We start from the raw sequence: 57,671 nt of genomic DNA, 5'->3' as shown, positions 1-57,671 counted from the left end.
TGCACAGGCGACAAAGAAGTGCTGTATAAAGCTAACCTTCATTTGCGAACCGCTTTACGTGTATTAGTGCCAGTGCTGAAGTTCAAGGCAAAAACTGAGGACGAACTGTATCAGAACATCTATAAATATGACTGGTCGGCGCACATCACCGAGAAAAATACATTTGCCATCGATGCAGTAGCTTTCTCTGATTTTTTCAAACACACCAAGTATCTGGCCTTAAAAACCAAGGATGCCATAGCAGACCAGTTCAGAGATAAAAATGGCCAGCGCCCTTCGGTTAATATCGAAAAACCGGATCTTCAGATAAACGTGCATGTATCGCATGACCAGTTCACCGTATCGCTGGACAGTTCGGTTGAATCATTGCATCGCAGAGGCTACCGCAATCCACATCATAAAGCACCACTTAACGAGGTATTGGCGGCAGGGATGCTAAAAATTGCCAAATGGCACAAAGAAATTCCGTTGATTGACCCTATGTGCGGAACCGGCACCATCCTGATGGAAGCCGCCATGATAGCCTGCAACATGGCTCCCGGGTTTAAGCGCAAGCACTTTGGCTTTATGAGCTGGGCAGATTACGACAAGGCATTGTGGGAAAAGATTCATACTGAGGCAGAAAACAAGATCCGCTATCCAAAAGTAAATATTGTTGGTGGCGATAATAATCCGCAAGCGGTTGACATGGCCAAAACAGCTTCACTGGATTTCCGCCTGAACCGTCAGATTCGTATCGTACGTTCAAATATGGAAGACCACATGCCGCCTGCACCACGTGGTATGATGATTACCAATCCGCCTTATGGCGAGCGCCTGACAAAAGATAACATCAACGAATTCTATAAAAAGATTGGTACACACCTGAAAAAGAACTATACCGACTGGCAGGCATGGATCATTACCTCCAACACAGAAGCGCTTAAACATGTAGGACTTCGCCCAGACTCTAAGTACACCTTATATAACGGACCTCTGGAATGTAAATATGTAGCCTACGATATGTTCGAAGGTGAAATGAAAGAGTTTAAAAAGAAAATCAACCGAACCAAAAGACGAATTGATAGTTAATATTGGAAGTCAGATAACGATTTCAATGAAATAACTATGCAAAACAGAATTACAGAGCTTTTTAATATACAGTACCCAATTATTCAGGGTGGAATGGTTTGGTGCAGTGGCTGGCGACTTGCCTCAGCAGTTAGTAACAACGGCGGTCTGGGTTTACTAGGCGCCGGCTCCATGTACCCCGAGGTATTGCTTGAGCACATTCAAAAGATGAAGAAAGCTACCGACAAGCCATGGGGCGTGAATGTGCCACTGCTGTATCCCAGTATCGATGAACTGATGCAAATCATTGTTGAAGAAGGGGTTAAAATCGTGTTTACTTCAGCTGGTAATCCGGCTAAATGGACTGGTTTCCTCAAAGAAAAAGGCATTACTGTAGTGCATGTTATAGCCAATGGCCGCTTCGCCCAAAAGTGTGAAGAAGCCGGTGTAGATGCTATTGTAGCTGAAGGCTTTGAGGCTGGTGGCCACAACGGCCGTGAAGAAACCACCACATTAACCTTGATTCCTTCCATCCGTCAGCAAACCCAGCTGCCACTGATTGCAGCTGGTGGTATTGGCACCGGCAAAGGCATATTTGCTGCTATGGCACTGGGTGCCGATGGCGTACAGATTGGTTCGCGTTTTGCCATCACCGAAGAATCATCGGCTCACAAAGCATTTAAGGAACTGGTGGTTGAAACAGGAGAAGGCGGTACCTTGCTATCACTTAAAAAACTGGCACCTGTGCGATTGATTAAGAATGCATTTTTCGAACAGGTACATGAAGCAGAAAAATCCGGCGCTTCTACCTTAGACCTCCAAAAACTATTGGGAAAAGGGAGAGCTAAAAAAGGCATCTTTGAAGGTGATTTAGTTGAAGGAGAACTGGAAATCGGACAGATTGCCTCATTAATTGATGATATTAAGCCTGTTAGTGCAGTGTTTGAAGAACTATTATTGGAATACCGCCAGGTAAAAGAAGAAGCGGCCACAAACCCTCGATTCAATTTTTAATGATAAACATACAAAAGCATACGCTTAGCAACGGATTAAGAGTAGTTGTACATGTTGATAAAAGTACGCCTCTGGCTGCGGTTAACGTATTGTACAATGTGGGTTCAAAGAATGAGCAACCTGACAAAACCGGCTTTGCTCACTTATTTGAACACCTGATGTTTGGTGGTAGTAAAAACATACCTTCATACGATGCCCCTTTGCAGATGGTGGGTGGTGATAACAATGCCTGGACCAACTGTGACATCACCAACTACTACCTGACCTTGCCGGCAGCCAACCTGGAAACAGGGTTCTGGCTCGAATCAGATCGTATGCTGGAGCTGGATTTTTCGGAGCAGAGCCTTGAAGTACAGCGAAAGGTTGTTATTGAGGAGTTTAAACAACGCTACCTTAATCAGCCATATGGCGACATACCACTACTACTAAGTCCCCTGGCCTATAAAGTACACCCCTATCAGTGGCCTACCATTGGTAAGGAAATTGCGCACATCGAAAATGCAACGCTCGATGATGTGCGACAATTCTTCTTTAGTCATTACGCACCCAATAATGCAGTTTTGTGTGTTAGTGGGAATGTAGAGCCGGATAAAGTATTTGCCCTGGCTCAAAAATGGTTTGGCGATATTCCATACCGGCAACTAGCCCAAAACAACATAGCAGCAGAACCTAAGCAAACAGAAGCACGCCAACTGGCGGTGGAGCGCAATGTACCAGCTAACCTGATTCAGAAAGTGTACCATATTGGCAGCCGAACAGATGATGACTTCTATACGGTGGATTTGCTTTCCGATGTGCTGGCCAACGGCCCGTCGGCGCGTCTGATGCAATCACTGGTTAAAGAGCAGCAACTCTTTAGTGAGGTAAATGCCTACATATCAGGTGATCATGATCCCGGATTATTCACTGTGATGGGCCGCCTGCTGCCTGACACCTCCATGGAGCAGGCCGAAAAGGCTATCCAGGTTGAATTGGATAAGATAAGTACACAGGCCATTGGTGATTATGAGCTTCAAAAAGTAAAAAATAAAGTGGAGTCATCCCTGGTGTTTTCTGAAATCAGCTTCCTGAACAAGGCCATGAACCTGGCATCCTTCGAACTCTTGGGTAAAGCAGAAGACATTAACGACGAAGTTAATAAATATCAGGCTGTCACCAAAGAAGCCATTTTGAATACAGCACAAAGCACCTTTAAGCCCACCAACTGTTCAACTTTGTATTATCGCTCAAGCCAATAAAATGAGTATAGACAGACGCATTGCCCCGGAATTTAAAACAACGGATACATTTGAGCTCCTACCCATTGAAACCTTTCAACTGGATAATGGCATTCAGGTGCACCTGATGCAAGCCGGCTCGCAGGAAGTGGCCAAGCTCGACTTTTTATTTCCGGCAGGATCTATACAGGCCAACAAACCCTTGTTATCATCTATCACCTGCAAAGGACTTACTGAAGGAACCCAACATCTGACCGGAGCCGAAATTTCTGAGAAAATAGACTTTTATGGTGCCTACATTGGACAACAGGCGCAGTTTCATCATTCGATTGTTACGCTGGTAGCACTTTCACACTTTCTACCACAAACACTTGAACTATTAGAAGATATTGTCAAAAATCCCACTTTTGAGCAAAAAGAGATTGATACGCTGCTCAATAAGCGCAAGCAAGAGTACCTGATTGAAAGTGATAAGGTAAAAACCCTTGCTACCAGGGCATTCACTCAAAATCTATATGGTAAAGAGCATCCATATGGCAATTACCTGACACTGGATGATTTTGAACAGATTACACGTGAGGAAGTCATTGATTTTCATAAACAAGCATACATACCCAAAGGAACGCACATTATCGTGTCGGGACAGCCTGGTGCCCAGTTAAAGCATCTTTTAAACAAGCACTTTGGTCAGGAATGGCATAGCACATCGCCCCTGCCCGATTTACTGCCACCAGCGGATATCACCCCTAAAAAAGACCTGTTCGTACCTAAAGAAGGGGCTCTCCAATCTGCTATTAAAATGGGGGTTCCTCTTTTCAATAAGCAGCACCCCGACTTTCATGGCATGCAAATATTAAATACCGTGCTGGGAGGTTACTTTGGCTCGCGCCTGATGACGAATATTCGTGAAGAAAAAGGACTCACCTACGGTATCTCATCATTTATAATGACTTATAAGCATGCCGGCTTTCTGATTATCAGCTCCGACGTAAAGGCAGAAAACAGGGAACTGGCATTAATAGAAATCAATAACGAACTACAAAAACTGAGAGACGAGCCCATTAGTGAAGAGGAGCTTCAGTTGGTGAAGAACTTCCTCATTGGCGACATGATTCGCAACTTTGACGGGCCGTTTGCCACATCTGACAATTACAGGGGATTGATTGATTTGAACCTGACACCAGATTATTTTAATGAGTTCTTTAATGTACTCATTCACATCACATCGGGTGAATTGCAACAGCTGGCGCAGAAATATTTCAAAGAAGAAGCTTTAATAACGGTTGTTGCCGGCAAGTAAGTGCACTCCAATCAATGGTGTAGCAACATTTACAGAATATATTCATTCAACTCAATGAGGCTAAACAACTCGTTTAAAACCTTTGTTACAATCAAAGGAAATAAGTATTTTAGTTCGCTTTAACGAGTACGTGCATGACGAAAGCTGATTGGGAAGAAGAAGATAAAATGATTCGTGAGCAATTTAACGCGCTCATTGATGCCTGTCCACGTTGCCAGACACCGGAAAACAGGAAGCTGGTTACCAAAGCATTTGAGTTAGCCCATGAAGCTCATATGGGCATGCGTCGTAAATCGGGTGAACCATACATTTTACATCCGATTGAGGTGGCCCGTATTGCAGCTGAAGAAATTGGTTTAGGGACCAAAGGCGTTATTGCAGCTATTCTTCATGATGTGGTAGAAGATACAGACTACACAGTAGAAGACCTGCAGAATATCTTCGGTGAGAAGATTGCGTCTATCGTAGCCGGACTCACTAAGTTGGAAGGTGTCTTCGATCAGTCCTCGTCCATTCAGGCCGAAAACTTCCGCAAGCTTTTGCTAACAATGGTTGAAGACGTGCGTGTTATCCTGATCAAACTGGCCGACAGGCTGCACAATATGCGCACGCTTAACTCAATGCCCGAGCACAAGCGCTTAAAAATTGCCGGTGAAACACTTTACTTTTATGCACCTCTTGCCCACCGCCTTGGCCTCTATGCCATTAAAACAGAACTGGAAGACCTGAGTCTGAAATATGAATTGCCACAGGTATTCAATAACCTGAGTCAAAAGGTAAAAGACAGCGAAGAGCAACATGTAGAATTCATCAATAACTTCAAAGCTCCCATAGAAGAACGTCTGAAAGCGGAAGGCTATGAGTTTGATGTGGTTGGTCGACACAAATCAGTCTATTCCATCTGGAGCAAGATGCAGAAGAAAGATCTGCCGTTTGAAGAAATATATGATGTACTGGCCATCAGGGTAGTGTTTAAGCCCAAAAGCCACTTGCCAGAAAAAACGCAATGCTGGGCCATCTATTCGATGATAACCGACATTTACAAGCCCAAGCCCGATCGTTTGCGCGACTGGGTTTCAACTCCTAAAGCCAATGGTTACGAAGCGCTTCACAGTACCGTGATGGGACCAGATGGCAAATGGGTGGAAATTCAGATCCGAACTACGCGAATGGATGAGATTGCTGAAAGAGGATTTGCTGCCCATTGGAAATATAAAGGCCAAAAAGAAAAAGAATCGGAACTGGACAAATGGCTGGAGATGATTAAAGAGCTGCTGGATAATCCCGATGCCGATTCACTGGAGTTTCTGGATGACTTTAAACTCAACCTGTTTGCTTCCGAAATCATGATTTTCACACCCAAAGGCGATGTCAAAGTGATGCCCAAAGGAGCTACAGCACTCGATTTTGCCTTTGATATACACACCGACATTGGCTATAAATGCATCGGTGCCAAAGTAAACTTCAAGCTGGTGCCGCTCAGTCATCAGCTAAAAAGCGGTGATCAGGTTGAAATTATTACCTCTGAAAAGCAACAACCCAAATACGAATGGCTGAGTTTTGTAACAACAGCCAAGGCTAAAACCCGCATTAAGAATGCCTTTAAGGAAGAGCGAAAATCCATTATAGCTAAAGGTGAAAGAATACTGGAACAAGAGCTTCACAAGAAGAAGCTAACCATCAACTCACGAATACTGAAGAAGATTCTTGATTACCATAAAATTTCCAAGCGCGATGAGCTATATTTTAAAATTGGCAAAGGCAGCATCAAGCTGGATGACCTGCATAAGATACTAAGCACCAAATCGCGCAACAAATGGATTCGCTATTGGAAGCTAAACTTTGGAATGTCGACCAATAAGCCGGAGGAGGTAAAACCCGAACCAAGCAAAAAGAAAACACAGGTTGTTTTATCGGATAATGACGAGCAGGATCAGTTTACCATAGCCGACTGCTGCAATCCCATTCCTGGTGACGACATTCTGGCTTTTATGGATGAAAGCGACCAGATTATATTACACAGCCGCAAATGTCCGGTAGCCCTCAAGCTGATGTCAAGTCAGGGGAATCGTATTGTTTCGGCCCAATGGGAGTCACATAAAATACTATCATACCTGGCCCTTATTAACCTGTCGGGTATTGACCAGATGGGTATTGTCAGTAAAATAACCAAAGTGATTTCTGAAGACCAGAATGTGAACATGCGCTCCATTAACATCGAAAGTCACGATGGCATATTTGAAGGCAACATTTATTTATACATTCACAACACCGAGGACTTAAACAACCTCATTCTTAATATCATGAAGATTAAAGGTGTACATAATGTTAACCGACAAGACCGCATCAAAGCTGATTTATAATAATTCTAAACAAGTATTTTTTAATCTGACGATTTTACTTATTTTTAGGCTCTATTTTAATTGAGACTACATATGAATAAGGTAGATGCCAAAGATGTGGTAAAACAGCTATTCACTGAATACCTTCAGCGCAACGGACACAGGAAAACACCTGAACGTTATGCTATTTTAGATGAGATATATAGTCGCGAGGGACACTTCGATATTGAGTCGCTCTATATATTTATGAAAAACAAAAACTACCGCGTAAGTAGGGCTACTCTTTATAACACCATCGATCTGTTATTGGACTGTAAACTAGTCATCAAGCATCAGTTTGGCAAAAACATTGCCCAATTTGAAAAAGCATTTGAGTCGAAGCAACACGACCACCTTATCTGCACTAATTGTGGTTCGGTGATTGAATTCTGCGACCCGGGCATACAGACAGTATTGAATAATGCAGCTGCTTTTAACGAATTTCACGTGTCGCACCATTCACTTTATGTTTACGGAACATGCAAAGAGTGTGCTGCTGAAGAAACCAAAGAATAAGATTATTCGATAAAAAAATCAGAGCTACACAATAGCTTTTAAACGGATAATGTGTACTTTTACAAATCGGAATTCTGAGGCAGTCGGAAGTCCGATTTTTCGTGTTAAGACACTGTCTTTTCAGCGCTTAACAATTTATTAAACCAAGCTTACAGGCTGGGTTTAGTTAAGTAACCACAAGCTTTAGGGCATAATATTAAAACAAAAAAGAATGAAGGTTGATGTTTTACTAGGACTCCAATGGGGGGACGAAGGCAAAGGAAAAGTTGTTGACGTACTGACACCGCAATATGATGTCATTACCCGCTTTCAGGGAGGACCCAACGCAGGTCACACACTTGAATTTGATAATTTCAAGCATGTTCTTCACAATATTCCATCAGGAATTTTCCATACAGATAAGGTCAACATTATTGGCAATGGCGTTGTTCTGGATCCCATCACTTTCAAAAAAGAGATTGACTCGCTGAAAGATAAAGGCTTTGACATCACCAAGAACCTTTATATTTCAAAAAAGGCACACCTGATTTTACCAACTCACCGTATATTAGATGCCGCTTCTGAAGCTTCCAAAGGTAAAACAAAGATTGGTTCAACCCTGAAGGGTATTGGCCCTACTTACATGGATAAAACCGGTCGTAATGGTTTACGCGTTGGTGACATCCTAAATGACTTTGAAGCCAAATATGCAGCCCTAAAAGAAAAGCATGTTAAAATGCTCGGGATGTACGATTTTGACTACAACATTGAAGAGTTTGAGCAAGGACTTCAGGAAGGTATTGAAACACTGAAAAGCTGCATCATCATTGATAGTGAACACGAAATCAATAAGTACCTGAAAAACGGCAAAAGCATATTGGCCGAGGGTGCTCAGGGTACTTTGTTAGACATTGACTTTGGCTCCTACCCATTTGTGACTTCATCCAATACCATTTGTGCAGGAGCGTGTACAGGTATGGGTGTTGCGCCTAATAAAATTGGCGAAGTTTATGGTATTTTTAAAGCTTATTGTACGCGTGTTGGTAGTGGGCCATTCCCTACCGAGCTGTTCGACGAAACAGGCGAAGAGCTGCGCAAAGCAGGTCATGAATTTGGTGCTACCACCGGACGCCCTCGTCGTTGCGGTTGGATTGACCTTGTAGCTTTAAAATACTCTGTAATGATTAATGGTGTTACACAGTTAATCATGACTAAAGGTGATGTGTTAAGTGGTTTTGAAACCATCAAAGCAGCTACTGCATACAAGCTGAATGATGGAACTGTAACTGAAGAATTCCCATTTGAACTGACAGATGATGTAGAACCTATCTACACTGAAATCAAAGGATGGAAGGAAGATTTAACGGGTGTAAAATCAGAAGGTGAATTCCCTCAGGAACTGAAGGATTACATTGCCTACCTGGAAAAAGAGCTGGAAGTACCAATCAAAATTGTTTCGGTTGGTCCGGATCGCGAGCAAACGATTGTTCGATAATTGATAAACTCAATAATACTTCAAACCGGTTCAAGTTGAGCCGGTTTTTTTATGTCACTCAAGGCCTGATTATATTTGCTAAAAACTGATAACGATGCTGACACAACCTACACTATTGCTCGACAAAGCCAAATGCCTGTCTAATATTGAGCGCATGGCACAAAAGGCTCAAAAGGCCAACGTAACGTTTCGCCCGCATTTTAAAACGCACCAGTCAGCAGAAGTAGGCAGCTGGTTCCGTGACTATGGGGTCGATTGTATCACCGTTTCATCTGTAAAAATGGCGATGTACTTTGCCAACAATGGCTGGACAGATATTACCATTGCCTTTCCGACCAATATTTTAGAATGGTCAACCATCAATGAGCTGGCAGCTAAAATCAACCTTAACATAGTGGTAGAGTCACTTGAAACTATACAGTACCTTGAAAAGCAACTCACCACCCCGGTTGGCACTTACATCAAAACAGATACCGGTTATGGCCGAACTGGTGTTGCCGCAGAAGATTACGGTACCATGCAACAGCTGCTTAAAGAGTTAAAATCATGCAAAAACCTCATTTTTATTGGTTTTTTGTGCCATGCCGGACACACCTACAATACACAATCGCGCGATGAAATCTTAACAATTATGGAATCATCCCGCCAGCAATTGTTAGCGTTGAAGACCTTTATGGCCAGTGATTTCCCTTTGATACAACTATCGTATGGCGATACACCATCCTGTTCGGTATCTGACAATTTTGAGGGCTTTGATGAGATACGCCCTGGCAACTGTGTTTTTTATGACGACATGCAAACACGCATTGGCTCGTGCCATCAAGATAATATTGCCGTTGCACTGGCATGCCCGGTGGTAGCTAAGCACCCCGAACGTCTGGAGGTCATTGTCCATGGTGGTGCCGTCCACCTGTCAAAAGATGTGATGAGCATTAACAACCAGCCGCATTTTGGCACAGTTCTGCCTCTTATGGAAAATAAGTGGTTAGTGAACCAACCTTTAGGGTACGTCGCTAAGCTCTCACAAGAGCATGGCATTATTAAAATGCCTCAGCAAGCATTTGATAAGGTGAAGATAGGCGATATGTTGGCCGTATTGCCGGTGCACTCATGCCTGACAGCCAACCTGATGAAAGCCTACCAAAGCACCGATGGCAGTAATATTTCGATGATGCTTTAATTTTTTTCAGCACCAGCTAAAAGGCGCCCTACCAGCAAGGCCATGATAATAACCAGGTAAAACTGGCCGCATAAGGTGATTAGCAAGGCCAATGACTTGGCTATTGGTGTAACCGGCAGTAAATCGCCATAGCCAAGGGTAGTCATGGAAACAAAGGTATAATAGAATGAATCATATACTTGGTGTGCTGATTTATCAACCATAAAGTTGAAGGCGCCTGTGAACTCTGAGCTAATCATATCAACCAGTATGGCAAAGCCCACACCAATCAGTAGATAACCGTTTATTGCTTCAATAATCACCAGAATATTCACCTCCTCCTTTCGGGAGAGTTGCTTGATAAATTTAAACACCCTCAACAGAAAAAATACGACCAACCATATTGAGGATAAATAATGTATCACTTTCATTTCGGCTAAATCGGTTATCCACACGGCTATTATTGCCACCAAGACCTGGACGATCACCTTGGGTTTGGCATCTTCGCTGGTGGCATAAGTTGAAATAACTACAATAAATGTGATGAAAATACCAAACAGATATATATCGAAGAATACATTTATAATGGGCAAGCCAAAAATGGTAAAGACTAAAAGTACTAATAGGCCCCAATTACTCATTAACTGCTTAAAATTCTGCTTAGTATCAAATCCGCCTATTAATCCCATTGTGCTCTATTTTGGTAGTCATTACTACAAATCTAAATTAATCTGCAGTAAATCGGAACACTTTTTGTTTATTCACGTTGAATACCTCAAATAACTCAGAATATTTATGAAACAACTATTACCTATTCTGTTAATCACAGTATTGTTTGCCGGATGTGCCAGCAAACGTAATTACAACAAAGCTCAGAAATTTGATGAAGCAGGACTATATACCGATGCTGCCGCATTATACTTCAAATCATTAAGTGCCAATAAAAATAACATCGATGCTAAACTGGGTTTGCAACGCACCGGGCAGCTTGTTTTGGAAGACAAAATTGATGCATTCAAGGCCAAATATAATAATGGCAGTGCCAAAGAAGCTGTTTACGCATACAGGGAAGCCGAGAGTTATTTCAATCAGCTATCAGCCTTAGGAGTTAAGTTAATTATGTCGGAAGAGCAAAAGGAGTACTACCTGGAAGTAAGAGACCGCTATCTGGATATACTCTATCAGAAAGCCATGAAGGCCCTTAGCCTTGAAGAATTTAGCAATGCTGAAGCCCATTTCAGCGAGATTCTTGGCATCGACAGAAACTTTAAGGATGCTCAAACGCAATGGATTACCGCCAAATACGAACCTGTTTACCGCCATGGTAATCAACTGATGGAAACCCAGCAATACCGTAGCGCCTTTGCTGATTTTAACCTGATTAATAAAGCAACCAAGGGCTATAAGAATAGTATTGACCTGCAAACGCAGTGTTTAAACGAAGCCACAGTGTCGATAGCCATCCTGCCTGTGAGCTATAAATACCGCAGCACAAGAAGCTATACCACACTGATGAAGGAAAAGATAGTGGCAGAACTATCTCAAATAAAATCACCATTTTATCAAGTCATTAGTGATGAAGCCATCACCTCTATCCCAGGTTGGAATGAAGCTAAAGATCAGACCCTGGCACTAAAATATGCTCGTCAGCAAGGCCAATACTTTGAGGCTAAAAGCATATTATCGGCACGCATTGACAAATATGCCAAATCAACCGGCCAGCTTAAAAAGTACGAAAAGCACGGCTACCTGAAGAACATGGTTGAAGTTGTTAATCCGGAAACAAAAACCATTGAATTAAAAGCCAAATACACGAAGGTGAGGTATTATGAGTATACCCAGGAAAACACAGCTGCCATTGCCTTGTACTACGAGCTGAACAGGGTGGACCGAGATGAAATTGCTTTTGCAGACAGTTTCTCGGGGGAGAAAAAAGATAAAGTACATTACGCCAAATTTGATGGGGACTATAAAAAACTGGTAGCCGGTACCTGGAAATACATTGACAAAGACTCGGCTGAAGATCGAGTGTATGATTCAGAAGATTCAAACAAACGCCTGCACGATTTATTCAAAAACAAAAAAGAGTTACAATCGGCAGCCAAGCTGGAAAGTCAGTTGCTCAATGAGTGCATGCAACATGTTTCCAACAATATCATCAACTATCAACCTGAAAACTAAACCTCCGTTGAATATGAAATTACTGTCAACGATAATACTGGCGCTGGCATTGCTATGCAGTTGTTCATCTAAGAAAAAAGAAGCTGAGCTGTTAGAGCTATCTAAACCCGAATGGCTGAAAAGCAGGCCTGTGTCATCGGCCTATTTCTATGGTATAGGCACCACACCTAAGGTAGGCGGCTCTGTATTTTATGAAGAAAAAGCCAAGGAGAAGGCATTGGCTGATTTATCGAAACAAATCAGTACCAAAATCAGCAGCGAGCAAAATCTTTACAGGATGGAAGATAACAAGGGGGTGTATGAATACTACCAAAGCCGCGTGAGAGCGCGCTCTGAAGAATTTCTGGAGGGCTATGAGTATGTTGATAAATGGGAGGATCTAAGCAATTATTATACGTTCTACCGCCTGTCTAAAAGTGAGTTTTATGCCCGCAAAGAACAGCGTAAGAAAGAGGCGCTTCAACTATCGCTGGAGAAATACCAGCAGGCTCAAACAGCGAACGAGCAGGCTAATTTTGTATTGGCTATGGAGTTATACGCTTCGTCCATTGATGCCATTAGCGATTATCTGAATGAACAGACATCAGTTGAAACCACCAATGGCAACCTGGATATTTATGAAGCCAGCAAAGATGCCCTTAGCCAACTTATCAACTCTTTGACGATTGAATTTCAACCCAGAGAGCTATATGCTTCTTCAAACACCAAAATAAAAGAAGGAGAAGCTTTACTGGTGATACAGTGTCAGAATCAGCAGGCACATAATATACCTGTTCAGTTTAACTACAGTGGCGGCTTTTTAATTGCCGACCGGTTCAAAAGCAATGCTATGGGACAGGTTAAATCTCCTGCTTTAGAATATGGTAACAAACCTGAAGAAACACTTAAAGCCAGTATTGACCTTAAATCACTGGGCCGCCAAATAACCAGAAACCTGATTGTAAGGCAAATCGTTGAAAAACAAAAGCCAGCTACCTCAATAATATCGATTCAGCTGGCTCAATAATATGTTGTAACCCGGATTCTTGCAGAGTCCGGGTTGTTTTTTACATGCTGTAATGTAGCACCCCTGTTGGCCCCAATGGCAAGCCACTCAGCAACCAAAGTGCCAGCAGTATCATCCACGAGAATAAAAACACCATTGAATAGGGCAACATCGTTGAAACAATCGTACCAATTCCCGCTTTCTCGTCATACTTCTGAAAATACACGATAATTAAAGCGAAGAAACTCATCATGGGTGATATGATGTTGGTGGCACTATCGCCAATGCGATAAACTACCTGCGTCAATTCAGGCGAGTAACCCAGCATCATAAACATGGGCACAAAAATAGGTGCTAATAGAGCCCACTTGGCCGAGGCACTGCCCATTACCAGGTTGATAAGTCCGCAAAACAATGCAAACAGCAGCATCAACGGAATCACGCTCAGATTTAGGCTCTGAATAAGGTTGGCCCCATTAACAGCCATCACCAAACCCAAATTGCTCCAGTTAAAATAAGCCACAAACTGCGCTGCAAAAAACACTAACACCAAGTAAGGGCCTAACGATTTGGCGGCCTCTCCCATGGCACCCATTATATCTTTATCGTTTTTGAACTTCCCCGTTATTTTACCATATACAACACCACAGGTGCCGGCCCACACAAATAATACCGCTACAACGCCTTTCAGCAAAGGCGATGTGAGTAAGTGACCATCGGCACCACGCAGGAAACCACCCTCAGGCAGCAAGCCCCACAAAATAATACCAATAAAAGCCAGTGAAACCAAACCAACCCACAGCAGCCCCTTACGTTCAACGGGTGACAGCTTTTCAAGTTTAGTCTCTTCTTCCGATACTTCACCGGTATATTCTCCAAATCGTGGAGCAATAATTTTTTCGGTTACCCAAGTACCTACCAAGGCCACCATAAAAGTTGATACGACCATGAAATAGTAGTTACTCACCGGATTCACTGTATATGTTTTATCAACAATATGTGCAGCCTCTTCGGTTAATCCTGCCAAAAGCGGGTCGATAGTGCCAATAATCAAATTGGCACTGAAACCACCTGATACCCCGGCAAAAGCAGCTGCCATCCCCACCAATGGATGGCGCTTAGCCACTAAAAAGATAACGCCTCCAAGTGGCACTAACAGCACATAACCCACGCTGGAAGCTACATTTGATATAACACCTGCCAAAATAATGACAAAAGTGAGCAAACCTTTGGGAGCAGCCAGCACCAGCTTTCGTATGAGAGCGCCTATCAGATCTGATTTTTCAGCCAGTCCGATACCCAACATCGCCACCACTACAATTCCCATTGGTGCAAAGCTGGTGAAGTTTTGTACCATCTCTGTTAAAATACGGTTTAAACCTTCTACCGATAATAAGTTGATGACATGAATGGCTTTTCCGGTAGTTGGGTGGGCAGCTGTTGCACCCATCCAGGCAAAAAGACCTGATAGAATCAATACCACAACAGCGAAAATACCAAACAGCAAAGCCGGATGCGGCAAAATATTACCTACACGCTCAACTCCATTTAAAAACAGATCAACTAACGATTTTTTCTTCTTTACGGCGGTGCCCATACGATAAGAGTTTTACTATTACAAGGCGCCGAAAATATAAAATTTTTAGTAGCCGACCATTATAAATACAATTAACAGAGCCTGTTATATAACATAAAGACAATTGCAACCCGTGCAACCTGTTGTTAATTAGGGCTAAATGCCAGCTCCACTAAACCAGCTCTTAAAATGTGGCACTTTCTCACGACTAACAACCACCTCGCGGTCAAACGGCTGTTCGAACTGAATTTTCAATCGGCTGTTGGAGTGCACCAATACATCAGTTATATGATTGATGTTAACAATAAACGAGCGACTGATGCGATAGAAAGTAGCCGGGTTCAGCAACTCCTCCAGCTCCTCCAGCTTATAGTCAATAATGTAGCGATTACCTTTGGATGTCAGGATAAAAGCATTGCGCCCTTCGGCGTAAAACAGCACAATTTTATCACTGGTAACAGACTTGATGCGCTCACCCAGCTTAACCAGGAAACGCTCCTTGTAGGTTTTCCGGTAGTGCAACAGAGCTTCGTTGAGCTCCTCCAGCTTAATACGCTGACTGGCCGATGATAAGTTTTCGCGCAAACTTTCCAGCTTCTCCATACTGCGAAACAGGTCATCATAATCGAGCGGCTTCAGCAAGTAATCGATGCTATTCACCTTAAAGGCCTGAATGGCATATTCATTATAGGCAGTGGTGAAAATAACCGGTAGGTTCAGTTGTGTTTTATTAAATATCTCGAAGCTCAATCCATCAGAAAGATGAATATCCATAAACACCAGATCAGCGGTATTAAGCGGATTGGATAGCCATTCAACACTGGCAGCCACCGAATCAAGTACTTCAGCAACTTCAATACTGCTATCGTAGCGTTGCAATAGGTGAATCAGGTTTTTAACGGCAGGTTTTTCATCTTCGATAATAAGTACTCTCATAAGGTTTAGATTATTCTTCTTCTATTTCAAATAGAGGGATATTGATGTGTAATTGTTGATCTGTTTGGGTGATTTCAAGCTGCTTATTGTCATTAAAAAAAGCATAGGCATTATTAATGAGTGACAAATTCCATACCCCGTTTCCATTGAGTCCAATCTTTGGGTTATGATTGCATACAAAATACAACTCATCATCCTTAGTTTCAAGTCGGATATTAAGTGGCTGAAACTCGTTTATGATTGTCCGGTTGACCAGTTCCTGGATGAGGGCCGATATGGTACAGGGAATTATTTGCCTGTGTAACCAGTCGTTTGGCAGCTTAGCTTCAAAATAAATGCTATTACTGTACTTGATATTCAGCAGATACAGCAACGATTGGCTGAGTTCCAGCTCCCTTTTCAGGTCAACCAGCTCCACATGCCTGTTATCTAAACTGTAGCGATATATCTTTGACAATTGATTTACAAACTGCTCAGCCATGCGCGGTTTAGCATGAACAATGGAGATAAGGTTTTCCAGTCCATCGTACAGCAATTGCGGGTTAATCTGCATCTTAAACTTATCCAAATCCGACTCCATGCCCCTGCGTAGCTCCTGCTCCTGCTTATAGTGCAACTGCTTATGAACAGCTAAAAAAGAGGTACTGACATGAATCACACTATAAAGAATAGCCACCACGCCATACACCCCATTGAAAACAATCAGCTCCGTATTGAAATCGCTGATGATTAATACAAAGTAGAAATACACACTTACCAGGGGCGTAATAACGAGCACAGAAAGTACCAGACTGACTAATGGCAATAGTATAATTCTGGAAGAATGTGTCAAACCCTTAAACTCATGCATTTCACCATTCTCCGTCTGAATATCGGCTACCAATGGGAAACGCTTATCCAGGGCATTTAATAAGAGCCTTAAGGCTTCCATCAACACAAATGCCAGCAATACGGTCACCAGCACCTCCTGACTGAAGAAGTTGGAGCTGAATTGATTAAGCGTATCAAACACCAACAGTATTAAAACATAAACTACCATCCCAATAGGGAATGGTAGCAGAAACCTAAGCCACTTTTGCTGTTTATTGATAGTTGGTGCTTTCATTAGAAACTAATGATTTTATGTTTAAACAGTAATGGTAAAATTACCGAAAATGATTCATTTTTAGTTATTTCTATCTCTTTAGAAGTAAAATAGCCATATCGCTTCCTGATGTTTTCAAGGCCCACCTTATGTGACACATGGTTCTCCGGCTTTTTTAATAATTGGTTATCCACCTCAATAAATCCAGGTTTACGCTCAAAATTATTAACCACCTCTATCCCATGCTGTGCATCGGAGCGAATAACTATCTGCAGCGGCTTATCCTCGGAGAAATGATTGTGTTTAACCGCATTCTCAACGAGTAACTGCAGGGTCATAGGCGGAATATAGCTATCCATACTCACCTTGTCGAGTTCGATGGTGAGCTGTAATGCCTTTTCAAACCTTATCTTCAATAAGAAATAGTAGGCATGTATAAAGTCCACCTCCTGCTTCACGGCCACCAACTCTTTTTGATGGCTGTTAAGAATATAGGTAAATGTTTGTGCAAACTTTCGAATAAAGCCTTCGGTAGTGGCGGCATCCCTGTGAATAAGTGATGCAATGGTATTAAGGGTATTAAACAGATAATGCGGACTTAACTGGCTTTTTAATATCTCGTATTGCAGTTTAAGCCGCTCGCGCACCATTTGCTCACTTTCAATATTGGCCTGTATAAAACTGGTAAATGAATATTGGTAAAGATCTACCAATATAAAAACAAGATTAGTGAGTAAGAAAATGATGAAGAACTTGATGGTTGCATCACCCATGTCCTCCATGAACAGGCCAAATGATATACCATCGTACTTAATAACAATCAGCAGCTTAATGCATATCCACAACATCAGCCCTGCCACAATGGTATTTATAACAAACTGAATAATAAACCTGGAGAACATGCCCTTTAACCATGGATAGAGTTTATTAAGAGCACGGCCAACCAGTGTCAGCACCCCAAATATCAACCACGAACTAAGGGTGAAAAAAGACAGAGAATCAACGTGTTGGGTTAAAGTTGGTAAAAACCCATTCTCACTATAGAACAAATACAGGAAAGCCAGTACACCATACAGTGTACTGACTAATATCTGTGTCATTAGCTTTTTCGACGAATATAATTGGGTGTTGGTTATCATGTGTTGCTAAGTTATAGCATTAATTAGTTTTTTCGCAATAGACTAGACTTCATATTTAAGACCTAATAGTCTTTTTTTAACACTAGTCCCGCTAATTTTAACCTAGTTTAATGTTTTCATCACCCTGTTTTTCTCGTATTCAGATTCCAGATCTTTGGTCATCGATTTAAAAATATATGCGGTTGATGAACTGCTATTGCTGATATATGGACTCAAACGAATCAATACCGCGGCACGTTCAACATCAACATCAATTTGCTGTGTACATTCAATGACCTTAGCAGCTATCTCATCATTCATCACCGGACTATCAATCACATAACGCAACAGCTCTTCAATAGTGCTATTCTGATCCATCCTGTTTATCAGTCGGAAGAACTGATTATAATTATTGGTTGACAATGGAAATTGTGCCACCACCTCACGCATTACAGCTCCTGCGCCATGCTGGAAATCATCAACCAGGCGATCAAGTGTTCTTAACAAACGGTACATGGCCGGCTCTTCCAGTTTATTCTTAGCCAATAAATCGAGCATCACATTGTACATCTCCATTTCACTATCCAAACCATTGAGTGCTTCGAAATATACATCCACCACTTCTTCATCATTAATGAATAGACGGTTAGCTTTTCGAAGTATGAGACCTTTTTGGCTATTAGAAGAAATGCCTCTCGCCGTTTTCAGGTAGTTGATTAACGAGGCTTTATCACTTTTTTGTACACCTGAATCAAGCGCTGCATCAAGCAATGCGGTTGTTATCTCCCCTTTCAAAATGTAATAGCTATCGGACATATTGTCCAGTACATCTCTGAAAACCTCCATCACTTCTTCATCCTGTGGCATATATTTAATCAGATATAGCAGCAGGGCTCCCTTTTCGCGCTCCGATGAAAAATCATCAATGGTTTGCAGCATGCTAATCCAGCTGTCATTCGATAACTTAGTTACACGCACAAGATGCTTCAACACATTACCTTTCTCTGAGTTTATCTCCATGTCATCAATGATATCGAAATAGCCCTTGCGAATGGCAAAATCATTGACATAAAACTTATTGAACATACGAAGCGTGGAGCCACGTTCCGTGTTATAATCATGCGTAGCTGTTGCCTCCAACAGTACGGCCAGTTGTTCGGTACTTAGCTTATAATTCTCAAGAATATACCTGATAAGCGTGCCTTTGGTGCTGTTTGATCTGACTTCTTTAATTTCATTCAGCACAGGTATAATATCCTGGCTCTTGAGTTCATTGTCGAACACCAGGGTTTTCAGAAAGGTATTTTTAGATGCCGAACTTCCGGTTTTGTATGAGGACGATTTAATCGTAAATACATTCCACTCGCTTGTATAGGAGTAGGTTGTTCCTGATGGTAAATCTTCCAGAGCATCTAAAACACCTCTGATACCTTTTGTTCTGTACAAATGTCTCACACGCGACTCAACACCCAAATCGCTTCTCTTAACAATATCTGGCAGTATCTCACCTAGCCATTTTTTGCCTTCAGGATTAAAAGCGGTCTCGGTTTTACCAACATAGTACTCATAGGTAATTGTACCTTTGTCGTCGGCATGTATAAATAGTCGGCGATTATTGCCAAAAGCCGTTTTATTGATTTCAACAAAACCATTCGCCGAAATTCCGGTAATCATTTTGCTATCATCCGATAAATCGATAATGCCTTTATATTTTAGGTCAAAAGGGAAATCTGATGCAACAGCAGAAATATCATACTTATCTGCAGTATAATGCTTCTTTAGTTCCATCATTTCTTCTCTGAGTTCATCACGCTGCTGGTATATTTCCTCACGCAACTTATCACGCTCTTCAATTATCTTCTTGCGGATCTTATCGCCATCATCGCTCATTTCTCCAGCCATTGCCGAAGAAGTAACCGCCAGCATCATTGCTATTAACACAATAAAGTGGCCTATTTTCGTAAATCTGTGTGTAATATTGGTTCTCATAGGGATATTATTTAGTTGTTCATATACACTATTTGATATTACAATATTAAAACATGAGTTAGCCTGAAAAAAACGAAAAGTAGTGAGTTGTTGGAATAATGTAGTGAATTGTAGAGTCAATGAATTAAGGCTGGTTCAAATCCTTTTTTCTTAATAAGATTAATGCGAATAATGCATAAAAAAAGCGTGTATTGAATACACGCCTTCTAATACATAGCCTAAATATCACTTGAACTTAACTCTCTTTAATAACCGGTTGGCAGATCGTATCAATCTTGCTCAATTCTTCAGGTGAAAACTCAACATTATTCAATGCTCCCAAATTATTATCCAGTTGTTTGGTTGATGAAGCCCCAACCAAAACAGAAGTTACCGTTTTATTACACAACAGCCAGGCAATGGCCATCTGCGCCAACGACTGATGGCGTTGCTGAGCCATTTCATTCAACTCAACTATAGCCCTACGTTTAACATCGGTTAATGCCGATTCTTTCAAAAAATGTGCTTTGGCCATACGAGAGTCGGCCGGCACATCTTTCAAATAGCGGTCGGTTAATAAGCCTTGTGCCAATGGTGAAAACGGAATACAGCCAATACCTCGCTTATCGAGTACAGTTGTCAAACCATCTTCTACCCACCGGTCGAATAAGTTGTAACGCGGCTGGTGAATCAGGCAGGGCGTTCCCAGTTCTCTCAAAATGTTTTCGGCCTTTTGTGTTTCTTCAGCTGAATAGTTTGACAAACCCACATACAGTGCCTTCCCCTGACGCACAATCAAATCAAGCGCAGCCATGGTCTCCTCCATAGGCGTATCCGGATCGGGACGATGATGATAAAAGATATCCACATACTCAAGCCCCATTCGCTTAAGGCTTTGATCAAGGCTAGAAACGAGGTATTTCTTTGAACCCCACTCACCATAGGGGCCTTCCCACATATAATAACCCGCCTTGGTAGAAATCACTAACTCATCACGGTAAGCACTCATATCCTGCTTTAATACTTTGCCGAGCGTTTCTTCTGCTGAGCCGGGCACCGGACCATAGTTATTGGCCAGATCAAAATGAGTGATGCCATTATCAAAGGCATGCAATAGGATATCACGTGCATTGCTAAACACATCTTCGGAACCAAAGTTGTGCCATAAGCCCAATGAAATAGCAGGTAGCTGCAGGCCGCTGCGACCACAACGCCTATATAACATGTTTGCGTATCTTTTTTCTGAAGCCAGGTAATGCATAGTATAATTATTTAATCTGTTACAAATTCAATCATCTTAACAATAGCCTCTTGACAAGCCGCACAAAAGCCTTCAGCCTCATTCGTTTTCATGCGGCAATTAAGGGCCGGACGATAAACGCCTTTCTCAACATATCCGCCACCTTCAAATACGCCCGTTTCATTGGTATACTGTTTTTCAAATGGTGTCGGAACCGGCACATCCTCCTTAATCAGGTGCTGCCATTTAGCCTTAAAGTTAACCAATGTGGTAATATTAGGTTGCCAGGGTTCTACCTTTAAATCGAAAAAGTTTTGGTAAGCCACGTCAGATGTGTAATATTCATCGGCCAGGCCGCCAAAACCATGGCCAATCTCATGCAGCATCACCTCTTTGGCCATCGGATGATCCGACGTGCCAATTGAGAAATGGTTGTAGATACCACCACCTCCATATTTATCCGAATTAACCAATACACAAATATGATCATAGGGTGCACAAGCGGCAATATCCCGTATGGCTCTCACATCACCTGTTTCAAGATAACGATCGACATAAAAGGTATTAAATGACGAGTTAACGGCTGTTTTAACCCACTTATTCTTCCGTGGATTGTCGGTACCGGCATCAATGGATGGCGAACACACTGCCCAGAAGTTAAACTTGTCGCGATGCGATTTGTAGGGCGCCTGTTCTAAAATATAGTCAGCCATCCGCTTTACATCATCAATGAACTTATCCATCTCGTCAATTTGGTAACCTTCTGCCACAAAAGCAAAATCAACTTTATGATTGGGCTCCCCGCTATCAATCACTTTAACCACCTTGTATTCGGGCAAAGCCTCTTTGCGAATATTTGGATCGTCCGGGTCTATTTCAAAGGTCATCAGGGTACTGTAAGTGCCGTCCTTTCTGCGCTCTTCAAGCTTAAAAATCACTTTATCTTTTGGATAAGGAAAGGTAACTGTCTGAAAAAATGCTTTATTAATGAATTTAGCCTCCTCAGTTGTCCGCCACTCCTCAAACAAGGTACAAAAGCCACGCGAATAAATTAGCTGATTACCAGCAGTCTCACTTATGGAGTAACGATACTCGCCATAACCCAGTTCATCAATCAGGTTAATCTGTGAACCGCCCCAGTGTGACTCCTCTTTTAGCTCCAACAAGTAGGCCGATTGTGTCGTTTTATTACCTGCCAGTACCAAATCAACACGCATTGACTTAGTGCTGAAATAGGTATCAAAAGCTGTTTGTGCGTGCACACAAGCTGAAAGTAATATGATACTAAAAACACTTATAACACTTATCTTCATGTATTTCAATTTATTTATCGATTGCCACATAACATTTACAAACAAAACTTTCTCCTGCTCATTTTCTCCTATTAGCTTAATTTACCGCATCTTGTTTTACCTGCTTCAAAACCGGTTTATTATTTTCAGTAATTATAGTAGTTTTATACCCTTTCAATGATGCATATTAGATATGGAAACAACTGAACTTAATCAATTAAGCCAACTCGCTCACGAATACCTAAGCTCTTTAGGAATCGGTGATGAATATAGCAAATATTTAATTAGCGGCCTTTGGATGGTTTTTACCTTGCTCATCACTTGGCTAACCAACAAACTAACTAAAAGCTACTTACTCCGGTTTATTGAAAAACTGGTTAGAAAAACCAAATCACAATATGACGATTTACTGATTAAGCGACATGTGCTGCGTCGCTTATCCAATGTCATCCCGGCCTTATTGTTATACTATATGCTGCCGGTTATTTTTCAGCCATTCACAGAAAATGACATAACAGAGCTGCTTCAAAAGATTGTCAGCAGTACTATTCTCGTCATCATTCTCTGGTCTTTTTCGGCCTTACTGGGTGTGGTAAATGACATTTACAACACATTTTCTTACGCAAAAGATCGGCCGATTCGCGGTATGATTCAAATTATTGAGATCGCTGCGTCGTTTATCACAGGACTTGTTATTGTACATGTTTTATTTGATATCGACATTACTAAAATAGTAACTGGTCTTGGAGCTACAGCGGCTGTCTTGCTGCTGGTTTTTAAAGACACTATACTGGGTTTTGTTGCCGGCATACAGCTATCTGCCAATAAAATGGTTAGTGCTGGCGATTGGATTACAATGCCTTCATACAAAGCCGATGGTACGGTTCTAGATATTACTCTTAATACCGTTAAGGTACAAAACTGGGATAAAACAATCACCACCATTCCTACTTATAAACTGGTAGAAGATTCGTTCATTAACTGGAAAGGGATGGAACATTCGGGTGGCCGGCGCATTAAACGTTCAATCAATATTGATGTGGCGTCGGTCAAGTTTTGCTCGGCCGAGATGATTGAGCGCTTTAAAAAGATACGGCTGCTGCATAACTACATTGTAGAAAAGGAAGATGAATTGCTTAAGCACAACAAGCAAAAAGAAGGTGAATCCATTTCGGAAAGCCTGGCCAATGGCCGCAGACTGACAAACATTGGTGTATTCAGAAAATATTTAGAGCAATACCTGCAAGAAAATCCGATGATTAATAAGGAAATGACTTACATGGTGCGGCAACTGCAACCTACTGAAAAAGGGCAACCTATCGAGATATATGCCTTTAGTAAAGTGCAGGAATGGATCAACTATGAATCTATCCAAGCCGATATTTTTGATCACATCCTGGCAGTGGTTGGCGAGTTTGAGTTAAGAATCTACCAACTGCCAAGTGGTGCTGATTTAAGCCCTCATCACAACACGAAAGCTACTTTATAATCGTTATAAATTGAAGTTACAATTGTTATCTTGAAAATATTTTTTTTTGTAACAATTTGTTAATTAGCACCTTTTAACCCAAACACTTTGCTTTGAAATTAAAAGGGTTAGCACAAACTACGTTCATTTAGAGGGCAAATAGCGTTGGATATTTACTATTAATGTTTTATTTTCGTAGCAAACTATTAATAAAAGAGTGTAATTAGTTACGATTCCTAACATTTATCATATACGATATGGAGAGCAGTTTACAAATCGATAGCCTTGATAAGAAAATCTTATCGCTTATCACCAAAAACGCCAGAATTCCCTTCCTGGAAGTTGCACGTGAATGTAAAGTTTCAGGAGCAGCCATACATCAACGCATACAGCGCCTTATGAACATGGGCGTTATCAAAGGATCAGAGTTTATCATCAATCCGGCTAAAATTGGGTACCACACTTGTGCTTTTATGGGTATCTTCCTTAAAAAAGCCAGTCTGTTTGATAAGGTAGTAAAAATGCTCGAAGAAGTTCCTCAAATTGTTGAATGTCACTATACCACTGGTCAATATGCCATCTTCATTAAGATATATGCGAAGAGCAATGAGCATTTGAAGCGCATCTTGCACGATAAACTTCAGGCCATAGCAGGCATTTCAGCTACAGAAACAATCATCTCATTAGATGAGAGTTTTAAACGACAACTACCAATTGACTAATTTCGAATGATAAGATAAATAGTAAAGGCTCCGCACAGGAGCCTTTTTTATAACTGATAAGTACCGTTAATGATGGACAGTAAGGGCTGGTTGAACTTTGCAAAGCTCCTTTCCAGCAGCCGGAATACCCCTGATTGCCTCAACTCTTGCGAATCGTAAATAGCTTGCGCTAATAAATACTGCTCATAGCGATCAGAACTTTGACTAAGCACTAAATGAGGTAAGGTATTGCTGGTCGCCTCTACCCTAAATTCTTCAGCCGAAATAATGCCTTGTTCAATCAATAAAGGATGTGCTTCGAAGAAATTGAATGTATTGTCGCCCAAATACAAATGACACGTTAATCTCAGGCTTAAAGGAATGGTATAATAAAAATGAAACTTACGGCGTTCATCGGGTAAAGAGATGACGATACCATTACCAGCACGGTTAACCGGCGAATATTTCACCCTCCAAACAAGTTCTCCGGCACCTTCTAATTCATCTTTGATAGCATTAATAAGCCTGATGCGAGGCCATGCAATGCTCTGGAAATGTTCATCGTGACTGAATGCGCTTTGCAATTCATCCAGCCCGGTTGTATTTAATTCAAATGTATCAGACATGACAAATAGAGTTGACCAAAGCTACTGATTTTTTATTTTGCAAAGTAAGCTCCAAATCAAGACACCCCAAATAGATGCCTCCCCAACCCGCCTGGTTAACGATAACTTCCTTACCATTTAGGTTTTTCACCTTATCAGGCGCTTCCATAAATGTATGGGTGTGTCCTCCTAAAATAATATCAATATGCTGCGAATTTGCAGCCAGTACTACATCCGATACTTTATCTGACTTATATTTATAACCTAAATGCGACAAAGCAATAATCAAATCACATCCCAGCTTTTCCTTGAGTACAAGAGCTGTTTTGTTGGCAGCTTCAATAGGATCATTATAGCGGGTTTCCTTATAGGATTTAGGATTCACCAACCCGGCCAGTTCAATGCCCAAGCCTATGACTCCCACTTTTAACGGCCCTTTTTGAATAACCTTATGGGGCACAATCAAATTGCTCAACACCGAATCACTTACATCGTAGTTGGTACATACAAAAGGAAATTTGGCTCGCTGAATATTGTTGGCCAACGCTTCAATGCCATTATCAAACTCATGATTACCAATAGTAGCAGCATCGTAGCCCATTTTATTCATCAGTTCAATCTCCAGTTTCCCCTTGTAAATATTAAAATAAGGCGTGCCCTGGAAAATATCACCGCAATCAAACAACAGCACATGCTCCTGCTCAGTCCGGATTTGATTGATTAATTCTGCCCGCCGGGCAAAACCTCCCTTATTAGCCCAACGCGAATCATTAGCCGGAAAAGGATCGATATGACTATGTACATCATTGGTATGCAGGATAGTCAACTTAATGGGCGACTGCATACAGCTTTGCATCAGTGGTGAAATACTTAAAGCTGCTGCTCCTGCAATAGTGTTCTTTAAAAACTTTCTTCTGCTACTCTGCATAGTATATGCGTTTATCCAATTGACTATTAACTAATTTATTTTTGGCCGTCAGTCTTTCAATGTGTTGCAGAATAGCATCACGTACCTTTATGCCTGCCTCTTCTCTTTTTATAGCAGAAAGAAAAACATTGAAATGATCACCGCCGTCGGCCAGGTAATCGGATGTGGCAATAATATAATTTCTTTCTTCAAGTGCTTGACCACCTACCTTAATATCAACTGCCTTTTTGTTTTTTATTGCAAAAGAAGCACCACTCATTCCGTCGCCACCTACTGATGCCATAAAATCAAACAGCTCTTTTACTTGCTGATGCGTCAATGTCAGGTATACAACCTCATTTTCGAAAGGCATTAATTGATAAATACTTTCAACGGTAATTGGTCCTTTATTAACAGGTACTCTAAGGCCTTTTATATTAACGATACTAATATCTACTTTAATCGATGGATTTAACAATCCTGTTTCAACGAGCATCAGGTCTGTCACAAAATTTGAAAGGAGCCCTTCTGGCAGTCCCCCCGATAACTCCTGTTGCGAATGACCTATAACTTTCTGCATCTCCTGGTTCAGGCTGTCACGATAGGGTTTTATAACGGCATCCATCGCCTCATTATACCCGACCAAGCTGTCTATAAGATGATAACTCACATCTGAATGCCTCAATTCAAACCTACCCGAGTTGCAGGAAGACAACAGCAACAGGACACCAACAAAAAGACTGATTAACTGACTATTAATCCTAATCATTTATCTTATTTATAATGAATAACAATAATATAAGGCGCAAGAATACAAAAAGGTTTTCAGATTAATATTAAAATATTATGAAAATTTATGAAGCCCAACCTTTTTTGCTGATGGTATACATAAACACAAAAAAACCACCCGAAGGTGGCTCCACTCATTATTTGATTCGTTCCAGGTACTTCTGCCTGACTCCCAGCAGGTATTCCCTATCGATATTCGGATTATAAATTCGAACCATATCAATGATTCCAAAGTTTTGATGAAAATGACCAATCGCAGCATCAAACTTACTGTAGTCCCAATTATTCTTCACCTTATCGGTAATATCCTCAAAATATTTCCAAGGCAGCTTTTGAGGTATCGTAAAGTAACCATGATCTTTTTCATCTAGATCAAAATACACACCATCCTCAATCTCTTCTAGGGTAAAAAACTTCTTCAGCCTAATGATGGCCGAGCCTTGTAGATTTTTCGGTGCCTTTTTAAATTCAAATCCCTCATCAATATACCCAGCCTGAAGGTCAATTATCTGATCAAATGAGTCAAGATGCCTGACACGAATAACATGATATTCTTTATTGTACATACTCACTACTCCTGCTGCAGCATTAAAGTCAGCACTGAAGTATTTTTTGATATTCTGTGTAGCTCTGGTGATCTCTTCAAGTGTATACAATCTTTTTAATACCAAATAGATATACAAAGGCTTTGAATCAGATGGTATTTCACTGTAGTAGCCAAAATAACCCGGGAATGGCTCCGGAGCTTCTAACACAAAGGTATTCGGAAGAATTTTATCGTGCATGGTTACCAACGATTCCTCCTTAAGCAGGTTACCATACCTTTCTAAAATAATTTTTTTTGCGCCCATAGATGTGTGTTTAAATTAATTTAACCTCCGTTCAGCGTTCATTTGCCATCAAAAAAGTTATTAAAAAAAACGTTGGGAATCAAACACAAGCCTGCAAATTAACCTTCATGGTCGCGAACAAATACTGGTGAGTCACTTTTCGACAACTCTGGCTTGTAATAATAGCCTCCTTCACTAAATGCAATCAGGTCTTCGGGCCTGGATATTTGGTTCTGAATAATGAAACGGGTCATCATTCCTCGTGCTTTTTTAGCAAAAAAACTGATGACTTTGTACTGACCACCTTTCCAATCTTTAAAAACAGGCGTTACAATCTGCTTGCTAAAGGTTTTTTTGTTGATCGCCTTAAAATACTCATTGGAAGCCAGGTTCACCAGTACCTCAGAGCCTTGTTCATCCATATCGACCTGCAGCAGCTGAGTGATTTTATCGCCCCAAAATTCATACAAATGCCTGGTGCCCTCCACATTCAGCTTTGTCCCCATCTCCAACCTGTAAGCCATGATATTATCAAGCGGCCTAAGCAAACCATACAATCCTGAAAGAATGCGCAGCTTTTCATTCGCAAAATTGATTTCTTGCTCACTCAGCGAAATGGCATCAAGCCCAGTGTATACATCGCCTTTAAATGCAAAAAGAGCAGCTTTTACCTCATCTGCATCAAAGGGGTATTTCCACACCTGGTATCGACGATAATTGAGCTGCGCCAGATCTGAACTAATCTTCATTAAGCTTTTTAAGTCATCTGGTTTAAAACCCTTTAAAGCCGCCGCAATTGCTGTTGCTTCATCCGGAAAGCGAATTTCTGAATTATTTGTAGCAGGTGCCTTTGATTTAAAGTCCAGTGATTTAGCAGGAGATATTATAATGTGCATAATGTCAGTTTTTTTCTTTTTAACAAGGTTATTTAGTCTTGGTTCATACTATCAAACAAAAAAAGGACCGCTAAAGCAGTCCTTCATTCTTATAATAGTAAATCATTAGTCGGTTATGATAACTTCTACACCGGCATTTAATAGTTTCTCCTTATCTTCTTCGGTAATGCCACGGTCTGTCACCAGAATATCAATGTCTTTAACTTGACCAATTACAGCCAGACTTCTCTTTTTGAACTTGCTGGAATCAACAACCAAAATAACCTTTTTAGCCATTTTCAGCATGGTCCTGTTCAGGGCAGCTTCTTCAAGGTGTGGGGTACTGAAACCCAAATTAACATCGATACCATCAGCACCGATAAACAGCTTGTCGCAGAAGAAGTTTTTAAAACTATTTTGCGCGATGGATCCAACCAATGACAACGATTTTTTGCGCATCACTCCGCCTGGCATAATTACATTAATTTGCTCCAGCTCAGCCAATGGCCCGGCAATATTAAGCGCGTTAGTTATAACAGTTAAATTCTTAAACTTACTCAGATGGTTCGATACTTCTTTGGTAGTCGTTCCACTGTCAAGCACAATGGTATCCCCTTCTTCAATCAGGCGTGCAGCGCGTTTGCCTATCGCTTCCTTCTCTTTAGCATTTTTCACTTTCTTATCCGAAAGCTTCATATCCAAAGTCACCTTATCAGTCTTGATCGCACCTCCCCGCGCCCTTATCAACAAATTTTTATGTTCAAGCTGGGTCAGGTCATTGCGAATAGTCACCTCACTTACATTAAACTGCTCACTTAATTCGTGTACATTAACCTGACCTTTAGCATCCAATAATTTCAGAATTAAACCTCTCCGGCCAACGGTTGTATTAGGATCAAAATCGTTCATGATAATTGTATTTACAACCACAACTCTTATCAAGTATGGTTACATTCATTGCCATTTTTTCACAAAATAAGTAAATTTTTACTTCAATAAGCATTTGAAAGCAATTAAGTTACTAAACATTATTGTCCACTTACCAACAATAAGCCAAACACCTTACTTATCATTACCATCTCAATTACTTCGAAAGCAACCACCATCAAAATCTCAACATTACGAAACATCAGTTCTATAAAAGTAGATATTACCTTATACCCAACTCTGATATTATTGCTTATTTTGCTCTCCTGTTAAGGGTTTGGTATGAAAAAGGGAAGCTATTATTCTATTGAGGATTTTTATTCAATCAACAAAATTGACAGTCATCTGCATTACTACACTGCTAATGATGCCTTTCTCAGGTTTGCACAAAGCTGTAACATGCAGCTGGTTTCAATAAATGTAGATTTCCGGGAAACAGAATGGATGCCGCTTGAAGAGCAAAAGCGGATTGCCCGACTGCACAGGTTTAATTTCCCCAACCACTACTTTTTTATTGGAGCCATTCCCCTGAGCGATCCCATAACAGAAAGTACCCTTAAACTGGCTTGTCAACAGACAGATGCTGAGAAAGAATGCGGGGCCATTGGTGCTAAAATATGGAAGAACGTTGGGATGAAGCTGCACTACAACAACCAACTGGTCATGATTGACCATCCGGTATTTCATCCTCTACTAGACCATCTGAGTAAAACAAAAACCCCTTTACTTGGCCATTTTGGTGAGCCGCTGAACTGTTGGCTACCAATTGATGAAATGACCGTTGAATCGGACAAGCGCTACTATGCCGGCCACCCTGAGTTTCATATGTATTTGCAACCCCAAATGCCATCGCATGCCCGGCACATTACAGCCTGTAATCAGATGCTCAGCAATAACAAACAACTTAGTTTCGTAGGTGCACACCTTGGCAGCAGCGAATACAGCGTTGATGAAATTGCAAAGCGATTGGACGCTTATCCCAATATGCAGATGGATTTAGCTGAACGAGTGTGTCATCTCCAGCACCAGGCTGTCAAGGAGCATGATAAAGTACGCAACTTTATGATTAACTATCAGGACAGACTATTGTATGGCTCTGACATAGTGTTTACAGACAATAAAAGCGAACAGGAGCAGCTCGAAGAGGTCAAGCGGCGTTGGCTATCCCAATGGCGTTTCTTTACACAGGACGATGAACAAACCACCTGGCAGGTTAATGGTTCGTTTAAAGGCCTGGGCCTTCCGAAAGAGGTCATTAACAAGCTATACTACCACAATGCCTGTAACACCTACCCCCGCATACAAACCAATGCCTGATGACGCGATGAAAACATACATGGCTCCTCTACAGAGCTATACTACTGCTTTCTACCGCCTTGCGCATGCTCGCGCATATGGTAAAATGGATAAGTATTTCACCCCGTTTTTTGAAGAAAACAAAGAGGGTACAAAAGGCCTTGAACTCTATCCCGAACTATCGGAAAAATACAATGCGGGTTTAAACTGCATTCCCCAGGTAGTCACCAATCAAGCTGACTTTTTAATCAATTTTGCCAGGCAATCAAAGGAAATTGGCTACCAGGAGATCAACATCAACATGGGTTGCCCCTTCCCCATGCTGGTCAAACGTCGACGGGGAGGTGGCATACTTAAGCACCCCGAACTGATTCAAGAAATGCTCGAAAGCTACTTTAAACAAGAAATTGATGTTAAGGTATCGGTTAAAATGCGAATGGGCACCGACTCGCCCGAACAAGGTAAAACCATAGTAAAGCTTTTAAACAACTTTCCCCTTGAAGAACTAATCCTCCACCCAAGACTGGTAACTCAAAAATACAATGGTCAGCCCGACTGGCAGGCTTTTGGCGCATTGTGTGAGCTCAGCCATCATAAAATAATTGCCAACGGTGACATTACTTCGACGGACACTGCCAATAGCATTATTGAAAACTTCCCTGGAATCAATGGCATCATGATTGGGCGCGGTTTGCTAATGCAACCAGAATTGCCATTCGCTATCCGAGGAATACAATACGACCAATCGACCTTGTTTGATTTTCACGATCACTACTTCAGATTAATACTTGATTATTATCAGGAATGGAACAGAAGTTTTAATTTCCTCCAGAACTTTTGGCACTATCCGCTACAAACCAGTCAAAACTTAAAAAGACTGTACCGCCAGCTCAAAAAGCATAATAAGCCTGACAGCTATCAACTGTGGCTAACAACAATAAAAAAGAGCATTTTACAATAGACATACGGCACCGCTTTGGCATTGCATGATAAAGCTCAAACTAGTTTCTTGTAAAAATGGTACATTTGTATCTTAAAAATTACAACCATGGTTTTAGAAGAAATTAAAAATATATTACAACACGAAGCACAAGCCGTTAGTAATATTCCTGCTACCGAAGACTTTATCAATGCCGTTAATCTCATTCATGAATATGTACACCAAAAAGGTGGTAAATTAATCACTTCAGGAATGGGGAAAGCGGGGCAGATAGCCATTAACATGGCCACGACCTTCAGCTCAACAGGAACACCATCATGCTTTTTACACCCAAGTGAAGCACAGCATGGCGACTTGGGAATTGTACAGGAAAATGATGTACTTCTGATGATATCCAACTCGGGCAAAACCAGGGAAATTATTGAATTAATCGATCTGGCGCGCGGCTTACGTCCCAACATCCCTATTGTGGTGATAACCAGTAATACAGAATCAGTACTTGCTAAAGAGGCCAATGTATGCATCAGCACCGGCAACCCTAAAGAAGTATGCATTTTAGGCCTGACGCCAACCACCTCCACCACTACAATGACAGTTATTGGAGATGTGCTGGTTGTACTGCTGATGAAAAAAATTAATTTCTCAAATACTGACTATGCTAAACGCCATCACGGTGGCTATCTTGGACATAAATCACGTGAAGCTGCAGGATTAAACAAATAAATATGGATTTCAACTGGAAACAACTTCAAAACGGTTCTGACATTAGGGGTGTTGCCCTGACTGGCATTGCCGGTCAGGAAGTGAACCTGGACACTAATATCGTTGCCCAGCTTGGTAAAGCTTTTTACCACTGGCTAAAACAAAAGTACAGTGATACAAAAACAATCAAAGTAGCCGTTGGGATGGATTCACGCTTATCAGGTCCGAATTTAAAAGCCGCTTTCATAGAAGCCCTGGTTAACTCAGGAGCCGAAGTACTTGATTGTGGCATGGCCTCAACACCTGCTATGTTTATGACAACGGTTACAGAGCCTTACCTGGCTCATGGAGCTGTGATGCTGACGGCCAGTCACCTGCCCTTTAACCGTAACGGCCTTAAATTCTTCACACCACAAGGTGGTTTAGAAAAGCAGGATATCACTGACATACTGACCATTGCAGAAAACGGCGACACAACAGATTCTGACAACAAAGGGACTTTAAGCGAAGTTGACTTTATCGATGTATATTCCGAACTGTTGTTAGAGAAAATACGTAAAGAAGTCAACTCAAAAGAAAACTACGATAAGCCACTAACAGGATTTAAACTAACTGTTGATGCCGGAAATGGTGCAGGGGGCTTTTACGCACACAGGGTACTCGAAGTACTGGGAGCCGATGTGAGCAGCAGCCAGTTTCTGGAGCCTGATGGCCGCTTTCCTAATCATGTTCCCAATCCGGAAGATGGTATAGCCATGAAATCCATTTGTGATGCGGTAAAAGCTAACAATAGTGACCTGGGAATTATCTTTGATACAGATGTTGACCGGGCTGCAATAGTGGATGAAAAAGGTAATCCCATTAACCGTAATGAGCTGGTGGCCCTTTCGGCAGCCATTGTTAACGAAGAGCACCCGGGAGCCACAGTAGTTACCGACTCTATTACTTCCGATGGTCTGGCCTGGTTTATCAACGAAGAATTAAAAGCCAGACACCATCGCTTTAAGCGCGGTTACAAAAATGTGATTAACGAAGCCATTCGTTTGAATGAGCAGGGAGAAGAGTCGTGGCTGGCCATTGAAACATCAGGCCATGCCGCCTTGAAGGAAAATTACTTTTTAGATGATGGTGCCTACCTGGTAACCAAGTGTATCATTAAAATGGCACAGCTAAAGGCTGATGGCAAGTCATTAACCTCATTAATTGAGAAGCTGCCTGTTCCGGCCGAAAGCAAGGAATTCAGGATTAACATCAAAGCGGCAGACTTTAAGGCCTACGGCGAAAAAGTAATTAGCGAACTGGGACACCTGGCCGCCTCCAGAAGTGGCTGGGAACTGGCACCCAACAACTACGAAGGGGTACGGGTTAGTATCAGTACCAAAGGCACCAAAGGATGGTTCTTATTGCGCTTATCGTTACACGACCCGGTTATTCCTTTAAACATAGAGTCGAATAACGAAGGAGGTGTTGAACAGATTGCCTGCCAACTGCTTTCGTTTTTCGAGAATTTTAGCGAACTGGATTTACAATCATTAATAAACAGATAAGATGAGACTTTTAAAAGAAAATGCAATTGGTGTAGTTGTTGATATTCAAGAACGCTTGTTTCCCCATATTGATAAGCATGAACAATTGGAAGCCAACACTAAAATACTCATCCAGGGCATGAAAGCGCTGAACATTCCATTTCTGGTAACCGAACAGTACAAGAAGGGACTAGGCGAAACAGTTGAGGGGATTAAAGCATTGGTGCAGGACGATCCACATTTTGAGAAAATGGCCTTTAGCTGTTGTGATGATCCTAAATTTATGGAAGCACTTGAAACCAGCTCTAAACGCACAGTGATATTGGCTGGCATGGAATCACACATTTGTATGCTACAAACAGCCATTGATTTGCGAGAAAGGGGATTTACGCCTGTTATCGTTGAAGATTGTGTTAGTTCACGTACACCCGAAAATAAGCGCATGGGCATTGAGCGCCTGAAGCAGGAAGGCGTTATCGTTACCAGCTACGAATCAATTCTATTTGAATTGTGCCGCGTTTCAGGTTCCGATGCATTTAAGACCATCAGCAAGTTGGTGAAATAAAAGAATTTACATATTTTGCGAGCCACCTTAGGATTAAGGTGGCTTTTTTGTGACTAGTTGGAAAGTAGAGCAATGGGAATGAGACGAGTATTTGGTATTGGGGAAACAGTTTTGGACATCATCTTTAAAGATCTTCAACCAGTAGCAGCCAAAGCAGGCGGCAGCGCATTAAACACCCTGGTATCATTGGCACGTGTTGATGTACCGGTTAGTTTTATTACCGAAATCGGGTGCGATAAGGTGGGCGATAACATCATGCAGTTTTTAAGCGATAATCAGCTCAATACCGAATACGTCTGCCGTTTCACCAATGGCAAATCAGCATTGGCTCTGGCCTATCTGAATGACAATAATGATGCAGAATACGAATTCTTCAAAGACTACCCGCAGCAGCGTCTGCAAGGCGTCATTCCCGACTTCAGCGCAGGCGACATTGTTATATTCGGCTCCTATTTTGGCTTAAATCCAGCCATTCGTCCCCGTTTGCTCGAATATTTGCAGGTAGCTAAACAGCAAGGAGCCATCATTATTTATGATCCTAATTTCAGGCAGCACCATCTAAGCAACAGAAAACAGCTACTACCTGTTATTGAAGAGAACTTTCAGTTGGCTGATCTGGTAAGGGGTAGCGATGAAGACTTTCAGAATATTTATAACACAACCAATCCAACAGACGTATATGCCCGGGTTGCGGCACACTGTTCCAACCTGGTGATAACAGCAGGTGCCAAAGGCGTGTATACCTTCAGCGCGGGTTTTCACAGGCATTTTAAGGTGCCAATCATCAATCCGGTCAGCACCATTGGTGCCGGTGATAATTTCAATGCCGGCATCATTAAAGCTATGCTCGACTTTGATATCAACAAGGTTGACTCTTTAGTTATCTCACCTCAGGACTGGTTGCACATTGCGGCTTATGGTATTGAGTTTTCGTCGGAAGTATGTATGCGCATCGACAATTACATCGACACGCATTTTAAAAGCTCTTTAGAGGCAAAAATTAAACAGCGAATTAATTCACCTAACTAATGTCAGTTCACCACCAAGTCAAATCCGGATTAGTAAATCTGTTCTCTGGTATAGAACTGAGTTTCATCAATCAAAACTTTTTCAATGTTTTCCTTAGTAATTGATACTGATGGTATTTTAACCGTTGGCACATTAACCTGCCCATTGTTAACCTCAGCATTAGCCATCTGTCTGGCTTTCCTTTCGTTTTTAACCAACTCAATCATCACTTCAGCTGCCTTGTTGGCTGCATCCTTTAGTGGATGAAAAGCCGTCATTTGCTGCTTGCCAGCCAATACATTTTTGGCACCGTCTATAGTAGCATCCTGTCCACTGATATAAACTGTTTTATCATTACCATACCTCTCCAGCACTTCAATACAGCTATTGGCAATACCATCGAATCCTGCAAAAATCATATCGGGTACTTCTCCCGTATAAGAGAGGTACTGTTCAAGTTCATAGGCAGCATTTTCACCGCTCCAGTCCTCAATATAAGTCACATATTTCAACTCAATATTACCAGATTCAATATGTGGCTGCAGGTATTTTTTGATAGAGGCCATGAGCTCAACTGCATTTCTGTCATATTTATCTCCACCTAAAATAACGGCATCACCCGACGGCTTCACTTTTATAATTTCGTCAACCGTTATCTTACCAAGCACATCATTATCACCCGACACAAAAAAATCGAGGTCACTATTTTTAATCAATCGATTATAGGCCATTACCTTTACACCTCGCTCATTTCCTTCACGCACAATAGCTGCAGCAGTATTGGCATTAACTGCAATTATAGCCAGTCCATCAATACCTTTATCAAACAACTCAATCGCCTTTTGATATTGAATGGCAGCATCCCCATTACCATGCTCCACATACACCTTTACATTGTTTTTTTCAGCGTATTCTTTGAAATAGTCGGCCTCTCTGACATAACGATCAGTTATGGGAGATGAATATATAAAGCCAAGCTTAATTCCATTATCTGATTGGCAAGCTGATAACATCGTAACAACCAGCAGTCCAATTAACCATTTTATGTTGCGCATACTAATATTAAGTTTTTATCACAGGTTTGAACGATAAAAGTAACATTTTATCTAATTATTGTTTTCAAAACATGATTTTTTTCACATTTTTAAAGCCATATTTGCAACTAAAACAACCAACGTGTATGAAGTGGAAAGATCTTAAGATCCGCGCCAAGATAGGAAGCGGGTTTGCCTTGATAATGTCAATAGTTATCATCTTAAGCGTTGTAATGCTCTATAACCTAAGCAATGTAAACAACGGCATTCAGGAGCTTAAATCAACTTATATACCTATTGTCAGAGAAGCAGGCAAACTGGATAGATACTGGCACGAGACCAGGGAATTTGCCAGAAGTTATGACTTTACCGGCAATGCATATTTTAAGTCAAGAGCAGAAAAGAGCTTTTCTAAAATGACTTTAGCGCTTGATGAATTGCAGAACACGCTCAATAACGACCTTGCAATAATGACATCTGCAGGCGTTGATATTGAATTATTAGTGCAGCAAACAAAGCTTTATGATCAAACCACTAAAGCTTACTATGATGCATACACTCGTTCAAACAGAAGTAAGCTTAACTACCTGGCTGCACTTAATGAGTTGGGAGCTGCGTCGAGTCTTAATGCTAAAGCTGCACATCAGCAACTTTCAAGAATTGCACTCGGCATTTACCAGCAAGAATCTGTTCAGAATTACTTTAACATTAAAGATACTGAAGAAGACTTCAATACAATTAAGACGGAAATTGCAAATAGAACCTATAGCAGCACTGACAAAGAAATAATTGATAATACCATCAATGCTTTGGATGCATACCTGAGCTCTTTACGCCAGCTTAAAACTGCAGAGCTAAAGCAGTTTGAACTATCCAAGAGTATTATGTGGGAAGTTGGCGCAACAGCCGATGTAGGTTTGGATATGATGATGAAAATGGGGGATGAAAGTGCCGACATCATTTCGATGCAAAGGCAAATCCTTTTTATTGCCATTACTGTCATTATTCTTCTATGGCTAAGCTTGGTATTATTCTTATCAAAAGCCATTGCCAAGCCTGTTGAAGATAGCATTATATTGGCTGAGCAACTGGCACAAGGGGATTTATCAGTTCAGTTTAAAGCCAACAGCAAAGACGAAGTTGGTAAATTGGCTGCCGCCTTAAATTCAATGGTGACCAACCTGAAAGACATGGTTTCACAAATAAGCGAGAGTGCTAAACAGATTGTTAATGCCAGTGCACAACTTAACCTTGGCGCTACCGAGTTATCTGACGGAGCCACCCAACAAGCCTCGTCGGCTGAGGAAGTGTCATCGTCTATGGAAGAAATGTTTGCAAATATTCAACAAAACACCGATAACTCGAGAACCACCGAACAAATTGCCAGTGAAGCATCAAAAGGGATCACTGACAGTAACAAGGCCTCAAAAGTAGCCAGTGAGTACATTGAACAGATTGCAGAAAAAATCAATGTCATCAGTGACATTGCCATGCAAACAAATATCCTGTCGCTTAATGCCGCTGTTGAAGCAGCCAGGGCCGGCCAGGAAGGACGTGGATTTGCAGTGGTGGCCAGCGAAGTACGTAAGCTGGCCGAACGCAGTCAGCAGGCAGCCAATGAAATAACCACAGCCTCTGCCGACACGCTGGAATCATCGCGTATTGCCACTCAAAAGCTAGATACTATCACTCCAGAAATTGAAAAAACAGCGGTACTTGTTAAGGAAATTTCTACCGCATCTATGGAGCAGCTAAGCGGTGTTGAGCAAATTAACAGCGCCTTGCAGCAACTCAACCAGATCACTCAGCGCAATGCAGCTAATGCTGATGAAATAAGCAGTGCAGCCCAATCATTAGAGCAACTATCACATCAGCTTGAAGAGGCTGTTTCGGTATTTAACCAGTAATTAATACTTACAATATAGTGCTAGCCACCAGCGATTGCCGGTGGCTTTTTTGTATACTTTACAAGGCATTCAATAGGAACAAATTAATTCAATAGCCTATTAATTTCCGAATTAGAACAAATCATTGCACAGAAACTCACAGTGCCAGAAGGAATATAAAACAAAAAAGCCTCCAGATAAATCTGAAGGCTTTTGTACCGAGAGGCGGGCTTGAACCGCCGACCTCAGGATTATGAATCCTGCGCTCTAACCAGCTGAGCTACCTCGGCATTGCTTTTTGGAGTTATTAGCACCGCTGTGCTTCTCCGTTTTTGCGGTTGCAAATGTAGGACAAAACTTTATTCCTGCCAACTAAAAATCAAAAAAACTTTTCATTTTTTACTCTCCATCTCACAAACGACCTATGATAGAGCAAGATCTATATCAATATTTTTTTTGACTTATGCTTAGTTTAAGCTTGTTTTAATTTTTTAAAGAATTCTGCTATATTGTAACCCGTTATACAATTCTTATTAAAAATACCAACATGCCTACTCAAAAAGAAAAATTCGAACTTGAATATATTATTAAAACCTCACCTTCCATACTATTTTCGAGGTTGAGCAGCCCCAGTGGCTTATCAGAATGGTTTGCCGATGATGTAAATTTAAAGGGAAAGATATTCACTTTTGTTTGGGAAGGCTCCGAACAACAAGCCGAACAAGTGCTGCGTAAAGAAAATAAAATGGTGCGTTATCATTGGCTCGACGATGAAGACGACAAAGCATTTTTCGAATTCCGCATTAATGTGGATGACCTTACTGGCGAAACAGCATTGGTAGTAATTGATTTTGCCGAAGAGGACGAAAAAGAAGATGCCATCGAATTATGGAACAATCAGATTGATGAGTTAAAGCATGGGCTTGGTTCAGTATAGATACAATTTGCCTACTAAAATATCGACGCCTGGTTATTTAACCGGGCGTTTTTAGTCCTTAAATAAGCGTAATTGATAGGTTATTTGTCATATCAATAAACCTATCGAAAACCTTCCATGAAGACACTACATCAGTTTATACTAAAGAGCTATATTGGCCCTTTAGCAACCACCTTCTTCATATCTCTATTTGTCCTTCTGCTGCAGATACTCTGGAAATACATTGATGTTTTAGTTGGCAAAGGACTTGAATTCATCACATTATCCGAGCTTTTCGTTTATGCCATATTACAAGTTACTCCTATGGCTTTACCCTTATCAATACTGCTGGCATCTCTAATGACCTTTGGTAATTTGGGCGAAAATTATGAATTGGCAGCCATAAAAGCCTCTGGCATATCACTGTATCAAACCATGAAACCACTACTATTGCTTACCGCATTACTATCACTATTAGCTTTTGCCTTCTCTGATAATATCATGCCATGGGCTAATCGTAAGTTTTATTCGCTCCTTTATTCCATTAAATTACACCAACCAGAACTAGAGATTAAGGAAAAAGTATTTAACCAATTAAACACTTTCAGTATCAAGGTCGACTCTAAAGACAGAGAGTCGGGCAAATTACATGACGTAATGATTTATGATCACAGCAACGCCAAGCATCCTGCATCAAATGTTACAATTGCCGACCAGGGTTTGATTAAGATGGACGAAAAAAACAATATGATGCGGATAACACTTCACAATGGCATCAGGTATGAAGAGAATGTATCCAATACATCATCCGGCTTAATATTGAAGGATAAAGCTCATTATCAACAAGATGTTTTTAAAAAGCAAATTAGCTTCATTGATATGAATGATAGTGAGTTTACAAAAATTGATGAAGCAGCCTACGCCAGTCATAACAAAATGAAAAACCTGAATCAGTTAATAAGTGATATAGAAGCATTACAACACCAACAGTCTAAGCTCTCAAAACACATTAGCACCAACAATCATAAAAAGTTGCCTGCGTCATTAACCATAGCATCCAGCAATAACAGCACATACAAGACACCTACTGAAGTTAAGCAGGTGATTAATCACATGGTATTAGCCAATGCCAAACGAAACGCTCAGGAAGACCTGCTTACCATCAATAAAGATATCCGCCAATTTAATTCGCTAAAAGCTGAAGAATTAGCTCATCAGGTTGAATTACATCGTAAATTCACACTCCCTTTCACCTGCTTTATATTCTTTATTATCGGTTCTTCCCTGGGCGCTATAATTCGCAAAGGAGGTTTAGGAATGCCCGTTGTTGTTGCAATCGCATTTTTCATTGTCTATTACCTAATAGATACTTTTGGAGCAAATATGGTGCACGAAGAGATACTACCAGCCTATATAGGCATGTGGCTGGCTTCAGCCATGCTATCTATTATTGCCATATTTGTAGGTTATCAATCTGCCAATGACTCAGCACTTCTGCAAACCGACAATATTAAACTCGCTGTAAACAGATGGTTTCGACCTATAGCCAGAACCATAAATCATTAATAAAAAAACCTGAAGTAACTACACCACTAATATCTCCTAAACCCATTACCACAATAAAAACCTAATTAACAATGCTTGGTTGTTTTAATGTTTGACTAACTTTGCCATGCTGATGACTAAGAATCATCTTTAGTGAGATTAATGAGAACATGAAGAAGCTACACCTGTTTATTTTAAAAAGTTACCTGGGTCCATTGGCCATGACCTTCTTTATATCGTTATTCATATTAGTAATGCAGTTTCTGTGGCGATATGTTGATGATTTGGTGGGTAAAGGACTAGACTTTTTCACTCTGGCCGAACTTATGTTCTATGCCTCTGTTCAGGTAATACCCATGGCCCTGCCATTAGCCATACTACTGGCCTCACTGATGACCTTTGGCAGCCTGGGTGAGAACTATGAGCTCACAGCCATTAAAGCTTCAGGCGTATCGCTGCTTCGCACCATGAAATCGTTGATTTATGTAACCATTATCATCTCGGTGCTGGCTTTTGGATTCTCAAATAATGTATTGCCATGGGCCAACCTAAAGCTCTATACTTTACTGTGGTCGGTTAAACAAAAGAAACCTGAGCTTGAAATTAAAGAGCAGATTTTTTACGATGGCATTGAAGATTTCAGAATTAAAATAAGCAGCAAAGATCCTGAAACAGGATTAATGCAGGATGTCATGATATACGACCACCGTGACAGTCGGAATCCCAATTCTAATGTAACGCTCGCCGATTCAGGCAAGCTGCAGGTATCGGAGGATAATGGCTATATGAAGCTAACACTCATGGATGGCATCCGTTTTGAAGAAAACGTACAAAGTCAGCGAAAAAGGCTTGATGACCGAGAGAAACAGCGATTCAGACAAGATAAATTTAAGAAGCAGATTGCCCTGTTTGAAATGGAGGGTCATAATCTGGAACGAAGCGATGAGAAGCTATTCTCCAGTAACGACCGGATGAAAAACCTAACCCAGTTGAAGAGTGGCATCGATACCTTAAATATGGAGAAGAATACTTTGCTTGGAGAAGTCAGTAAACAAACAGAGAATTTCTTCTTTCAACAAAGACGTTACTACCAAAGAAGAAACAAGGAAGCGCCACAGCTGGCTTTAGATTCCGTACCCCCCCTTGACTACGACTCTTTGCTACTGGCGATGAATGATCACCAAAAGCTTATTGCCATTGAGGGAGCTAAACGTCAGGCGCAAGACAATCGCAGCCAGTTAGAAGGTAAGTTATCGCGCTACAAAAACTACAGGCAAAAAATAACACGGCATTACATGGAGGTACACCGAAAGTTTACCCTTTCGTTTGCCTGCTTTATCTTTTTCTTTATTGGCGCACCCTTAGGAGCCATTATTCGTAAAGGAGGACTGGGCATGCCGGTAGTTATATCTGTCTTGTTTTTTATTTTCTATTACATCATCGATACACTTGGAGCCAAGTTTGCCAACGAAGGTGCCTGGAAAGTTTATCAAGGCATGTGGTTATCATCCGCCATCTTGTTTCCATTGGGTGTCTTCTTAACCTATAAGTCAGCCACCGACTCAACCCTGCTCAACGCCGATGCGTACAGAATATTCTTCCAGAAGCTATTTAAACGGGAGAAATTTGATTTACAAAACCGGTTGGACAGAGAAAAAGAAGATGAAACAAAATCCAAGACCTGAGGCATTTCATTGTTTAGGTGCTTATTTTCATTAATTTTGCAGTCCCATAGCGGTTAACACTGTCGAAATAACTAGAGCAAATGTCAGCAGAACAAGAATTTGAATTAAATTCAATACCGGAGGCTATTGAAGCAATAAAAAATGGTGAACTAATCATTGTTGTGGACGATGAAGATCGAGAAAATGAAGGCGATTTTATTGCTGCAGCAGAATTGATGACCCCTGAAAAGGTCAATTTCATGGCCACACATGGACGTGGCTTAATTTGCACGCCGTTAACAGAAGAAAGATGTGAAGAGCTGGAGTTGGATTTAATGGTAGGCAAAAACACAGCCAGCCATGCTACGCCTTTTACAGTATCTGTTGATTTATTGGGCTATGGCTGTACAACTGGTATTTCAGCTTCAGACAGAGCCAAAACCATTTTGGCATTAACAAATCCGGAAACAAAACCGGAAGAGCTGGGACGCCCGGGGCATATTTTTCCACTTAAGGCAAAAAACAGAGGTGTACTTCGCCGTGCCGGCCACACCGAAGCAGGTGTTGATTTGGCGCGCTTAGCTGGCTTGCATCCGTCGGCTGTATTGGTAGAGATTCTTAACGAAGACGGTACAATGGCGCGTCTGCCACAGCTGGTGAAAATTGCCGAGAAGTTTCAGTTGAAGATCATTACCATAAAGGACTTAATTGCCTATCGATTACAAAAAGAGAGCCTGATTATTAAAGGTGTTGAAGTCAACCTGCCTACTGCAGTGGGTGATTTTCGTTTTATCCCGTTCAAACAGAAATCAAACGGCCTTGAACACATGGCACTGATTAAGGGAGAATGGACCGAAGATGAACCTATTCTGGTACGCGTACACTCATCCTGTGCCACGGGCGACATCTTTGGATCGTTGCGCTGCGAGTGTGGTGAGCAATTGCACAAAGCCATGGAATTGATTGAGAACGAAGGCAAAGGCGTGGTTGTATACATGAATCAGGAAGGCCGTGGCATTGGTCTGATGAATAAAATAGCCGCCTATAAACTGCAGGAAGAAGGTCTGGATACAGTTGATGCCAATATTGAATTGGGATTTGAAGAGGATGAGCGCGATTATGGAGTTGGCGCACAAATCCTTCGTGAATTGGGCGTTAGAAAAATGCGCCTAATGACCAACAATCCGATCAAACGTATAGGACTGGAGGGCTATGGATTAGAAGTGGTTGACAATATCTCCATTGAGGTAACTCCCAATCCGCATAACGAACATTATATGAAGACCAAGAAAGAGAAAATGGGGCACAATCTTGAGTTCTTCAAATACAACAATAAAGAGTAAAAACAACTCAATATACAGCGAAAGGAGGCCATGCCTCCTTTTTTTTATGCGCTATTTTTTAATCATGCGTAAACATATTTATAGTTGATGTGTTTCTTTAAGTAAGAGGTGCTGGTGGATGCCATTACTTATTTCTGCGGTCAAGTAATTTGGTCATTTAAAGGGTGTGATTAGTGATAAGATTGACAATGACCATTGAGGCTCCACCAGTTTCTTTTTACCTTTCCAATCACATGTGCTTACCCACAAATAATGCCAGACGAACAATCTCTTGATGCGCCGGTAACACTCTTCAAACAGTTCGTTTCTCCTGTTAATCGTAATAATCCAAGTAGTGAAAAAACAAGTGCTTCTTTAAACTCAACCAGCACATTATCGGGTATTACCACTTTTCCTTTTACTTTCTCTCGGATTAATGTCATTAAAAAACCATTATAAACCCCACCACCAGTAAACAGATAAGTACCTGCCGGCGCTTGCTTATTCAGGTCATTTGCTATAATTGTGGCCATATGCTCATAGAAGGTTCTCAGCCGGTCACTCAGCGAATAATGCTGATACTTATTCAATAGGGGCCATATAAATCGTTCAACCCACTCCTGTGCCAATGACTTTGGAGCCGTCTGCTTATAGTAGGGTAATTCATTTAGCTCATCAAGCATTTCGTCAATCACCTGACCGACGGCACCAATAGCTCCGTCTTCGTCCATCGACAAGTTCTTTTGCTCCACCAGTCGGTTAGCGATAAAATTAGCCGGACAGATATCCCAGGCGATACGCTCGTTATCTTTATTACAGGAAATATTAACAAAACCGCCAATATTCACACAAGCCTGATATTCTGAAAACAACAGTTCATCGCCGATGGGTACCAGAGGTGCTCCCTGACCATTCAAACACACATCAAGACTTCTGAAATCAGATATGGTAGTAATACCTGTTTCTGCGGCAATGACATGTCCATCACCCAGCTGAAAATTCATACCACTGGCAGGCTCATGAAAAACGGTATGCCCATGCGATGCAATCATATCGGGCTGACTGCGAGCATCCCTAACAAAAAATTCAACCTCCTTAGCCATCCATCGTCCATAATCACGGTGCAGCTGCATCAACTCCCTTCCTGAGGCATCAGGCGCTTGCTGCAGGCGTTTCTTCCACTGCGGCAGATAGGCCACAGTGGCATACTTCTCAATCTGGTACGACCAGTTCTTTGAGTGTCGCTTAAACTCACAAAGCACCAGGTCCAACCCATCTAATGATGTACCCGACATAAGCCCTACGCAACAATACGAATTCTTTATTTGTTTAATCATGACACATGCTATTAAGCATTAAAGTTGTGAAGAATTTTAGTTTTTAACCCCTTTATTCAATAAAATTCAGAATTATGCCCGACATTTCAACAACCTACATGGGACTGAAGTTAAGCAGCCCGATAATAGCCGCCAGCTCAGGATTGACCAACTCACTCGAAGACATTAAACACCTGGAGAAAGCCGGAGCCGGAGCCGTTGTTCTTAAATCATTATTCGAAGAGGAAATTGTGACGGAGATGGAACGTGAGCTGCATCGCATGCACTCTGAAAACTACCTCTACCCTGAAACAATGGATTATTACGACACCTTTGACGTTGAAGGTACTTTGAGTGAATACCTCAAGCTCATCAATGATTGTAAGAAAGAGGTGAATATACCGGTCATTGCCAGCGTTAACTGTATTACCTCACATAACTGGCCGGCCTATGCACGCAATCTGCAGGATGCCGGTGCCGATGCTATTGAACTGAATATTTTCTCATTACCATCGGATACTGATCGCAAAGGACTCGATAATGAACAGGTGTATTTTGACATTATTGAAGCCGTACTAAAAGAGGTGAACATACCGGTGGCCATTAAAATAAGCCATTATTTCTCGAACCTGGCCGATATCATCACCCGCTTATCAAAGACGGGTATTGCCGGACTGGTGCTTTTCAACCGTTTCTACTCACCCGACATTGATGTGGACAATCTTGAAGTGATACCAACTCATATTTTCAGTCAGGAGTATGAATATACCATGCCACTAAGGTGGATTGCCCTAACTTCCAGCCGCACTGAATGTGACCTGGCTGCTACGACAGGCATTCATGATTCGCGCACCATTTTAAAAATGCTGCTGGCCGGTGCACAGGTGGTACAACTGGCCAGTACCTTATACAAAAATGGTATCGACTCAATTGAGCGATTTAACTATGAGCTGGATAAATGGATGCAAAAGCACGAATTTAAAACGCTTGACGACTTCCGCGGCTCACTCAGTCAATCAAAAGCGGTCAATCCGGCGGGTTACCTGCGTGTGCAGTTTATGAAACAATTTAGTCAGAAGTAACCTGGTAAGCATCCAGTCATAAGATTTAAGACTTGGTAAAGTTCTGAAAAGCGTTTGAATTGCTAAAGATTCGCTTCAATGTTGCTTCATCAACATTGGAGCGATTCCTGTTTATAGAGCAATAGTTTTGGCCTACTTATCCATATTTCACCTTATCTTTGTCAATTAAACATCAAAAATGAATATCGACGATTATTATATGTCAGAGCCACTAAAGGAAAATGTTGACTATTACATGGATCCCAGGGGCTTTAGAGTGATGACTGAGAAATACCTGAGGGAGCGCGGCTATTGTTGTGGCAATGGGTGTAAGCACTGCCCCTATTTCCCTCCACATCATAAAGGCAACCGTGAATTAAAAGAATAACCGCAAACATAATAACACATGGCTGACAAACATTTACGCATCGTGTTTATGGGCACTCCTGATTTTGCTGTGGAAAGCCTGAAAGCACTGGTGGAAAACCAATATAATATTGTAGGCGTGGTAACAGCTCCTGATCGCCCGGCGGGCCGTGGACAGAAGCTAAAACAATCGCCGGTAAAAGAATACGCCTTATCGGTAAACATTCCGGTGTTGCAACCCGAAAAACTAAAGAACCCGGAATTTCTGGAAGAACTAAAAGCGCTTAAGGCAGACCTGCAGATTATTGTAGCTTTCCGCATGCTGCCCGAGGTGGTGTGGAACATGCCTCCAATGGGGTCATTCAACTTGCATGGCTCATTATTACCACGTTACCGTGGTGCCGCTCCTATTAACTGGGCGGTAATCAATGGCGATAAAGAAACCGGCGTTACCACCTTCTTTTTAAAGCATGAAATAGATACCGGTAACATTATCTTTCAGGAGAAAATGCCAATTACTGATGATGATACTGCTGGCACCGTGCATGACAAGATGATGCTGCTGGGAGCTGGTCTGGTGGTAAAAACCGTAAAAGCTATTGAAGAAGGAAGAGCTGAAGCTCTGCCGCAGGATAATGATGATAATCTGCTGAAGCATGCGCCAAAAATATTTAAGGACGATTGCCGCATTGACTGGAAGCAAGATGCCGAGTCTATTCGTAATCATATTCGTGGACTTTCGCCTTACCCAACAGCCTGGACCGAGTTTAAGATGAAGACCGGCAAAGAAATAAGCTGTAAACTATTTTTTGCCGAACGCAATAAAAGCAAGCAGCTTGCTCCCGGTCAGTTCGATTCAGATAATAAAACTTACCTGAGCATTGGCACCGGCAACGGCGTTTTAAACATTACACAGCTACAACTGGCTGGAAAAAAACGCATGACAATTGAAGAATTATTAAGGGGTTTTGATTGCAATCAGATTGAATCCATCCTATAATTACCAGATATAAAAATGGCCTTAAGACACATCGCTTAAGGCCATTTTCAATTGTTATCTAATGTCTGTCTATTTCTTCCTGCGCCTTAAACTTAACTTATCTCCAGCTTTAACCTTTTCGCTTTTGCCAAGGTTATTAAATCGCTGCAGCTTACTCATTTTCACGCCATATTTTTGAGAAATGTAATGCAAGGTCTCCCCTTCTTTCACCACATGGTATTCGTGGCTTCTATGGGCTTTACCTTTTTTGCCCTGAATATAAATATATCGGTAGTCCTGGATATTTGTGTCTGATGCAACATCGTTGTAATGGTATAACTCCCATGGTCGCAACCCAAACTCTTCCGATACAGAGTCGAAGGTATCACCCTCTTCAACCCGGATGTACTTAACTCCATTGTTGTAATCCACCACATGCGTGTTATAGGTCGTTATTTCAAACTTATCATCACCTTTAGTCGTGCTCTGTTTCTGCCATTTTTTATTCTCATCCAGCAGATATAGCTTATGCTTTTCGATAATATCAATCAGGCGATGGGCATATTTCGGATCAGTTGCATAACCGGCTTTTTTAAGCCCCTTGGCCCATCCTTTGTAGTCGGTTGTTTTTAGTTCGAACAGGCTGGCATAACGCTGCTTACCCACCAAAAACTCAGAATGATCGATATACGACTCATACACGGTTTTGTACTTTCGAAAACACTCACCTCGCTTATCATCATCATGATACACGCGTTTACCTTTCCAATCACTATGGCACTTAATCCCGAAATGGTTATTTGATTTACGGGCCAAAGTACTGTTACCGCTCCCTGACTCTAATATTCCCTGAGCCATGGTGATACTTGCCGGAATACCTGCCCGCTTCATCTCTTTAATGGCTAAATCTTTATATTGATCGATGTATTCGGGTGTAGATATTTTTCGGTAGGACTGCCCATTTGTGCTAAATGTAAAACACGAGACTAAAACGACAGAAACAAATAACAAATACTTCATTACTTATAATTTATATGCTTGACAGTGGCAAAGATAAAATTTAAATCGAACTCTGTTTTATAAACGGTCTAATGCGTCAATAAGTATTCCTGCCTGTCAGAATCATCGGTCATCCTCATCCGCTGGTGCGTCAGGCAAATTAATGCAGTCTTCTGGCATTTTAGCTCATCAACCTGGCAAATTCACTCAAAGCACTGGCTTTTTCACACAAGCGTCTGGCATTTGGCCAGATGAGTCTGTCTTTTAACCAGAACCATCTGCACTTTTGTTACAAGAGACTGTAAAAAAGTCAGAATAGGCTGGTAAATTCACAGAAATTTCTCACTTTTTCTTAGAACACTCTGGGTAAAAGCCAGACAACTTTCTTACACAACCAGCTATTTGAGCAAAAAAGCCAGGTTATCGACTAAAAAAGACAGATGTCACCATACCAGGTGGTCATTACCGAAACAAAAAACTCTACTGTAGTACCTATTCGTTAAAGAAAGGTTAAAGTAAGGCGCATTACAATGCTAAAGAGTTCGAATACTGCTGACATACTCACGAATTTTTTATCTTTGCCTGAAGGCTATGTTTTACTGTTGATTTTGATACATGTAAAACACTCAACCCTTCATAATTCAACAAATCAATGTTGTGGGTGAAAACCTGAACAGGCACTGTAGAAATAGATTTAAAATGAAAATAGCACTTATTGGGTATGGAAAAATGGGTCAGGCAATTGAAAAAATCGCACTCGACCGTGGACATGAAATTGTAAGCATCATTGATGTATCGCGCGATGACTCGTTCGACGATGACAGCTTTAAGTCGGCCGATGTCGCCATTGAGTTTACGCGTCCCGAAGCCGCTTACTCCAACTACTTAAAATGCTTCGAAGCTAATATTCCGGTTGTTTCGGGAACTACAGGCTGGTTAGACCAACTACCTGAAATAGAAGAACGCTGTAAAAACGGGGAGCAAACATTTTTCTATGCCTCCAATTTCAGCCTGGGTGTGAATATCTTTTTTGAGCTTAATAAACAGCTGGCCCGCATCATGAATAAGATGAGCGAGTACAACGTGTCGATGGAAGAAGTGCACCACACGCAAAAGCTGGATGCACCAAGCGGAACCGCTATCACCCTGGCCGAAGGCATCATCGAAAATATGGATGCAAAAAGGAACTGGAAACTCGACAAAGAAGAAAACAGTTCCGATATAGCCATCAAAGCCATCCGCGAAGGCGAGGTACCAGGTATTCATACCATCAAATACGAATCGCCCGTTGATGAAATCATCATTCACCACAGCGCTAAATCGCGACACGGTTTTGCCCTGGGAGCAGTGTTGGCGGCCGAGTTTGCCGCTCAAAACAAAGGCTTCTTAAGTATGAACGACTTATTAAACTTCTAACCTAAACAGAACTCTAATGCAAAATGTACCTCTAATTAAATGGATTAAACTGGCAGTGGCCAGTATTATCTTCATCCTTTGGGTAGTATGGGTGGGTAACTTTTGGTTACTACTGCTTTACCCATTGATATTTGATAACTACATCACCAGGAAAATACCCTGGGACTTCTGGAAAAAAACAAAAGACGGCAAAAAACCAAGTGCTATTGTCGAATGGACCGATGCATTGGTATTTGCACTTATTGCCGTGTACATGATTAATATCTTCCTGTTTCAGAACTATAAAATCCCCACCAGCTCGCTTGAAAAATCATTGCTGGTAGGCGACCATCTATTTGTGAGCAAGGTAAGCTATGGTCCACGTATGCCCAATACACCTATTGCGTTTCCGTTGGTGCAAAATACCTTCCCGATTATCAATACCAAATCATACACCAGCTGGCCCCATTGGGACTATAAACGTTTGAAAGGGTTTGGCGATGTGAAACGCGACGACATTGTGGTGTTTAACTTCCCGGCAGGTGATACGGTACCGTTCAGACAAACCAATCCTGACTATTACAACCTGATGATGGAAGCTGGTAAATCACAAGTGATGCGCAACCAGGAACTGATGCCAAAGCAACCTTTTAACTCCGACTGGGAGCGCAACCACTACCTGATGAACATTGGCCGCAAGGTGATTGCGAATGACCCCAATACCTTTGGTGAGGTGTTATACCGTCCCGTTGACCGCCGCGACAACTATGTGAAGCGCTGTGTGGCTATCCCCGGTGATGTGTTTGAGATACGTAGCAACCAGATATACATCAATGGCGAAGCCGTTACCAACCCTGAAGATATTCAGCACAATTACCAGATAACAACGGATGGGACAGTCCTTAACAACCGTTTCTTTGAGCGCATGGGCATATCAAAAGCAGACTATCTGGGCCAAATAGCGCCAAACTATTACCTGCCATTAAGCAAAGACAAAGCAGAACAGGTAAAAGGCATGTCGTTTATCAAAAGCATCGAAATAGAAGAAGAAAAGCCTAACGGCAGTGGTTTCCAGGTCTTCCCTTTCAGTAGCGACTATAATTGGAGCCGCGACAACTTTGGGCCGTTAAAAATGCCTGTGGCTGGTGAAACGGTGGAGCTGAACATGAAAAACCTGGTGATTTACGAACGTATCATCACAGCCTACGAAGGCAATAAACTGGAAGTAAAAAATAACCAGATTTACATTAATGGTAAGCTGGCCACCAGCTATACCTTTAAAATGAACTATTACTTTATGCTGGGTGATAACCGCCACAAGTCAGCCGACTCGCGCTATTGGGGCTTTGTACCAGAAGACCATATTGTTGGTAAGCCCATTCTTGTCTGGCTATCGCTTGATACCGACAAAGGATTCCCTGCCAATATCCGTTGGGATAGATTCTTTAAAATAGTACATAACTAAATACATCCGGGAAGCTCAAACAGGAGCTTCCCTTTTTTATATTAAGCGTGAAAGCTGCCTTACAATATTTACTGATCATTCTCTGGCTCTTACTGGCCATCTGGAGCCAAAGCTGGGTACTCATCAGCCTGCTTTGCCTGGTAAGTATATTGCTTTGGCACCCGGCTCTTAAACAATGGTTGCACAACTATTTTAATCGGATAGCACGCGCCAAGGTCAGGTGGCTTGAATGGTTACTGGCCTTAGGTATCTCCATCCTGTTTATTGGGTTTGTTAATACCTGCGCCATTAGCTTTTACACCATGCAGTCGAGCAGCATGAGCCCGGCTCACAACATCAATGAATTGATTGTCATTAATAAACTGGCCTACGGACCAGCCCGTCAGGTTAATCAATCTCAGAAATACCGCAGACTACCTGGTTATTCACCCATGAAACACGGCGATGTGATAGCCTTTCATTTCCCCGAAGCTGATACCAGCTTTGTAAAGCACGTAGAGGAAAACTATCACTTTGTTAAAAGACAATACCAAACAACCAAAAGCTACAATCCACTTCTGAAAGCTGAAGTTCAGCACAATCCTGTGGCGAATCGTAAGATTTTTATTAAACGACTGATAGCTTTGCCAGGCGATACCATGAGCATAAGCAACGGCGAATATTTTATCAATAATCAGCGTTTGGCATGCAACGCATTATTTATCGGCAAATACAGTTTACGCTCATCCGCTCCCGACCATATAAAAGACACTATCAGAAAAAAAGCGCATACCACATACAGGGAAAACGGCGCTCAGCAAATTGAGATACAGCGTAAGCTGTTGGAAGAAAACAATTGGGGTGAGTACCTGAACATTGAAGAAGAAACCATGAACATGCCCAACACCTATGTATTCCCGTTTCAGGCCAGTTACTTCTGGAATGCATCCTATATGGGCCCCATCATCATACCTACCAAAGGTAAAACAGTGCGCCTCACAATGACCAATATTCCCTTGTACAGGCGCATTATTGAGGCCTATGAAGATAATCACCTGACTATAAAGGACAACACAATTCTTATAAATGGTAAAAACAGCAAAGAATATACCTTTAAAATGAATTACTACTGGGTAGCCGGTGATAATCAAAAGCATTCTTTCGATAGCCGCTATTGGGGTTTTGTGCCCGAAAACCATATTATAGGTCGGGTTGAAAAACTTTCGGACACTAAGTGATAAAATGCCTATCTTGCACGCATAACTTTTAACTGCTGTCAAATGAAAAAATCATTCTGGGTAATTTTGATTTCATCGGCCATATTGGTGATTTTCTCAGCCAAGAATGCTGATCCCGTAAGCGTAAATATTCTGTTTAACGAAATACGGGTTTCACTGGCCATCCTGCTCATTATTGTTTTTCTAACCGGATTCATCGCCGGTGCCTCTTACTTTTTTATCAAATCAAAGAAAAAGAAAGAACCAATCAACGATACGCCTGAGTATACTGAAGAATTAAGTGATACGAATGCCAACAACTAAGATAATTCCGCTGACTTATTTAGGACCTGTGCAGCTCTTTTCGCACATTGTTAATGCTGATGTTGTGGTTATTGAACAGCAGGCTAACTACCAACGAAAAACATATGCCAACCGCTGCTCAATTGCTGGTGCCAATGGGCCAATGCATCTGGCCATACCGGTTACCAATATCAAAGGAAGCCGAACAAGCATTAAAGAAACGCTCATCAGCTATGACATGGATTGGCAAAAGCAGCACTGGCGCTCAATCGTGTCGGCCTATAACAGTTCCCCATTTTTTGAGTATTACGCCGATGACTTCGCCCCATTCTATCATAAGCAATACAAATACCTGATAGACTTTAATATGGGCTTATTCAAGACTATGCTTGATGAATTAGAGCTGGATGTAAATATTAGGCTAAGTGATGAGTATGTGGCTACCAGCGATCAACCTAACGATCTGCGTAGAATTATTCATCCCAAATCATTGCCTGAAAATGATAAACAATACCAAACCATTGAATATCGACAGGTATTTGCGGAGAAATATTCTTTTGTCCCAAACCTGAGTGTGATTGACCTTTTGTTTAGCAAAGGACCTGAAACCTATGACATTTTAAAGGCCTCCATTATTGGCTAAAAAGTGAAGCGCCTCGTCAATAATCAACTGATGATCAAAAGCTAAGTGCGGTAATTTATCGACATCAAACCACCTGGCATCAGCCGCATCATCCATACCTTGAGCTAGTAACGGGTGCTCGGTTACGGCTGTGTAAACCACTGAGATAGTACGATGACGTGGGTCACGATTTATGCCTCCATAGGTTTTAAATTGTTCTATGGCTATGGTATCTATCCCTGTCTCCTCCTTTAATTCGCGCAAAGCTGCATCCGATAATTCTTCGTCCATATCAACAAAGCCACCGGGCAAAGCCCATAAGCCTTTATAAGGCTCATTACCTCGCTGTATCAACAACAGTTGCCGTGTCTGTTTTGCCAGCAGAACAACATCGGTGGTTACTGCCGGGCGCGGATATTCGTAGGTATAAGCCATTACAATATACGTTTTATCACACGCAATTTATGAGTGTAGGTGCGTGTGTCTTCATTAAATATACCCTGATGATCGAGTTTATCTAACCTTACACGCCCAGAGGCATGAATGATATCTCCTTTGCCAAGACAAAGACCAACATGAGTAATGGTTCCTTCCTCGTTATCGAAAAAGGCCAGGTCGCCCAGTGCAGCCTCTTCAACAAAACTAATAATCGAACCCAGCTCAACTTGCTGTGAAGCATCTCGAGGCAATTGAATTCCCGACATTTTCAGTACAACCTGAGTAAAGCCGGAGCAGTCGATACCATAGAAACTACGTCCTCCCCATAAATAAGGGGCATTTATAAAGGCCGTGGCATTGTCGGCTATTGAACTAGCCGGTTTAGAAGCACTATAATTACCAGAAATATAGTACTCCTTATTTCCTATTGTGAAGCTATTTCGGTCGCTACTATTAAAAAAGACACTACTGCCACCTGATAGGAGGTGCGTTGTTTTATCTGGTTCAGAAACCACTCTGATAAAGGGCGCCGGCACTGTCCATTTCTCGGCATTTATCCACCTTTCAACCTCCTTTTCTGAGAGTTTGGCAACCAGTTTAGCATTGATCCACCCAATGTAATTATCATCATGCAATTGTATTTTGCACCAATCATCCGCTCGTTCAATTACATCAAAGGTATCTCCAAATAATAATTGTGTGACCATCTCAGAGCGTTCAGTCGCCTCATTTCTTACTGGTATGAAACCATACGTACAAATTGATTTTTCCATCAAATCACCTATTTATGTTCGCTTCAATGGTCCTATCGCATAACGACAGGAATAGCAGCAAGCACTACTATCATGAACAAAATTGGGGTAAAAAAACTTACCTTTAGCTATCTTTGGTCATATTAATTGTGCCTTTAATAAAATTTTAGGATTATGCTCGAACTGTTTTCTGGATTTAAAAGCAAGTTTTACAAGCCATTTGTAAGGATACTTCTTTTCATTATCAGCATTGTTATTGTTACCTATTTGCTTCCCAAAACAGGGAAATTTGCATATGAATATCAGAATGGTACGCCCTGGAAACACCAAACCTTGATTGCACCATTCGACTTTCCTATTTACAAAACACAGGCTGAACTTAACGATGAGACCAACGCGGCTCTAAAGAATTATCGCCCTTATTTTGAGTTTGACACATCTATGGTTCAAAGCATCAAGGAGGAGTTTTCGAATGACTATGATGGATTTGTTAATAATAATCAGGATAATTATCCTCTGTTGGCCAAAGGCAATAAAGATAAAATCAACTATTTTGCTTTACTAAAGAATAGCATCATTGACAATCTTAATGAACTATACGCTCAAGGTATCATTCTTCTGCCCGAAGAGTATGTGGATGCCCAACCCTCCTTTGAGATGATGTTGATTAAAGGCACTTACGTGGAGCCCTATGAGCTTTCGGAGTTAGAACAACGAACCAGTGCTTACCAACGACTTGCCAGAAATTCCGCCACTGATTTACCTCTTGAAAATGAGGAAATAATTGGTGAAGTTTCGCAGCTAATCAACAGTCTGCAACTTAATAAATACATAAAGGCCAACGTACTTATAAATGAAGAACGAAGTGCGACTGAACTTGCCCAGCTAAGAAAAAATATTTCACTTACATCGGGGCGAGTATTGGCTGGCCAGCGCATCATCGACCAGGGTGAGATTGTAACAAGTGAAATCGAAAAGGTACTGGATTCATTGAGGCGCAAATACGAAGCCAACATTGTATCAGATACCGATTATTATTTTATACTGTCAGGCCAGCTTTTACTGGTCGCCCTCATGTTTACCTCTATCTATCTATTCCTTTTCTACTTTAGAAGAGACGTATTCAATTCCATCAGTTCCATCAGTTTTATTCTGCTGATAACACTAACGATGGTGTTATTTGCCAGCCTAAAGCAGTTTTTTGTACATTTCCCATTCTTCATCATACCATTTGCCATTCTTCCGATCATCATTCGAACATTCCTTGATAGTCGTCTGGCCTTTTTCATGCATGTGATCACCATACTTATTTGCGCGTTTTTTGCACAAAACAGCTTTGAGTTTGTATTTATCCAGATACCTGTAGGTTTGGTGGCCATGTTTAGCTTATTCCGCATGACGCGTCGCAGCCACATCGTCAGAACAGCTATGCTCATTATACTCACCTATTCTCTCTTTTATACATCGCTATTATTGTGGCAGGAAGGCACATTGAAAAACATCAATCCGGTTATGTTTGCCTATTATGCCGCCAATGGAGTAATGTTACTAATGGTGTATCCACTGATTTGGATTTTCGAACGTATTTTTGGCTTTCTATCGGATGTCACTCTTATCGAATTGGCTGATACCAACCATCCTGTTTTAAGAGAAATGGCTGAGGCAACACCTGGTACTTTCCAGCATAGTATACAAGTAGGTAATCTGGCTCAGGAAGTAGCGTATAAATTGGGTGCCAACCCGGCATTGGTGAGAGCCGGTGCCATGTATCATGACATAGGTAAAATGGCATCACCACTTTTCTTCACCGAAAATCAGGCTGGCGGCTTAAATCCGCATACTAAACTCGATTTTGAAGATAGTGCACGTATTGTTATTAATCACATCGATAATGGCGTTAAAATGGCGCAGAAACATAACCTCCCACGTCAGATTATTGATTTTATCACCACCCACCAGGGAACTACCAAAACACGCTATTTTTACAATTCATATATCAACAAATACCCTGAAAAAACACCAGACATATCTGCATTCTCTTATCCGGGCCCCACACCATTTACTAAAGAAACAGCCATTTTAATGATGGCCGATTCCATTGAAGCTGCTTCCAGAAGCCTTAAAAGTTATTCGGATGATGAAATTGATAAATTGGTCGAGAAGATTATTAATATTCAGATTGAGGAAGACCAATTTATTAATGCCCCCATTACATTTAAAGAAATTACTGAAGCTAAAGAGGTCTTTAAAAATAAGCTCAAAAATATTTATCACGCACGGATAGAATATCCAGATATTAAGAAGTAAAGATTTCTAACCCCATTGATAAAATTTTCAGTGGGGTTTGTTTTATAAATCTCTTACTCCAATACCAATGATGAATTAGGCTTATAAGTATGCCTTGGAAGCATATATAGCAAATTCAAATTAATCCTCTATCGCCTTGCATTGTATCATTATAAAGAGCTTGGCTTTAATGTAGGCTATTCTCGCATTACATAAGTTCAATTTAATAGTGCTTCAGTATTCACCAATCCAGTTGAAGCAGCATCTCCTGTCTTAAATAAGCTCACCAGCGTCATAAAAGGTATGATTAACACTCGCGTACTGCAATGGACACATTCCAAACTAATTTAATCACACATTTAATTCGAGTAGACATTAAAATTACAAGGCAATTTTTGAGATAACAGAACTCAAGCTTTTTCTCTACAGATTGTGTAAGAACTATGCTTATACCTGTTACGCGCGTGTTCTATCTAGGGACCAGGATTAAACACCC

Annotated in this window: 51 protein-coding genes and 1 tRNA gene (1 of these 52 running past the window's edge); 32 read left to right on the top strand and 20 right to left on the bottom strand. The window is 41.4% G+C overall.

The window, feature by feature from the left end; translation table 11 throughout:
- The 8 genes from KEM09_RS18410 to KEM09_RS18375 all read left to right on the top strand — a co-directional run.
- Positions 1–1,071, top strand: the 3' portion of a protein-coding gene (locus KEM09_RS18410; RefSeq protein WP_212230536.1) for a THUMP domain-containing class I SAM-dependent RNA methyltransferase. The gene continues 105 nt to the left of window position 1, outside the view; 1,071 of the gene's 1,176 nt are visible here — the last part of the coding sequence; the start codon falls outside the window, past its left edge; its stop codon occupies positions 1,069–1,071.
- A 30-nt stretch (positions 1,072–1,101) separates the two neighbouring features.
- Positions 1,102–2,064, top strand: a complete 963-nt coding sequence (locus KEM09_RS18405; RefSeq protein WP_342344012.1) for an NAD(P)H-dependent flavin oxidoreductase — start codon at positions 1,102–1,104, stop codon at positions 2,062–2,064.
- On the top strand, positions 2,064–3,302 hold the full coding sequence (locus KEM09_RS18400) for a M16 family metallopeptidase (RefSeq protein ID WP_212230532.1): 1,239 nt from the start codon (positions 2,064–2,066) through the stop codon (positions 3,300–3,302). The genes KEM09_RS18405 and KEM09_RS18400 overlap by 1 nt, the downstream gene beginning before the upstream one ends.
- A 1-nt stretch (position 3,303) precedes the next feature.
- Complete coding sequence (locus KEM09_RS18395) at positions 3,304–4,581, top strand: M16 family metallopeptidase (RefSeq protein WP_212230531.1); 1,278 nt, start codon at positions 3,304–3,306, stop codon at positions 4,579–4,581.
- Positions 4,582–4,715: 134 nt separating this feature from the next.
- Positions 4,716–6,944, top strand: coding sequence for a RelA/SpoT family protein (locus tag KEM09_RS18390; RefSeq protein WP_212230530.1), 2,229 nt, complete (start codon positions 4,716–4,718; stop codon positions 6,942–6,944).
- A gap of 72 nt (positions 6,945–7,016) precedes the next feature.
- A complete protein-coding gene (locus KEM09_RS18385; protein ID WP_212230529.1) occupies positions 7,017–7,478 on the top strand; it encodes a Fur family transcriptional regulator in 462 nt (153 codons plus the stop codon).
- Between the two features lie 211 nt (positions 7,479–7,689).
- Positions 7,690–8,952, top strand: a complete 1,263-nt coding sequence (locus KEM09_RS18380) for an adenylosuccinate synthase (protein WP_212230528.1) — start codon at positions 7,690–7,692, stop codon at positions 8,950–8,952.
- A gap of 94 nt (positions 8,953–9,046) precedes the next feature.
- Positions 9,047–10,132, top strand: a complete 1,086-nt coding sequence (locus KEM09_RS18375; protein WP_212230527.1) for an alanine racemase — start codon at positions 9,047–9,049, stop codon at positions 10,130–10,132.
- On the opposite strand, the gene KEM09_RS18370 is transcribed toward KEM09_RS18375, so the two are convergent.
- The gene (locus KEM09_RS18370) at positions 10,129–10,800 is read right to left on the bottom strand and encodes an ion channel (RefSeq protein ID WP_212230526.1); all 672 of its coding nucleotides are present in this window, start codon (positions 10,798–10,800) and stop codon (positions 10,129–10,131) included. The genes KEM09_RS18375 and KEM09_RS18370 overlap by 4 nt on opposite strands.
- Before the next feature lie 106 nt (positions 10,801–10,906).
- Here KEM09_RS18370 and KEM09_RS18365 point away from each other — a divergent pair, with 106 nt between their 5' ends.
- Both KEM09_RS18365 and KEM09_RS18360 read left to right on the top strand, forming a co-directional pair.
- The gene (locus KEM09_RS18365; protein WP_212230525.1) at positions 10,907–12,292 is read left to right on the top strand and encodes a hypothetical protein; all 1,386 of its coding nucleotides are present in this window, start codon (positions 10,907–10,909) and stop codon (positions 12,290–12,292) included.
- Between the two features lie 13 nt (positions 12,293–12,305).
- The gene (locus tag KEM09_RS18360; RefSeq protein WP_212230523.1) at positions 12,306–13,298 is read left to right on the top strand and encodes an LPP20 family lipoprotein; all 993 of its coding nucleotides are present in this window, start codon (positions 12,306–12,308) and stop codon (positions 13,296–13,298) included.
- Positions 13,299–13,338: 40 nt separating this feature from the next.
- On the opposite strand, the gene KEM09_RS18355 is transcribed toward KEM09_RS18360, so the two are convergent.
- From KEM09_RS18355 to KEM09_RS18325, 7 genes are all read right to left on the bottom strand, one after another.
- A complete protein-coding gene (locus KEM09_RS18355) occupies positions 13,339–14,874 on the bottom strand; it encodes an AbgT family transporter (protein WP_212230521.1) in 1,536 nt (511 codons plus the stop codon).
- A 135-nt stretch (positions 14,875–15,009) separates the two neighbouring features.
- A complete protein-coding gene (locus KEM09_RS18350) occupies positions 15,010–15,789 on the bottom strand; it encodes a LytR/AlgR family response regulator transcription factor (protein WP_212230519.1) in 780 nt (259 codons plus the stop codon).
- 10 nt (positions 15,790–15,799) lie between these two features.
- Entirely contained in the window at positions 15,800–16,894 is a 1,095-nt protein-coding gene (locus tag KEM09_RS18345; protein ID WP_212230517.1) for a histidine kinase, read from the bottom strand.
- On the bottom strand, positions 16,894–17,973 hold the full coding sequence (locus KEM09_RS18340; RefSeq protein ID WP_212230516.1) for a sensor histidine kinase: 1,080 nt from the start codon (positions 17,971–17,973) through the stop codon (positions 16,894–16,896). The genes KEM09_RS18345 and KEM09_RS18340 overlap by 1 nt, the downstream gene beginning before the upstream one ends.
- A 141-nt stretch (positions 17,974–18,114) precedes the next feature.
- Positions 18,115–19,980, bottom strand: coding sequence for a hypothetical protein (locus KEM09_RS18335; protein ID WP_212230515.1), 1,866 nt, complete (start codon positions 19,978–19,980; stop codon positions 18,115–18,117).
- A 235-nt stretch (positions 19,981–20,215) separates the two neighbouring features.
- The gene (gene mgrA / locus KEM09_RS18330; protein WP_212230514.1) at positions 20,216–21,220 is read right to left on the bottom strand and encodes an L-glyceraldehyde 3-phosphate reductase; all 1,005 of its coding nucleotides are present in this window, start codon (positions 21,218–21,220) and stop codon (positions 20,216–20,218) included.
- An 11-nt stretch (positions 21,221–21,231) separates the two neighbouring features.
- The gene (locus KEM09_RS18325) at positions 21,232–22,512 is read right to left on the bottom strand and encodes a M64 family metallopeptidase (RefSeq protein WP_212230513.1); all 1,281 of its coding nucleotides are present in this window, start codon (positions 22,510–22,512) and stop codon (positions 21,232–21,234) included.
- Positions 22,513–22,684: 172 nt separating this feature from the next.
- Here KEM09_RS18325 and KEM09_RS18320 point away from each other — a divergent pair, with 172 nt between their 5' ends.
- Both KEM09_RS18320 and KEM09_RS18315 read left to right on the top strand, forming a co-directional pair.
- Entirely contained in the window at positions 22,685–23,980 is a 1,296-nt protein-coding gene (locus KEM09_RS18320) for a mechanosensitive ion channel family protein (RefSeq protein WP_212230512.1), read from the top strand.
- Positions 23,981–24,216: 236 nt separating this feature from the next.
- Positions 24,217–24,681: an Lrp/AsnC ligand binding domain-containing protein gene (locus KEM09_RS18315; protein WP_212192789.1), complete on the top strand. Its 465-nt coding sequence runs from the start codon at positions 24,217–24,219 to the stop codon at positions 24,679–24,681.
- Between the two features lie 47 nt (positions 24,682–24,728).
- On the opposite strand, the gene KEM09_RS18310 is transcribed toward KEM09_RS18315, so the two are convergent.
- The 6 genes from KEM09_RS18310 to agaR all read right to left on the bottom strand — a co-directional run bounded on the left by KEM09_RS18310 (position 24,729) and on the right by agaR (position 29,575).
- A complete protein-coding gene (locus KEM09_RS18310) occupies positions 24,729–25,286 on the bottom strand; it encodes a hypothetical protein (protein WP_212230511.1) in 558 nt (185 codons plus the stop codon).
- Positions 25,279–26,193 (bottom strand): bifunctional metallophosphatase/5'-nucleotidase, encoded by a 915-nt coding sequence (locus KEM09_RS18305; protein WP_212230508.1) that lies wholly within the window; start codon positions 26,191–26,193, stop codon positions 25,279–25,281. The genes KEM09_RS18310 and KEM09_RS18305 overlap by 8 nt, the downstream gene beginning before the upstream one ends.
- Positions 26,183–26,941, bottom strand: coding sequence for a 5'-nucleotidase C-terminal domain-containing protein (locus KEM09_RS18300; protein ID WP_212230506.1), 759 nt, complete (start codon positions 26,939–26,941; stop codon positions 26,183–26,185). The genes KEM09_RS18305 and KEM09_RS18300 overlap by 11 nt, the downstream gene beginning before the upstream one ends.
- A 157-nt stretch (positions 26,942–27,098) precedes the next feature.
- The gene (locus KEM09_RS18295; protein ID WP_212230505.1) at positions 27,099–27,812 is read right to left on the bottom strand and encodes a hypothetical protein; all 714 of its coding nucleotides are present in this window, start codon (positions 27,810–27,812) and stop codon (positions 27,099–27,101) included.
- A 98-nt stretch (positions 27,813–27,910) separates the two neighbouring features.
- Complete coding sequence (gene yaaA / locus KEM09_RS18290; protein ID WP_212230503.1) at positions 27,911–28,687, bottom strand: peroxide stress protein YaaA; 777 nt, start codon at positions 28,685–28,687, stop codon at positions 27,911–27,913.
- A 105-nt stretch (positions 28,688–28,792) separates the two neighbouring features.
- Positions 28,793–29,575: a transcriptional repressor AgaR gene (gene agaR / locus KEM09_RS18285; RefSeq protein WP_212230501.1), complete on the bottom strand. Its 783-nt coding sequence runs from the start codon at positions 29,573–29,575 to the stop codon at positions 28,793–28,795.
- Between the two features lie 300 nt (positions 29,576–29,875).
- Here agaR and KEM09_RS18280 point away from each other — a divergent pair, with 300 nt between their 5' ends.
- From KEM09_RS18280 to KEM09_RS18255, 6 genes are all read left to right on the top strand, one after another.
- Positions 29,876–30,910, top strand: a complete 1,035-nt coding sequence (locus KEM09_RS18280; RefSeq protein ID WP_212230499.1) for an amidohydrolase family protein — start codon at positions 29,876–29,878, stop codon at positions 30,908–30,910.
- A 7-nt stretch (positions 30,911–30,917) separates the two neighbouring features.
- Positions 30,918–31,850, top strand: coding sequence for a tRNA-dihydrouridine synthase family protein (locus KEM09_RS18275; protein ID WP_212230497.1), 933 nt, complete (start codon positions 30,918–30,920; stop codon positions 31,848–31,850).
- An 87-nt stretch (positions 31,851–31,937) separates the two neighbouring features.
- Positions 31,938–32,552 (top strand): SIS domain-containing protein, encoded by a 615-nt coding sequence (locus tag KEM09_RS18270; RefSeq protein WP_212192798.1) that lies wholly within the window; start codon positions 31,938–31,940, stop codon positions 32,550–32,552.
- Between the two features lie 2 nt (positions 32,553–32,554).
- A complete protein-coding gene (locus KEM09_RS18265) occupies positions 32,555–34,078 on the top strand; it encodes a phosphohexomutase domain-containing protein (RefSeq protein ID WP_212230495.1) in 1,524 nt (507 codons plus the stop codon).
- A 1-nt stretch (position 34,079) separates the two neighbouring features.
- Positions 34,080–34,622, top strand: a complete 543-nt coding sequence (locus KEM09_RS18260; protein WP_212230492.1) for a hydrolase — start codon at positions 34,080–34,082, stop codon at positions 34,620–34,622.
- 78 nt (positions 34,623–34,700) lie between these two features.
- Positions 34,701–35,651, top strand: a complete 951-nt coding sequence (locus tag KEM09_RS18255; RefSeq protein ID WP_212230490.1) for a carbohydrate kinase family protein — start codon at positions 34,701–34,703, stop codon at positions 35,649–35,651.
- Between the two features lie 29 nt (positions 35,652–35,680).
- Here the strand turns inward: KEM09_RS18255 and KEM09_RS18250 are convergent, their stop codons facing one another.
- Positions 35,681–36,685: a substrate-binding domain-containing protein gene (locus KEM09_RS18250; protein WP_212230488.1), complete on the bottom strand. Its 1,005-nt coding sequence runs from the start codon at positions 36,683–36,685 to the stop codon at positions 35,681–35,683.
- A gap of 125 nt (positions 36,686–36,810) precedes the next feature.
- Between KEM09_RS18250 and KEM09_RS18245 the strand changes: the two genes are divergently transcribed.
- Entirely contained in the window at positions 36,811–38,571 is a 1,761-nt protein-coding gene (locus tag KEM09_RS18245; protein ID WP_212230486.1) for a methyl-accepting chemotaxis protein, read from the top strand.
- Between the two features lie 195 nt (positions 38,572–38,766).
- Here KEM09_RS18245 and KEM09_RS18240 read toward each other — a convergent pair.
- A tRNA-Met gene (locus tag KEM09_RS18240) sits at positions 38,767–38,840 on the bottom strand.
- 257 nt (positions 38,841–39,097) lie between these two features.
- Here KEM09_RS18240 and KEM09_RS18235 point away from each other — a divergent pair.
- From KEM09_RS18235 to KEM09_RS18220, 4 genes are all read left to right on the top strand, one after another.
- Positions 39,098–39,487, top strand: coding sequence for an START-like domain-containing protein (locus KEM09_RS18235; protein WP_212193276.1), 390 nt, complete (start codon positions 39,098–39,100; stop codon positions 39,485–39,487).
- A 117-nt stretch (positions 39,488–39,604) separates the two neighbouring features.
- Complete coding sequence (locus KEM09_RS18230; protein ID WP_212230484.1) at positions 39,605–41,032, top strand: LptF/LptG family permease; 1,428 nt, start codon at positions 39,605–39,607, stop codon at positions 41,030–41,032.
- Positions 41,033–41,181: 149 nt separating this feature from the next.
- A complete protein-coding gene (locus KEM09_RS18225; protein ID WP_212230483.1) occupies positions 41,182–42,696 on the top strand; it encodes an LptF/LptG family permease in 1,515 nt (504 codons plus the stop codon).
- Between the two features lie 80 nt (positions 42,697–42,776).
- Positions 42,777–44,018: a bifunctional 3,4-dihydroxy-2-butanone-4-phosphate synthase/GTP cyclohydrolase II gene (locus KEM09_RS18220; protein ID WP_212230482.1), complete on the top strand. Its 1,242-nt coding sequence runs from the start codon at positions 42,777–42,779 to the stop codon at positions 44,016–44,018.
- A gap of 239 nt (positions 44,019–44,257) precedes the next feature.
- On the opposite strand, the gene KEM09_RS18215 is transcribed toward KEM09_RS18220, so the two are convergent.
- On the bottom strand, positions 44,258–45,334 hold the full coding sequence (locus KEM09_RS18215) for an anhydro-N-acetylmuramic acid kinase (protein WP_212230481.1): 1,077 nt from the start codon (positions 45,332–45,334) through the stop codon (positions 44,258–44,260).
- 74 nt (positions 45,335–45,408) lie between these two features.
- On the opposite strand from KEM09_RS18215, the gene KEM09_RS18210 reads away from it, so the two are divergent.
- From KEM09_RS18210 to fmt, 3 genes are all read left to right on the top strand, one after another.
- On the top strand, positions 45,409–46,395 hold the full coding sequence (locus KEM09_RS18210) for a dihydroorotate dehydrogenase-like protein (protein WP_212230480.1): 987 nt from the start codon (positions 45,409–45,411) through the stop codon (positions 46,393–46,395).
- Positions 46,396–46,573: 178 nt separating this feature from the next.
- The gene (locus tag KEM09_RS18205) at positions 46,574–46,762 is read left to right on the top strand and encodes a C1orf53 family protein (protein WP_212230479.1); all 189 of its coding nucleotides are present in this window, start codon (positions 46,574–46,576) and stop codon (positions 46,760–46,762) included.
- 18 nt (positions 46,763–46,780) lie between these two features.
- Positions 46,781–47,740 (top strand): methionyl-tRNA formyltransferase, encoded by a 960-nt coding sequence (gene fmt / locus KEM09_RS18200; protein ID WP_244825099.1) that lies wholly within the window; start codon positions 46,781–46,783, stop codon positions 47,738–47,740.
- A gap of 69 nt (positions 47,741–47,809) precedes the next feature.
- On the opposite strand, the gene KEM09_RS18195 is transcribed toward fmt, so the two are convergent.
- Entirely contained in the window at positions 47,810–48,739 is a 930-nt protein-coding gene (locus KEM09_RS18195) for a glucosaminidase domain-containing protein (protein ID WP_212230478.1), read from the bottom strand.
- Positions 48,740–49,417: 678 nt separating this feature from the next.
- On the opposite strand from KEM09_RS18195, the gene dapB reads away from it, so the two are divergent.
- The 5 genes from dapB to KEM09_RS18170 are packed head-to-tail and all read left to right on the top strand — an operon-like array spanning position 49,418 to position 53,720.
- On the top strand, positions 49,418–50,134 hold the full coding sequence (gene dapB / locus KEM09_RS18190) for a 4-hydroxy-tetrahydrodipicolinate reductase (RefSeq protein ID WP_212230476.1): 717 nt from the start codon (positions 49,418–49,420) through the stop codon (positions 50,132–50,134).
- A gap of 16 nt (positions 50,135–50,150) precedes the next feature.
- Positions 50,151–51,578, top strand: a complete 1,428-nt coding sequence (gene lepB / locus KEM09_RS18185) for a signal peptidase I (protein ID WP_212230475.1) — start codon at positions 50,151–50,153, stop codon at positions 51,576–51,578.
- 47 nt (positions 51,579–51,625) lie between these two features.
- Positions 51,626–52,795: a signal peptidase I gene (lepB, locus tag KEM09_RS18180; protein WP_212230474.1), complete on the top strand. Its 1,170-nt coding sequence runs from the start codon at positions 51,626–51,628 to the stop codon at positions 52,793–52,795.
- A gap of 42 nt (positions 52,796–52,837) precedes the next feature.
- Complete coding sequence (locus KEM09_RS18175) at positions 52,838–53,098, top strand: lipopolysaccharide assembly protein LapA domain-containing protein (RefSeq protein WP_212230473.1); 261 nt, start codon at positions 52,838–52,840, stop codon at positions 53,096–53,098.
- Positions 53,085–53,720 (top strand): WbqC family protein, encoded by a 636-nt coding sequence (locus KEM09_RS18170; protein WP_212230472.1) that lies wholly within the window; start codon positions 53,085–53,087, stop codon positions 53,718–53,720. The genes KEM09_RS18175 and KEM09_RS18170 overlap by 14 nt, the downstream gene beginning before the upstream one ends.
- Here KEM09_RS18170 and KEM09_RS18165 read toward each other — a convergent pair.
- Positions 53,697–54,134, bottom strand: a complete 438-nt coding sequence (locus KEM09_RS18165; protein WP_212230471.1) for an NUDIX domain-containing protein — start codon at positions 54,132–54,134, stop codon at positions 53,697–53,699. The two genes, KEM09_RS18170 and KEM09_RS18165, sit on opposite strands and share 24 nt — an antisense overlap.
- Positions 54,134–54,910, bottom strand: a complete 777-nt coding sequence (locus KEM09_RS18160; RefSeq protein WP_212230470.1) for a C40 family peptidase — start codon at positions 54,908–54,910, stop codon at positions 54,134–54,136. The genes KEM09_RS18165 and KEM09_RS18160 overlap by 1 nt, the downstream gene beginning before the upstream one ends.
- A 153-nt stretch (positions 54,911–55,063) precedes the next feature.
- Here KEM09_RS18160 and KEM09_RS18155 point away from each other — a divergent pair, with 153 nt between their 5' ends.
- A complete protein-coding gene (locus tag KEM09_RS18155) occupies positions 55,064–57,196 on the top strand; it encodes an HD family phosphohydrolase (RefSeq protein WP_212230468.1) in 2,133 nt (710 codons plus the stop codon).
- The last annotated feature ends 475 nt before the right edge of the window (positions 57,197–57,671 follow it).

It is taken from the genome of Carboxylicivirga mesophila (assembly GCF_018271975.1).
Lineage (GTDB): Bacteria > Bacteroidota > Bacteroidia > Bacteroidales > Marinilabiliaceae > Carboxylicivirga > Carboxylicivirga mesophila.
The sequence above is the reverse complement of the archived record's forward strand: the minus strand, read 5'-3'. Positions and strand labels throughout refer to the sequence as shown.

Excerpts from the sequence above, each read along its gene's own strand:
- KEM09_RS18310 (WP_212230511.1), bottom strand. The coding sequence starts at position 25,286 with ATGTCTGATACATTTGAATTAAATACAACCGGGCTGGATGAATTGCAA.
- KEM09_RS18165 (WP_212230471.1), bottom strand. The coding sequence starts at position 54,134 with ATGGCTTATACCTACGAATATCCGCGCCCGGCAGTAACCACCGATGTT.
- KEM09_RS18300 (WP_212230506.1), bottom strand. The coding sequence starts at position 26,941 with ATGATTAGGATTAATAGTCAGTTAATCAGTCTTTTTGTTGGTGTCCTG.
- KEM09_RS18275 (WP_212230497.1), top strand. The coding sequence starts at position 30,918 with ATGAAAACATACATGGCTCCTCTACAGAGCTATACTACTGCTTTCTAC.
- lepB (WP_212230475.1), top strand. The coding sequence starts at position 50,151 with ATGCAAAATGTACCTCTAATTAAATGGATTAAACTGGCAGTGGCCAGT.
- KEM09_RS18215 (WP_212230481.1), bottom strand. The coding sequence starts at position 45,334 with ATGATTAAACAAATAAAGAATTCGTATTGTTGCGTAGGGCTTATGTCG.
- KEM09_RS18210 (WP_212230480.1), top strand. The coding sequence starts at position 45,409 with ATGCCCGACATTTCAACAACCTACATGGGACTGAAGTTAAGCAGCCCG.
- KEM09_RS18295 (WP_212230505.1), bottom strand. The coding sequence starts at position 27,812 with ATGGGCGCAAAAAAAATTATTTTAGAAAGGTATGGTAACCTGCTTAAG.
- KEM09_RS18325 (WP_212230513.1), bottom strand. The coding sequence starts at position 22,512 with ATGAAGATAAGTGTTATAAGTGTTTTTAGTATCATATTACTTTCAGCT.
- KEM09_RS18315 (WP_212192789.1), top strand. The coding sequence starts at position 24,217 with ATGGAGAGCAGTTTACAAATCGATAGCCTTGATAAGAAAATCTTATCG.
- KEM09_RS18350 (WP_212230519.1), bottom strand. The coding sequence starts at position 15,789 with ATGAGAGTACTTATTATCGAAGATGAAAAACCTGCCGTTAAAAACCTG.
- KEM09_RS18195 (WP_212230478.1), bottom strand. The coding sequence starts at position 48,739 with ATGAAGTATTTGTTATTTGTTTCTGTCGTTTTAGTCTCGTGTTTTACA.
- KEM09_RS18390 (WP_212230530.1), top strand. The coding sequence starts at position 4,716 with ATGACGAAAGCTGATTGGGAAGAAGAAGATAAAATGATTCGTGAGCAA.
- KEM09_RS18335 (WP_212230515.1), bottom strand. The coding sequence starts at position 19,980 with ATGAGAACCAATATTACACACAGATTTACGAAAATAGGCCACTTTATT.
- KEM09_RS18320 (WP_212230512.1), top strand. The coding sequence starts at position 22,685 with ATGGAAACAACTGAACTTAATCAATTAAGCCAACTCGCTCACGAATAC.
- dapB (WP_212230476.1), top strand. The coding sequence starts at position 49,418 with ATGAAAATAGCACTTATTGGGTATGGAAAAATGGGTCAGGCAATTGAA.
- fmt (WP_244825099.1), top strand. The coding sequence starts at position 46,781 with ATGGCTGACAAACATTTACGCATCGTGTTTATGGGCACTCCTGATTTT.
- KEM09_RS18225 (WP_212230483.1), top strand. The coding sequence starts at position 41,182 with ATGAAGAAGCTACACCTGTTTATTTTAAAAAGTTACCTGGGTCCATTG.
- KEM09_RS18255 (WP_212230490.1), top strand. The coding sequence starts at position 34,701 with ATGAGACGAGTATTTGGTATTGGGGAAACAGTTTTGGACATCATCTTT.
- KEM09_RS18380 (WP_212230528.1), top strand. The coding sequence starts at position 7,690 with ATGAAGGTTGATGTTTTACTAGGACTCCAATGGGGGGACGAAGGCAAA.
- KEM09_RS18385 (WP_212230529.1), top strand. The coding sequence starts at position 7,017 with ATGAATAAGGTAGATGCCAAAGATGTGGTAAAACAGCTATTCACTGAA.
- KEM09_RS18245 (WP_212230486.1), top strand. The coding sequence starts at position 36,811 with ATGAAGTGGAAAGATCTTAAGATCCGCGCCAAGATAGGAAGCGGGTTT.
- KEM09_RS18375 (WP_212230527.1), top strand. The coding sequence starts at position 9,047 with ATGCTGACACAACCTACACTATTGCTCGACAAAGCCAAATGCCTGTCT.
- KEM09_RS18175 (WP_212230473.1), top strand. The coding sequence starts at position 52,838 with ATGAAAAAATCATTCTGGGTAATTTTGATTTCATCGGCCATATTGGTG.
- KEM09_RS18220 (WP_212230482.1), top strand. The coding sequence starts at position 42,777 with ATGTCAGCAGAACAAGAATTTGAATTAAATTCAATACCGGAGGCTATT.
- KEM09_RS18340 (WP_212230516.1), bottom strand. The coding sequence starts at position 17,973 with ATGACACAGATATTAGTCAGTACACTGTATGGTGTACTGGCTTTCCTG.
- KEM09_RS18365 (WP_212230525.1), top strand. The coding sequence starts at position 10,907 with ATGAAACAACTATTACCTATTCTGTTAATCACAGTATTGTTTGCCGGA.
- KEM09_RS18395 (WP_212230531.1), top strand. The coding sequence starts at position 3,304 with ATGAGTATAGACAGACGCATTGCCCCGGAATTTAAAACAACGGATACA.
- KEM09_RS18305 (WP_212230508.1), bottom strand. The coding sequence starts at position 26,193 with ATGCAGAGTAGCAGAAGAAAGTTTTTAAAGAACACTATTGCAGGAGCA.
- KEM09_RS18250 (WP_212230488.1), bottom strand. The coding sequence starts at position 36,685 with ATGCGCAACATAAAATGGTTAATTGGACTGCTGGTTGTTACGATGTTA.
- KEM09_RS18205 (WP_212230479.1), top strand. The coding sequence starts at position 46,574 with ATGAATATCGACGATTATTATATGTCAGAGCCACTAAAGGAAAATGTT.
- KEM09_RS18280 (WP_212230499.1), top strand. The coding sequence starts at position 29,876 with ATGAAAAAGGGAAGCTATTATTCTATTGAGGATTTTTATTCAATCAAC.
- KEM09_RS18155 (WP_212230468.1), top strand. The coding sequence starts at position 55,064 with ATGCTCGAACTGTTTTCTGGATTTAAAAGCAAGTTTTACAAGCCATTT.
- agaR (WP_212230501.1), bottom strand. The coding sequence starts at position 29,575 with ATGAACGATTTTGATCCTAATACAACCGTTGGCCGGAGAGGTTTAATT.
- mgrA (WP_212230514.1), bottom strand. The coding sequence starts at position 21,220 with ATGCATTACCTGGCTTCAGAAAAAAGATACGCAAACATGTTATATAGG.
- KEM09_RS18355 (WP_212230521.1), bottom strand. The coding sequence starts at position 14,874 with ATGGGCACCGCCGTAAAGAAGAAAAAATCGTTAGTTGATCTGTTTTTA.
- KEM09_RS18160 (WP_212230470.1), bottom strand. The coding sequence starts at position 54,910 with ATGGAAAAATCAATTTGTACGTATGGTTTCATACCAGTAAGAAATGAG.
- yaaA (WP_212230503.1), bottom strand. The coding sequence starts at position 28,687 with ATGCACATTATAATATCTCCTGCTAAATCACTGGACTTTAAATCAAAG.
- KEM09_RS18370 (WP_212230526.1), bottom strand. The coding sequence starts at position 10,800 with ATGGGATTAATAGGCGGATTTGATACTAAGCAGAATTTTAAGCAGTTA.
- KEM09_RS18400 (WP_212230532.1), top strand. The coding sequence starts at position 2,064 with ATGATAAACATACAAAAGCATACGCTTAGCAACGGATTAAGAGTAGTT.
- KEM09_RS18230 (WP_212230484.1), top strand. The coding sequence starts at position 39,605 with ATGAAGACACTACATCAGTTTATACTAAAGAGCTATATTGGCCCTTTA.
- KEM09_RS18260 (WP_212230492.1), top strand. The coding sequence starts at position 34,080 with ATGAGACTTTTAAAAGAAAATGCAATTGGTGTAGTTGTTGATATTCAA.
- KEM09_RS18360 (WP_212230523.1), top strand. The coding sequence starts at position 12,306 with ATGAAATTACTGTCAACGATAATACTGGCGCTGGCATTGCTATGCAGT.
- KEM09_RS18265 (WP_212230495.1), top strand. The coding sequence starts at position 32,555 with ATGGATTTCAACTGGAAACAACTTCAAAACGGTTCTGACATTAGGGGT.
- KEM09_RS18270 (WP_212192798.1), top strand. The coding sequence starts at position 31,938 with ATGGTTTTAGAAGAAATTAAAAATATATTACAACACGAAGCACAAGCC.
- KEM09_RS18235 (WP_212193276.1), top strand. The coding sequence starts at position 39,098 with ATGCCTACTCAAAAAGAAAAATTCGAACTTGAATATATTATTAAAACC.
- KEM09_RS18345 (WP_212230517.1), bottom strand. The coding sequence starts at position 16,894 with ATGAAAGCACCAACTATCAATAAACAGCAAAAGTGGCTTAGGTTTCTG.
- KEM09_RS18170 (WP_212230472.1), top strand. The coding sequence starts at position 53,085 with ATGCCAACAACTAAGATAATTCCGCTGACTTATTTAGGACCTGTGCAG.